Origin of the sequence: Nostoc sp. 'Peltigera membranacea cyanobiont' 213 (assembly GCF_002245975.1) — a bacterium.
Taxonomy (GTDB): domain Bacteria; phylum Cyanobacteriota; class Cyanobacteriia; order Cyanobacteriales; family Nostocaceae; genus Nostoc.
Genome location: NZ_NOLI01000057.1, coordinates 1 through 45,809, shown reverse-complemented (window position 1 = coordinate 45,809; position 45,809 = coordinate 1). Strand labels below are relative to the sequence as shown.

Annotated in this window: 44 protein-coding genes; 20 read left to right on the top strand and 24 right to left on the bottom strand. The window is 41.9% G+C overall.

What is annotated here, in order from left to right; genetic code table 11:
• Positions 1-97: 97 nt before the first annotated feature.
• Complete coding sequence (locus tag CDG77_RS17200) at positions 98-391, bottom strand: YggT family protein (RefSeq protein ID WP_094330564.1); 294 nt, start codon at positions 389-391, stop codon at positions 98-100.
• Between the two features lie 273 nt (positions 392-664).
• On the opposite strand from CDG77_RS17200, the gene psbX reads away from it, so the two are divergent.
• The 4 genes from psbX (at position 665) to CDG77_RS17180 (ending at position 3,194) form a co-directional block, all read left to right on the top strand.
• Positions 665-784: a photosystem II reaction center X protein gene (gene psbX / locus CDG77_RS17195; RefSeq protein ID WP_094330563.1), complete on the top strand. Its 120-nt coding sequence runs from the start codon at positions 665-667 to the stop codon at positions 782-784.
• A 250-nt stretch (positions 785-1,034) separates the two neighbouring features.
• Positions 1,035-1,967: a Ycf66 family protein gene (locus CDG77_RS17190; RefSeq protein ID WP_094330562.1), complete on the top strand. Its 933-nt coding sequence runs from the start codon at positions 1,035-1,037 to the stop codon at positions 1,965-1,967.
• Positions 1,968-2,014: 47 nt separating this feature from the next.
• A complete protein-coding gene (locus tag CDG77_RS17185; RefSeq protein ID WP_094330561.1) occupies positions 2,015-2,575 on the top strand; it encodes a TolB family protein in 561 nt (186 codons plus the stop codon).
• 94 nt (positions 2,576-2,669) lie between these two features.
• Positions 2,670-3,194, top strand: coding sequence for a TolB family protein (locus tag CDG77_RS17180; protein ID WP_094330560.1), 525 nt, complete (start codon positions 2,670-2,672; stop codon positions 3,192-3,194).
• A gap of 82 nt (positions 3,195-3,276) precedes the next feature.
• On the opposite strand, the gene CDG77_RS17175 is transcribed toward CDG77_RS17180, so the two are convergent.
• The gene (locus CDG77_RS17175; RefSeq protein WP_190233990.1) at positions 3,277-4,290 is read right to left on the bottom strand and encodes a succinate dehydrogenase/fumarate reductase iron-sulfur subunit; all 1,014 of its coding nucleotides are present in this window, start codon (positions 4,288-4,290) and stop codon (positions 3,277-3,279) included.
• Between the two features lie 1,448 nt (positions 4,291-5,738).
• Between CDG77_RS17175 and CDG77_RS17170 the strand changes: the two genes are divergently transcribed.
• The 3 genes from CDG77_RS17170 (at position 5,739) to CDG77_RS17160 (ending at position 7,912) form a co-directional block, all read left to right on the top strand.
• On the top strand, positions 5,739-6,176 hold the full coding sequence (locus tag CDG77_RS17170) for an AbrB family transcriptional regulator (protein WP_094330558.1): 438 nt from the start codon (positions 5,739-5,741) through the stop codon (positions 6,174-6,176).
• Positions 6,177-6,415: 239 nt separating this feature from the next.
• The gene (locus CDG77_RS17165; RefSeq protein WP_094330565.1) at positions 6,416-7,222 is read left to right on the top strand and encodes a CPBP family intramembrane glutamic endopeptidase; all 807 of its coding nucleotides are present in this window, start codon (positions 6,416-6,418) and stop codon (positions 7,220-7,222) included.
• A gap of 69 nt (positions 7,223-7,291) precedes the next feature.
• Positions 7,292-7,912: a hypothetical protein gene (locus CDG77_RS17160; protein WP_094330557.1), complete on the top strand. Its 621-nt coding sequence runs from the start codon at positions 7,292-7,294 to the stop codon at positions 7,910-7,912.
• A 124-nt stretch (positions 7,913-8,036) separates the two neighbouring features.
• Here CDG77_RS17160 and CDG77_RS17155 read toward each other — a convergent pair whose 3' ends face one another.
• From CDG77_RS17155 to CDG77_RS17140, 4 genes are all read right to left on the bottom strand, one after another.
• A complete protein-coding gene (locus CDG77_RS17155) occupies positions 8,037-9,164 on the bottom strand; it encodes a geranylgeranyl reductase family protein (protein WP_094330556.1) in 1,128 nt (375 codons plus the stop codon).
• A 185-nt stretch (positions 9,165-9,349) separates the two neighbouring features.
• On the bottom strand, positions 9,350-9,898 hold the full coding sequence (frr, locus tag CDG77_RS17150; RefSeq protein ID WP_094330555.1) for a ribosome recycling factor: 549 nt from the start codon (positions 9,896-9,898) through the stop codon (positions 9,350-9,352).
• On the bottom strand, positions 9,885-10,613 hold the full coding sequence (pyrH, locus tag CDG77_RS17145; RefSeq protein ID WP_094330554.1) for a UMP kinase: 729 nt from the start codon (positions 10,611-10,613) through the stop codon (positions 9,885-9,887). The genes frr and pyrH overlap by 14 nt, the downstream gene beginning before the upstream one ends.
• 71 nt (positions 10,614-10,684) lie before the next feature.
• Positions 10,685-11,239 carry a thioredoxin family protein gene (locus CDG77_RS17140; RefSeq protein ID WP_094330553.1) on the bottom strand — a complete coding sequence of 185 codons (555 nt, stop codon included), beginning with the start codon at positions 11,237-11,239 and terminating at the stop codon, positions 10,685-10,687.
• A gap of 451 nt (positions 11,240-11,690) precedes the next feature.
• On the opposite strand from CDG77_RS17140, the gene CDG77_RS17135 reads away from it, so the two are divergent.
• The gene (locus CDG77_RS17135) at positions 11,691-12,590 is read left to right on the top strand and encodes an alpha/beta fold hydrolase (protein WP_094330552.1); all 900 of its coding nucleotides are present in this window, start codon (positions 11,691-11,693) and stop codon (positions 12,588-12,590) included.
• Between the two features lie 216 nt (positions 12,591-12,806).
• On the opposite strand, the gene CDG77_RS17130 is transcribed toward CDG77_RS17135, so the two are convergent.
• Positions 12,807-13,508, bottom strand: a complete 702-nt coding sequence (locus tag CDG77_RS17130; RefSeq protein ID WP_094330551.1) for a diacylglycerol/polyprenol kinase family protein — start codon at positions 13,506-13,508, stop codon at positions 12,807-12,809.
• A gap of 61 nt (positions 13,509-13,569) precedes the next feature.
• On the opposite strand from CDG77_RS17130, the gene yidD reads away from it, so the two are divergent.
• The 3 genes from yidD to ychF all read left to right on the top strand — a co-directional run bounded on the left by yidD (position 13,570) and on the right by ychF (position 15,339).
• A complete protein-coding gene (gene yidD, locus CDG77_RS17125; RefSeq protein ID WP_094330550.1) occupies positions 13,570-13,806 on the top strand; it encodes a membrane protein insertion efficiency factor YidD in 237 nt (78 codons plus the stop codon).
• A 198-nt stretch (positions 13,807-14,004) separates the two neighbouring features.
• On the top strand, positions 14,005-14,202 hold the full coding sequence (locus CDG77_RS17120) for a hypothetical protein (RefSeq protein ID WP_094330549.1): 198 nt from the start codon (positions 14,005-14,007) through the stop codon (positions 14,200-14,202).
• Between the two features lie 45 nt (positions 14,203-14,247).
• Positions 14,248-15,339: a redox-regulated ATPase YchF gene (ychF, locus tag CDG77_RS17115; RefSeq protein WP_094330548.1), complete on the top strand. Its 1,092-nt coding sequence runs from the start codon at positions 14,248-14,250 to the stop codon at positions 15,337-15,339.
• A 142-nt stretch (positions 15,340-15,481) separates the two neighbouring features.
• Here ychF and CDG77_RS17110 read toward each other — a convergent pair whose 3' ends face one another.
• The 5 genes from CDG77_RS17110 to hisG all read right to left on the bottom strand — a co-directional run bounded on the left by CDG77_RS17110 (position 15,482) and on the right by hisG (position 22,719).
• Entirely contained in the window at positions 15,482-16,393 is a 912-nt protein-coding gene (locus CDG77_RS17110; protein WP_094330547.1) for a hypothetical protein, read from the bottom strand.
• A gap of 176 nt (positions 16,394-16,569) precedes the next feature.
• Positions 16,570-18,837 carry a hybrid sensor histidine kinase/response regulator gene (locus CDG77_RS17105; protein ID WP_094330546.1) on the bottom strand — a complete coding sequence of 756 codons (2,268 nt, stop codon included), beginning with the start codon at positions 18,835-18,837 and terminating at the stop codon, positions 16,570-16,572.
• Between the two features lie 5 nt (positions 18,838-18,842).
• On the bottom strand, positions 18,843-19,268 hold the full coding sequence (locus CDG77_RS17100) for a response regulator (protein WP_442946428.1): 426 nt from the start codon (positions 19,266-19,268) through the stop codon (positions 18,843-18,845).
• Between the two features lie 17 nt (positions 19,269-19,285).
• Positions 19,286-21,826, bottom strand: coding sequence for a GAF domain-containing protein (locus CDG77_RS17095; protein WP_094330544.1), 2,541 nt, complete (start codon positions 21,824-21,826; stop codon positions 19,286-19,288).
• A gap of 248 nt (positions 21,827-22,074) precedes the next feature.
• Positions 22,075-22,719, bottom strand: coding sequence for an ATP phosphoribosyltransferase (hisG, locus tag CDG77_RS17090; protein ID WP_094330543.1), 645 nt, complete (start codon positions 22,717-22,719; stop codon positions 22,075-22,077).
• Positions 22,720-22,785: 66 nt separating this feature from the next.
• Between hisG and rppA the strand changes: the two genes are divergently transcribed.
• Positions 22,786-23,484: a two-component system response regulator RppA gene (rppA, locus tag CDG77_RS17085; RefSeq protein WP_094330542.1), complete on the top strand. Its 699-nt coding sequence runs from the start codon at positions 22,786-22,788 to the stop codon at positions 23,482-23,484.
• Between the two features lie 237 nt (positions 23,485-23,721).
• Here rppA and CDG77_RS17080 read toward each other — a convergent pair whose 3' ends face one another.
• Both CDG77_RS17080 and CDG77_RS17075 read right to left on the bottom strand, forming a co-directional pair.
• Positions 23,722-25,218 (bottom strand): flavin-containing monooxygenase, encoded by a 1,497-nt coding sequence (locus tag CDG77_RS17080; RefSeq protein WP_094330541.1) that lies wholly within the window; start codon positions 25,216-25,218, stop codon positions 23,722-23,724.
• A gap of 838 nt (positions 25,219-26,056) precedes the next feature.
• On the bottom strand, positions 26,057-26,914 hold the full coding sequence (locus CDG77_RS17075) for an acyl-CoA desaturase (protein ID WP_094330540.1): 858 nt from the start codon (positions 26,912-26,914) through the stop codon (positions 26,057-26,059).
• 284 nt (positions 26,915-27,198) lie between these two features.
• Here CDG77_RS17075 and CDG77_RS17070 point away from each other — a divergent pair, with 284 nt between their 5' ends.
• Positions 27,199-28,428 (top strand): TetR/AcrR family transcriptional regulator, encoded by a 1,230-nt coding sequence (locus tag CDG77_RS17070; protein WP_094330539.1) that lies wholly within the window; start codon positions 27,199-27,201, stop codon positions 28,426-28,428.
• Positions 28,429-28,451: 23 nt separating this feature from the next.
• Here CDG77_RS17070 and CDG77_RS17065 read toward each other — a convergent pair whose 3' ends face one another.
• Entirely contained in the window at positions 28,452-30,347 is a 1,896-nt protein-coding gene (locus CDG77_RS17065; RefSeq protein ID WP_094330538.1) for a DUF1565 domain-containing protein, read from the bottom strand.
• 678 nt (positions 30,348-31,025) lie between these two features.
• Here CDG77_RS17065 and CDG77_RS17060 point away from each other — a divergent pair.
• Positions 31,026-32,141, top strand: a complete 1,116-nt coding sequence (locus CDG77_RS17060; RefSeq protein WP_094330537.1) for a thiamine phosphate synthase — start codon at positions 31,026-31,028, stop codon at positions 32,139-32,141.
• A gap of 64 nt (positions 32,142-32,205) precedes the next feature.
• Positions 32,206-32,418 carry a sulfur carrier protein ThiS gene (thiS, locus tag CDG77_RS17055; protein ID WP_094330536.1) on the top strand — a complete coding sequence of 71 codons (213 nt, stop codon included), beginning with the start codon at positions 32,206-32,208 and terminating at the stop codon, positions 32,416-32,418.
• On the opposite strand, the gene blaOXA is transcribed toward thiS, so the two are convergent.
• Both blaOXA and CDG77_RS17045 read right to left on the bottom strand, forming a co-directional pair.
• Entirely contained in the window at positions 32,415-33,269 is an 855-nt protein-coding gene (gene blaOXA / locus CDG77_RS17050; protein WP_094330535.1) for a class D beta-lactamase, read from the bottom strand. The genes thiS and blaOXA overlap by 4 nt on opposite strands.
• 227 nt (positions 33,270-33,496) lie before the next feature.
• Positions 33,497-34,729, bottom strand: coding sequence for a glycosyltransferase family 4 protein (locus tag CDG77_RS17045; RefSeq protein WP_094330534.1), 1,233 nt, complete (start codon positions 34,727-34,729; stop codon positions 33,497-33,499).
• Positions 34,730-35,699: 970 nt separating this feature from the next.
• On the opposite strand from CDG77_RS17045, the gene CDG77_RS17040 reads away from it, so the two are divergent.
• Positions 35,700-36,683 (top strand): DUF1517 domain-containing protein, encoded by a 984-nt coding sequence (locus CDG77_RS17040; RefSeq protein ID WP_094330533.1) that lies wholly within the window; start codon positions 35,700-35,702, stop codon positions 36,681-36,683.
• 341 nt (positions 36,684-37,024) lie between these two features.
• On the top strand, positions 37,025-37,405 hold the full coding sequence (locus tag CDG77_RS17035) for a calcium-binding protein (RefSeq protein ID WP_094330532.1): 381 nt from the start codon (positions 37,025-37,027) through the stop codon (positions 37,403-37,405).
• Positions 37,406-37,408: 3 nt separating this feature from the next.
• Here the strand turns inward: CDG77_RS17035 and CDG77_RS17030 are convergent, their stop codons facing one another.
• From CDG77_RS17030 to folB, 3 genes are all read right to left on the bottom strand, one after another.
• Positions 37,409-37,969, bottom strand: coding sequence for a sugar O-acetyltransferase (locus CDG77_RS17030; protein WP_094330531.1), 561 nt, complete (start codon positions 37,967-37,969; stop codon positions 37,409-37,411).
• A 49-nt stretch (positions 37,970-38,018) separates the two neighbouring features.
• The gene (locus CDG77_RS17025) at positions 38,019-39,302 is read right to left on the bottom strand and encodes a GGDEF domain-containing response regulator (RefSeq protein ID WP_094330530.1); all 1,284 of its coding nucleotides are present in this window, start codon (positions 39,300-39,302) and stop codon (positions 38,019-38,021) included.
• Between the two features lie 784 nt (positions 39,303-40,086).
• Positions 40,087-40,455 (bottom strand): dihydroneopterin aldolase, encoded by a 369-nt coding sequence (gene folB, locus CDG77_RS17020; RefSeq protein WP_094330529.1) that lies wholly within the window; start codon positions 40,453-40,455, stop codon positions 40,087-40,089.
• Positions 40,456-40,503: 48 nt separating this feature from the next.
• Here folB and CDG77_RS36580 point away from each other — a divergent pair, with 48 nt between their 5' ends.
• Positions 40,504-40,674 (top strand): hypothetical protein, encoded by a 171-nt coding sequence (locus tag CDG77_RS36580; RefSeq protein ID WP_190233989.1) that lies wholly within the window; start codon positions 40,504-40,506, stop codon positions 40,672-40,674.
• A gap of 48 nt (positions 40,675-40,722) precedes the next feature.
• Complete coding sequence (gene menD, locus CDG77_RS17015) at positions 40,723-42,477, top strand: 2-succinyl-5-enolpyruvyl-6-hydroxy-3-cyclohexene-1-carboxylic-acid synthase (protein WP_094330528.1); 1,755 nt, start codon at positions 40,723-40,725, stop codon at positions 42,475-42,477.
• Between the two features lie 97 nt (positions 42,478-42,574).
• On the opposite strand, the gene CDG77_RS17010 is transcribed toward menD, so the two are convergent.
• Positions 42,575-42,832, bottom strand: coding sequence for a hypothetical protein (locus CDG77_RS17010; protein WP_094330527.1), 258 nt, complete (start codon positions 42,830-42,832; stop codon positions 42,575-42,577).
• Positions 42,833-42,962: 130 nt separating this feature from the next.
• Between CDG77_RS17010 and CDG77_RS35535 the strand changes: the two genes are divergently transcribed.
• Positions 42,963-43,154: a hypothetical protein gene (locus CDG77_RS35535; protein ID WP_143857042.1), complete on the top strand. Its 192-nt coding sequence runs from the start codon at positions 42,963-42,965 to the stop codon at positions 43,152-43,154.
• 15 nt (positions 43,155-43,169) lie between these two features.
• On the opposite strand, the gene CDG77_RS17005 is transcribed toward CDG77_RS35535, so the two are convergent.
• The 3 genes from CDG77_RS17005 to CDG77_RS16995 form a co-directional block, all read right to left on the bottom strand.
• The gene (locus CDG77_RS17005) at positions 43,170-44,042 is read right to left on the bottom strand and encodes an Rpn family recombination-promoting nuclease/putative transposase (RefSeq protein WP_094330526.1); all 873 of its coding nucleotides are present in this window, start codon (positions 44,040-44,042) and stop codon (positions 43,170-43,172) included.
• A gap of 108 nt (positions 44,043-44,150) precedes the next feature.
• Positions 44,151-45,035, bottom strand: a complete 885-nt coding sequence (locus tag CDG77_RS17000; protein WP_094330525.1) for an Rpn family recombination-promoting nuclease/putative transposase — start codon at positions 45,033-45,035, stop codon at positions 44,151-44,153.
• A 108-nt stretch (positions 45,036-45,143) separates the two neighbouring features.
• Positions 45,144-45,809: DUF2887 domain-containing protein (locus CDG77_RS16995; protein WP_094330524.1), on the bottom strand; the 666-nt coding region annotated here is incomplete at its 5' end.

Genomic DNA, 45,809 nt, shown 5'->3' with positions numbered 1-45,809 from the left:
GGACTGGGGACTGGGGAGGGGAGCAGAGGGGAAAGAGGTAATTTTGACTTCTCTCCAATTCCCAATGCCCCATGCCCAATGCCCCATGCCCAATTCCCTAATTCATACGAGATGCCATAGTCAACAATCCTTGTTGACCTAGTAATATTTCTCGCAGCAGGCTAAAGATACCAACCCAAATAATAGGTGTAATATCCACTCCGCCTATAGGTTGTACAAGTTTTCGCAATGGCACTAAAAATGGTTCGGTAGGCCAAGCTATTAAATTGAAGGGCAAACGATTCAGATTCACTTGCGGATACCAAGTGAGAATGATCCGAAATATAAATAGAAATGTCATCACCCCTAACACAGGGCCAAGAATCCAAGCAGTCAGGTCAACACCAGTCATCGGTTTAAGGTACTATCTGTAAAGAAAGACTTAGGCAACGGCAAGCCGCGCTTCGCTTAGGCGTAGACTGTTTTAGACATCGCCACAAAAATTTTAAGCTTTGTAAAGCACTCTCATCATTATTTTAACCAAATGCTGTAACTTTCTTGTCGAATAAAAAAGTAAACTCCCTCACAGCAGTTACTAAGTTTGGCAGTTCCGACTTCGAGGCTTCTCAAGAAAGTAATACACTATTAAAATTAGGATGAAGTGTGTAAAAAAAGGTTGAGAAGTATGACGCCTTCTTTAGCAAATTTTCTTTGGAGTTTGGCTTGGGGTACTGCAATTGTTGTAATACCCGTTACAGTTGGTCTAATTTTCATTAGCCAAAAAGATAAAATTCAGCGTTCATAATGCTTATGAGAGTTAATTTAACTCTCATAATCGATTGTCTGTCAGCTATCTACATTTATTTCACCAAAAGCAGCGAAAACTGCGGCTGGTGGGAGTTGTAGATGACATACATAGGTGTTTTTACTTTTCGGCGAACAGCTTCAGAGCTTCTTTGTTGGAGGCTTTGAAGCTTCAATATTTATCGTGCCTAATTACAGTAGTGATTTTAATTGTGACTCGCTAACATAGATTTGATATTGGGAAAACAGCAATGATAAATTTTGGGCTGAACTCAGCCAGTTTTCTGGCTCAGGTAAATTTTGGGGCAAATTCAGCCAGTATTCTAGGAATTTTCCTGGCTGTGGCTGGGGCAGCACTGTATTTTCTCCGCACTGTGCGTCCAGAATTGTCACGAGATCAAGATATCTTTTTTGCGGCAGTCGGTTTGCTCTGCGGCTTTATTCTTGTGTTTCAAGGATGGCGGCTAGACCCGATTCTCCAATTTGGTCAACTGCTTTTAGTTGGCACAACTGTATTTTTTGCAGTTGAAAGTATTCGCCTGCGGAGTATAGCTACCCAGCAAGCAAAGCGTAACACTCCGATTGTGGATGAAGACCGACCAGTTAGCGATCGCTATTCCTACAACGATCGCAAAAAGTATCAAGCTGAAATGGATGCAGATTTAGATCCATTGCCTTATGAAGACGAAGAGGAACGCCCCGTGCGTGCCCGGATTCAGGGTAGCAGGGATAAGATTTCCACTCGTGATGACTACTACGAGGAGCAACCCCCCCGTCGTTCAGAACGCCGCAATAGCAGCAGTAACGAAAGAAGCAGTAGCGAAAGACAGGCTCCAGCAGATAGAACGCGGCGGCGGACTTCTGGCCGTCCTGTGAATCGCCCTTCTGAAAGCCCTGAAGATGAAAATTGGGGTTCTTCATCTAGGCAAGTTGATGATTGGGAAAGTTCGGGAGGGGAAGTCAGAAAACCTTCTCGCCGTAATAATAACGGTTCTCAACGTCCAGAAAGCCGGGAAGATGATGTTGCTCCTAGACCAAGAAGGCGGCGTTCACCCACTGACTCAACTTCTCGAAGACCGCGTGAAGATGATGACGCAATCCCAACTGATTATGTACCATACAACCCCATTGAAAAGCCAAATCAGGGGCCAGATAATTCGACCGATTTTGATGACGATGTTTAAAACAGTTGGCGTGGAAGTACGTTTAGAGGCGACGGAAAACAGTTGAGGTGGAAAAATTTACGCCTACATTTTGGCTCCAAAGACCAATTCATTGGAGCCTGGTTTTTGGTTTAACAGGTTTGCTTGCATCTTGTAGTTATAACGATATTCCCATAGGGCCTACTTCTCTCAACAGTCGCTACACCGAAGAGCAACCCGCTTTGAGTGGAAATGGGCGCTTTTTAGCGTTTGTATCTAATCGGAATGGTAATCAGCAACTGCTAGTTTTCGATTTGGAGAGGCAACAGTTTATTGGTACACCGGGCATAAACCGAGCAGAGACAATTGCTGAAAGTCCTAGCTTGAGCTATACCGGGCGTTATATTGCTTATCTTACTAGCGACCAAGGTAGGGCGGTGGTGGCGCTTTACGATCGCGCTACACAACAGTCGCAAATCGTCACACCAACCTATCGCGGCTGGATCAGAAAACCAAATATCAGCCCAGATGGACGTTATGTTGTCTTTGAAAGTGCTAGCCGTGGTCAGTGGGATATTGAAGTCCTAGACCGGGGGCCAAATATTGAGTTAGATATTCCCAACGGTGCAACCGTAGGTTCACCTCCGTAGGAGTTAGGAGTAGAGACGCGATTAATCGCGTCTCTACAAGAGTTAGGAGTTAGGAGTTATGAGACTATTAACTAATGACTAATGACTAAATTATATGAAACGTGTTTTATTTATACCTGTATTTTTCTGCTTAAGTTTATTAACTGGGTGTTTTGGCTACCCTCGCCTTTTGAGTTATCCCTTTGATCCGGGGGGTCGGAGTCTCAATAGTTTAGCGTCAGAATTAAACCCCCAAATTTCTGGGAGATATATTGTTTTTATTACCGACCGACGCGGTAGCCAAGATGTTTATATGTTTGATACGGTGACTCGCGATTTGGTTGATTTGCCAGGTTTAAATTCCTTTGATGCGATCGCAAATCATCCTAGTGTTTCCCAAGATGGTCGTTATATTGTATTTGCGGCTAGCCGCCAGGGGCGATCGGCTATTTTTCTTTATGACCGAGAAACACGCCAATCACGAAATTTGACTAATAACCTCCAAGCTGAAGTCCGCAACCCTACAATCAGCGCTGATGGTAGTAGGATTGCTTTTGAGTCCAGTAACAACGGGCAGTGGGATATTTTAGTATATGACCGGAATGGACAGCCGTTAAATATACCTCAAGAACCACGTTGAAAAAATGGGGACTGGGGACTGGGGACTGGGGACTGGGGACTGGGAAAGAATTCATTTAATCCCAATCCCTAATACCCAATCCCTAATACCTAGTCCCCAGTTTCTCTTCTTGTTGCACAGATTCAATGAGCGATCGCACTTGTTCTGTCCCTTCTGAAGGTTCAAATGATAGGGGAAACTTACCTCGGAGAATCATCCGCAAACCGAGGGGTGCAAGACTAAGTAATCCTTTTAAATCTTGAAAATAATTACCAACTACTTGTAAACCAAATTGACGTTCATCAATCCAACCACCTTCTTTAACTAAATCTATCAATACTTTCCGGTGACGAATTGAGCGACTATCGCTAGCTTCTTTGTGGGTGAGAATTTCTTGTTTAACTTTGGTGATTTGTTCTAATGGTGCAACTTCCATTGGACAAACTGAATCGCAGTATAAACAACGGGTGCAACCCCATACGCCTTTAGTACCTTCGTTGTAGCTTTCTAAACGATTTTCGGTATCGCTATCGCGGGAATCCGCTACCATCCGGTAAGCTTTGGCAAGAGCATGGGGGCCAACAAAGTCTGGATTAACTTCACGGGCGTTGCATTCAGAATAACAAGCACCGCACATAATACAGTTACCAGTTTGATCGAGGCGCGATCGCTCTTGCGGTGTTTGCAAAAACTCTCTTTCTGGTACTTGCCGTGCTGCCGTACTTACATAAGGAGCAACTGCCTCTAAATTATTCCAGAAACTGCTCATATCTACAACCAAATCTTTAATCACGGGCATATTGCCGAGAGGTGCGATCGTGATTTCAGGAATGGCATTTACTTTACTTTGGGATGATGGTATTTGTTGTAATCTAGCAAGTTCACTACCAACATTTTCCTTGCAAGCTAAAGCCGAACGCCCATTAATTCGCACAGCACAGCTACCACAAATGGTATTACGGCAATTTTTGCGAAATGCCAACGTTCCATCTTGCTCCCACTTAATATGATTCAGACAATCCAAGATTGTATTACCTGGTTCTGCCTCTACAAGGTAGGTTTGCACAACAGGGGAGGAATTTTGTTGCTGTCGAATGACCTTAAAAATAACTTCCATGACCACTAACCAAAATTTTAAAATTACTTCATCAGCCTTAACAATCATGAGTCAAGGCAGGTAGTTGTGAAAAGTGAGCTATACTTTTTTTGCCCTCAATTCAAAGCCTGGTGTTAATAGACTGACGATTAAAGGGCAACTGATTCTAGTTTAAGGATAACCATTAAAATTTTACTTTTAGCTACGCTGTAGGCAAGATTTGTGTCAATTTTTGAGATAAAACGCCAAAAATCTAATGGTCGCTTGACATTGAATTTAGCCGTTTGAGAATGAAAAAGAAAGGGACTTTACTTAGAAAGGGACTCAGGTTTATCTTTGTTCTAGCATTCGGATGCAAATTAAATGCATTTCCGGTTAGCAACACCTCTTCATATCAACTTGAGTCAAGCAGTCCTAGCTGGAAAATTCCGCCTTTACAACCGCTTGACGGAATTTTTTGATTATATAGAAGTGTAAAAGCACATCTTTAATATATAGTAGTGGCAATTAAGCGCTAGGCGGATGTTAAGAGATTTATTCTTACCATAGACAGACGTAGAAAATACTCTGACTGCTTTTGAGCTTACGGTAATAAACCGAGGAAAAATCCTTACCACTTTCAAATAAGAGTCTCACACATCAGGGAATCCATGATAGGCATGACTTTGAGATTTTTGCCTCCTCTCAATCAAGAAAATCTTGAATTTAACTCATTGGTCAAAACTACTCGTCTAAATTAGATAAATTTTTATAATGCAATAAAGGTTTAGGAAAATCGTCACGGCTTTTTGCAACCTTTAAGTCCAGAAATTTAAATAAAAATTTACCAGCAATTTTAATTCAAAATTAAACAACTATTTTGCTATTATTAGTCCATGCTAGTATTTAATATAAAATTACGAACTCACAAAACCAGAATCAATAGCCGTATCAGCGCGGCTACTACTGCTTTGTTGATTCGTAATGTAGAGACAAGAAAATTCGCGTCTCTACTGGCAGGACAAAAGGGCATAAGCCCGTAGGACTCTATTGAAATACTATGCTGTCCTAAGCTTGAGAGGATAAGTAGAGAAAACTCTACCTGCTCATTAGCAGAAGGGCAAGCACTGAAAGTGAAAAAACTGCAATTTATTGGGTCTACGACTTATTTGGAGTAGAACCAACCCCATTTGTAAAGGTGGCTGAAAGTTGCACCGCTACAGTAGCGCCAAAAGAGAAAATAATTTCATTTCTGATGGCGAATAATGGTTAAAAGTGCCGTGAAATCAGCAAAATTAGTTTCTATGGCAACTATGACCTCTAATTGGTTGTGGACAACCATAATATGAAGTGCTTTTGTCTCCTATCGGCAGTGATTCACCCGTTACCTTAGAGTCCTAAGTAGCTCTATGCACATGCTAAAAAGTCAAATGCTGGCATGAGACTACATCGTTTATCAGCTTGGAGAGAGTAAGGAAAATTTGAGCATAATGACTGAAACTGCAACCGCGCCATTAACCGGAAAAACACTACTTGCGAAAGTAAAAGAACTTTCCACTTTACCACGCCGAGAAAGAGCCAAACAGTGCGGCTATTACACTGTTACTAAGAATAATCAGGTTCGTGTCAATCTCACAGATTTTTATGACGCTTTGCTATCGGCTAGAGGAATTCCTCTCAGTCCAGAAGCACCTAAAGATGGTCGTGGTCGCGAACCGACATACCGAGTTAGTGTCCATCAAAATGGTCAGATTGTGATTGGTGCTACATATACCAAAGCAATGGGCTTAAAGTCAGGAGATGAGTTTGAAATTAGGCTTGGATACAAGCATATTCACTTGATTCAACTTGGTGAAAGTGATAAAAAACTCACCTCAGCAGATATAGACTCTGAGGAATCTGACGAAGATTTGGAAGACGAAGAGTAAATTTGCTGTCGGGGTAAGGACAAGTTATCATCACCTGAAACTTATCCTTACCATCAGCAAACTGCTAACTCTATTGAAAAAATTTTGTCTCAGGTAAAAAATACGATTAGACCCCTTGCATAATTCACCAAATTTAGTAGAGTCTTGATTAATCAGCAAGAAATCTATAGTGCAAGAAGTCTATCGTGTTTTTTTTGATAACTTTTTTTGAGCCTTCGGTCAATGCCTTATTAGCATTTATGCAAAATGCACCAGCACTAATTATAGTGATGGTATTTTTTATTTTCTGGATAGTTTGCTGGTTGCCAGTAGCCGCAATATCAGCAATATTGCTCAATTGGCAACCCCCTAAACCTTTGCAGCCAGAGCAAAAAATGCCGTTATTGGTGTCACTTTACCTATTAGCTCCCCCAATTCTGTGGGGAGTTAGTTGGTTTACCAATAAATCTTTTTTTGATTACGGCTTGATTGGGAATCTTTCAACTTTTGGTTCTTTAGCGCTAGGTTTCTGTTTGGGAGTGGTTAGCCTAGCTATTGTATTTAGTGGGCAATTTGGGTTAGGTTGGTGTTCTTTTGAAAAAACGAATTTCAAGTTACTACTACCTATCTTGCTACCGATTTTCTTGATAGCGTTATTAGTCGGTGGGATAGAAGAGTTAGTTTTTCGGGGTTTTCTATTCACTGAATTAGCGCAGGATTATCCCGTTTGGGTCGCTGCAGCAATTTCTAGCTTGATTTTTGCCTTACTACATCTAGTTTGGGAGCAACGTGAAACCGCACCCCAACTCCCTGGATTGTGGCTGATGGGAATGGTGCTGGTGTTGGCACGTTTTGCCTCTAGCAACAACTTGGGTTTAGCTTGGGGCCTACACGCGGGGTGGATATGGGCGATCGCAACCCTAGATACAGCAGAATTAATTACTTACACTGGTATTGTCTCTGACTGGTTCACAGGTAAGAATAAAAAACCCCTAGCTGGTTTGGCGGGAATTATTTGTGTACTGGGAACCGGAACAAGTATCTGGCTTTTCTCTAGGTATTTTTAATTTCGTGTTAAATGTCTTATGGTACTGGGTGAGTCATGCACAATTAAGATAAAACTGGAGCATGAGTCTATGGCATACAGTGATTTTAGTCTTCTTAAAGTCAGAGATACATTTAGCTTAACTTTGGAAGAGACACGTAATCTGTTTCTGACTGTCGGCGGGGTGCAGCCCTCTGACTTGCTAAAGCAGTTGCTGAATGAGAACCTCACTTTAGCTACTGCCATCAACAGTGAAAAAGCTCGTTCTGAGTTCTTAATCGCTCCTATTCTATCTGAGGTGAGGCGACAGTTAAATTATCAAATCAGTTTATTTTCAGGTACAGAGTTCAATATCGATCCTGCAAAAGGACTCTCAGGTTTTTGTGACTTCATCCTTAGTGCATCTGGTGAACAGTATTTTATCAGTGCCCCAGTAGTCACTGTTATAGAGGCCAAAAATGAGAATATCATCGCCGGATTGGGGCAATGTACAGCCACAATGATTGCTGCTCAGATATTCAATCAAAGAGCAGGAAATGATATTAAAGTGATATATGGAGTTGTGACAAGTGGAACTGCTTGGAAATTCTTAACTTTAGAACAGAATACTGTTTGCATTGACTCGATAGAATATCATGTTAATGCAGTCGATAAGATTCTGGGAATTATATTGCAGACCTTTGAAAGTTCCCTGTCTAAAACCCTAGTTTAGAGAAATGGTAAGTAGATAGGCATAAATAAAGTGAAAATAGGGTGGACGAGATGCCCACCCTAGAAAGGATGATTAATTTTTGTGGGGTTTGTGTCTCGTCTGCTAGATATTCGTTATCTAATCCCTAATACTTAAGCCCAAAACCAGGAATTAACCGCTTTAGGGCGCGATCGGCAATGTCGCCATAGCGTAGCTCTCCACAGAGGATTTTACCCATGATTTTGGCACCAGAGGGGCGCTTAACACCAGCTTTGTAGCCAATGCTTGGAAAGCGATAGAATGCTCCAGCTAATTTTTGCGCCCAAGCCATCTCAGTACCCCATTCTTCATTAATAGCTTCACTATATTTTTCTAAAGCGTTGGTGTCACCAGAAAGAGCCTCATTAATAGCTCCTGCTGCAATTAAACCGCTAAAAATTGAGGGACGAATACCTTCTGCTGTCATGGGATCGACTACACAAGCAGCTTCCCCAGCCAAAACTGCATTTTGGGTATGCAGCTTTTGCTTGCCATTCCACAAACAAAGGGGATAACCATACTGCTTGCTAGTTTTGATATCTACATTAAACGATCGCGCATACTCATCTAAAATCTTCTTAAAATCTTGGGGTTCGCCACCGATAAACGTACCGACACCAATGGAATAACCATCAGCTTTTGGGAAGTTCCAAATGTAGCCATTTTTCACTAAGCCAAACTCGAAGTGAATCGTGGATTTGTCCTTCACCGTTGCCAGAACTTCTGCTTCTAAAGCTGCTGCTAAACGGCGTTTACGTTCTTTGAAGCCGAGCCATTTTGCCATTGGCCCTTTAGCACCATCAGCTGCGATTAAGTAGCGACCTGTAATTGGCTCATTGGCTGTGTTAACTTGCCAATAGTCGCCTTTAAATTCAATACTCGTTACTTCAGTATTATCTCGTAGTTCAGCCCCTAGCTTCTGTGCTTGCTGCACTATAAAATGGTCAAAAATATCTCGTCGCACCATCCAGACTGGTTCTTCTGTGGCAATTTTTGCTTCCACAGGGTCGCCCAATTTCCAGGTAAAGCGAAGGGAGTCAGCTTTTACAGAAATGGCTGGGCTAAAATCAAAGTCAAACCATTGAGCGATCGCTGGAGATACACCACCGCCGCAAGGTTTATATCTTGGCAGGGGTTCCTTTTCTAACACTAATACTGAACGCCCCTGCTTGGCTAAATGATATGCAGCCGTTCCACCAGCTGGCCCAGCGCCGACGATGATGCAGTCGTACATAAGGCTGAATTTTTGCTCCTGAATTAGTTAATTTTTTACTGAGTAGGGTCATAATTCATGAATTGTCCCTACTTTAATTATTCACGTCCGTTTACTTGTTCAATTTTTGTGAGATAGCTAAAAAATGATAAAGGCTGAAGAATTTAACTATCATCCTTCAGCCTTTATGCTTAAGACTTTAGACTTTAAACAGTCGTAATGTCTTTTTCTTTTTCTGCCAAGAGTGAGTCTATTTTGGCAGTATACTCATTTGTCAGTTTTTGCAAGTCGTCTTGCTGGTCTTTTGATTCATCTTTGGAGATTTCAGAAGCTTTCTCCTGCTTGCGAATCGAGTCTATGGCATCGCGGCGGATGTTGCGAATAGCAACACGACCCTCTTCAGCATACTTTGTAGCCATTTTGACAAATTCTTTCCGGCGATCGCTTGTCAAAGGCGGAATATTCAGCCGAATTACAGAACCATCGTTGCTGGGTGTTAAACCCACATCGGAGAGAGAAATCGCCTTCTCAACGATGTTTAGGGTGTTGCGCTCGTAGGGCTGAATCAGAATTGTCGAGGCATCTGGCGTGCTAATGTTTGCCAGTGATTTTAAGGGCGTAGGCGAACCGTAATAGTCCACTAATACTTTATCTAATAGACTCGCATTGGCACGACCAGTGCGAATCGTGTTAAAAGCTCGTTGAGTTGACTCAACAGAACTTTGCATTTTGCTTTTCGCGTCAGCTAATATCACAAGAACCTCCCACAAGGGTACCGATGGATTCTCCCAAGACTGCTCGGTGGATGTTACCTCGCACCGTTAGGTCAAATACCAGAATTGGGATATTATTTTCTTTACACAAGGCGATCGCAGTACTATCCATCACCCGCAAATCTTTGGCTAAAACGTGCGCGTAGGTGAGGCTATTGTAACGCTTGGCGTTAGGATAAATATGAGGATCTGCATCATACACCCCGTCTACTTTGGTGGCTTTAAAAATCACTTCGGCATCAATTTCTGCTGCTCTTAGTGCCGCCGTGGTGTCTGTAGTAAAGAAGGGATTTCCCGAACCAGCACCAAAAATTACCACCCGCCCTTTTTCAAGATGACGGATGGCACGACGACGGATATATGGTTCTGCTAATTCTTGCATAGCGATCGCGGTTTGCACCCGCGTCTGTACCCCTATGTGTTCTAGCGAATCTTGCAACGTCATGGCGTTCATTACCGTGGCAATCATCCCAATATAGTCAGCGGTTGCCCTGTCCATCCCCGCCGACGCTGCTTTAACGCCACGAAAAATATTGCCACCGCCAACAACTATGGCAATTTGAGTGCCAGTGGCTATCACCTCTGCTAATTCTTGTGCTATTCCTTTGACCACTTCTGGATCAATGCCATAGCCCATGTTGCCCATTAAGGCTTCACCGCTCAGTTTGAGTAAAACCCGTCGGTAATTCGTTCCCATGAAGTTACGCTTTATCAAAAAAGTTGCAATTGCCTCCAATTCAAGATAGCAGTTACAGGGACTATCTATGTCTAGTTACGCCAAATCAATGTAGTCCCGACTGGTTCTGTTTGTGGTACATCTATTGTCTGACCAAGAAATAGAGAGGCGATCGCATTTCTCAAATATTCCTCTCCCACTGCTGATGCATCTTGGGGATGATTGTCAATTTTGCCTTTGTAACGGACTATACCATTAGCATCTATTAAAAAAGCCATTGGTGTTTTTGTCGCCCCAAAACTCTGGGTTACATCTTGCGTCGAGTCCCACAGGTAAGGAAAGTTCAAATTATGACGCTGGGCAAAAGCCTTCATATTTTCAAAGCTTGGCCTAGTTTCAATATTACCATCACTACCATTCATCCCAATTAGTGTGAAGCCTTTGGGGGCAAATTCGGCTTGAATGTTTTTTAACCTGTCTATATACCACTCTACATAAGGACAGTGGTTACATAAGGAAATAACGCCCACTGCTCGAAACTTCTCAAGATAACGCCTAAGATGGTGTACTTGACCGTCAATTCCTGGCAGTTCAAAATCGGGTGCATAGCTCCCAATGGGAGTATCGATTGTTTCTAGTAAATTCATGTTGTCTGGCTCGCAGAACTAGGAACAAGAAAAATATTGTTAAATTCAGCGTCAGTTTCCAGTTGCAAACCACCCCTTAGCCGATGCCTCATATTCGATAATGTTATAGACTCGCATTAGCGATCGTAAATTGTGAAACTACTGAATCTAGCACTGATGCTAATATCACTCACATTTGAATAAATCGCAAAAATATTATTTGCATCATAGAAGTTATGATTCCTAATGCTGAGATAATCTAAGTTGTGAGTAAATTGCCTCTATCAACAAGACGAAAACTCTCTATGCTGCATAAAATTATCAGCTTAGAAGCTTTAGTGGTGTATGTCTAAGTTATCACTAGAGCAAAGCATTTACTTTAAAAATCTGATAAATTTTGTTCAAATTAAAAACAATTTTACTTGTGCCTTACGGCTAAAAGGCTTTTACCCTTATATTTATCAAGTTTCCTATGACAACATCAAGTTCAGAAACAGCATTTACCTCTACAAAAACCTGGATTTGGCAAGATTTCCCTATCTCCTATCAAACCCAAGGAACCACTGGCCCAGTTGTTGTCCTGGTGCATGGATTTGGGGCTTCTTGGTGGCATTGGCGGAAAAATATTCCTGTATTAGCACAAAATTGCCGTGTTTATGCTATTGATTTGATTGGTTTTGGCGGTTCTGCAAAACCTCAACCTGGTGAAAAAATTTCCTACACTCTAGAAACCTGGGGACAACAAGTAGCAGATTTTTGCCGCGAAGTTGTCGGCGAACCTGCTTTTTTAGTTGGCAATTCAATTGGCTGTATTGTAGCCATGCAAGCAGCAGTTGGCAACCCAGATATTGTTTTAGGAGTTGCTTTGCTCAACTGTTCTTTACGGCTGTTGCACGATCGCAAACGGGAAACTTTACCTTTATCTCGTCGTTACGGAGCGCCTTTACTGCAACGCCTGTTATCTATCAAATCGGTTGGCGATTTCTTTTTCAATCAACTTGCCAAACCGAAAACTGTACGGAAGATTTTACTACAAGCTTATGCAAATCCTGAGATGGTGACAGATGAGTTGGTAGATATTCTCACTTCACCAGCAAGCGATCCAGGTGCTAGTGCTGTGTTCCTGGCTTTTACTTCTTATTCTACAGGGCCGCTACCAGAAGACCTTTTACCACTATTACAGTGTCCAGCGATTATCTTGTGGGGAACGGCCGATCCGTGGGAACCAATTAAGTTAGGGAGAGAATTAGCTAACTTTCCCCAAGTAGAAAAGTTTATTCCTTTAGAGGGAGTGGGGCATTGTCCGCAGGATGAAGCGCCGGAGTTAGTCAATCCGATTTTACTCGATTGGATTTTGGAGCGATCGCGGTAATTGACTCGGCTCACTTTTCACGTAATGGGTGGTATTGAATATATTCAAAAATATTTATTTTTTATTGATTGAGCCGATCGGGAAATTGATTTTCTATCGCGTTTTTGTTCCCAGATTAGATTTTGGCTATCCTTTATGTACTGAACGTCATCAGTATCATTAGCTATCTAGTTAGCCTCTCTAAAACAAAATTAGGGATAGTACTCAAAGCAATTACTAATTCAAAATTAATTGACTTAAATAGAAAGCAAGGGCTGCACTACCCAAAGGAACTGTTAAATTGTCAATCCCCAAAAATGAAACAGCTTCTAAAGCAGTAGCGATAAATGCCACCATCAGCGATATCGGCCAAATTTGCCAACTGTTTCCTTGAGTTCCAACTAAAATCAAACTACTGACGACATAGCTAACGAGCATCATAGTTAGGGAGCCTTCCCAACTTTTTTGCGTACCAAAGATTTTATACTTGTGTGTACCAAAACGTTGCCCAATTAAAGCTGCTAGTCCATCTCCCCAAGTCATGATCAAAATCCCTAGTGCTGCGTATTGGGGTTGTTGCAAGTACCAGAAGCAGGCGACTAAAATACCGAAACTGACAGAGTAAAAAAATGTTCCTAAACTTTGCCGTCCTACACTATTAATGCCAGGAAGAATAGGCAATCGGTAGGATAATAAGGTGATTGCACTCGCTAAAATAGAAGCTGTAATCCCTACACTGGCGGGAATATCTAGCCACCAGGCGATTAGAATCACATTACCAGTGCCAATATGAACTATCTTCCGCACGATTTCTGGCTTGTCGGCAAAGCGGTTTACCACCCATGCAATCAGAAGGATGAGTAACACCCAAATTGCAGCCGACGCAATTTGCAGCCAGAAAACCGGAATTGAGGTGAAGTCAGAAAATGTAATTAGCAAAGATGCAACAAAATGAAAATTTTTACCCCTGTTACTAATTTATAAGATTTGGGTAGTTGCAATGAAATTATTATTGATTTGGCTGATTCGGGGCTACCGAATGTTTATCTCGCCGTTGTTTCTCCCGACTTGTCGCTTTCAACCAACTTGTTCGATGTATGCTATTGAAGCTATTGAACGATTTGGAGTGTTGCGTGGTAGCTGGATGGCAACTCGGCGGATTTTGCGCTGTCATCCGTTTCATCCAGGTGGTTACGATCCAGTGCCAGAGGTGGTGGAAAAGGTGAAGGAGGAGTAGTTTTGTGGAAATGGTGGGGAATTGAGGTTGGAGTTTAAACGCAAAGGAGCGCAAAGGGAAGCGCAGAGGGGCGCAGAGAATGAGAAGAGGGGTAAATTATTAAAGGATGTGTTCGTGAGTATAGCTATTTGGGGAGATGTCAACAGATGAGGTTGTCATCTAGCGTGGGAAGGTTGAATAATTTAATTTAAACTTACCATGCTTAATCCCACTGCGATTTCTATACCAGAACCACAAATCCCTACTCCTGGCCCGAATCCGCTACCTAGTCCCGAACCAGTACCGGGACCAGCGATACCCCAACCCTTACCTGGGCCTGTACCAGAACCAGTACCTGCTCCCATTCCTCAAACAGTTCCAGGGCCAATTCCCCAAACCATACCGGAACCTGTTTAGATTACCTTGGTAATGTAATCCAAAATCTCAAATCTAAAATCCAAAATGCTAAGAGCCGGAATTGTCGGACTTCCCAACGTCGGAAAATCTACTTTATTTAATGCTGTAGTTGCTAATGCTAAAGCAGAAGCAGCTAACTTCCCTTTTTGCACGATTGAACCGAATGTCGGCGTTGTCGCAGTACCGGATGAACGGTTAAATGTTCTTGCTAAGATTGGCAGTTCGGTACAAACTATTCCGGCGCGGGTGGAGTTTGTAGATATTGCCGGTTTAGTTAAAGGTGCAAGTCAGGGTGAGGGACTAGGGAATCAATTCCTGTCCCACATCCGGGAAGTTGATGCGATCGTCCATGTGGTACGTTGTTTTGAAAATGACGATATTATCCATGTTGCTGGTTCTGTCGACCCAGCACGAGATATTGAAATCATTAATATAGAACTGGGTTTATCAGATTTAGCACAAATTGAGCGGCGAATTGATCGGACTCGCAAACAAGCTCGTACCAGCAAAGATGCACAATTTGAAGTCTCAGTTTTAGAAAAATTAGCTGCGGCTTTAAATGAAGGTAAATCGGTGCGTCAGGTAAGCTTGAATGAAGAAGAAGAAGTAATTATTAAGGGATTAGAACTGCTGACTTATAAACCGATTATCTATGCGGCCAATGTATCTGAAGATGAGTTGGCTACTGGTAATCATTTTGTGGAAACAGTGCGGCAAATTGCATCGACAGAAAATGCTCAAGTTGTGATAGTTTCGGCTCAAGTTGAAGCGGAGTTAGTAGAGTTACCAGAAGAAGATAAGGCTGATTTTCTCGCGTCTTTAGGTGTGGAAGAAGGCGGTTTGAAATCATTGATTCGGGCAACTTACTCGCTTTTAGGCTTGCGGACATATTTTACTTGCGGCCCTAAAGAAACCCGCGCTTGGACAATTAATGCGGGAATGTCTGCACCTCAAGCTGCTGGTGTAATCCACAGTGATTTTGAGCGGGGATTTATCCGCGCCGAAACTGTTGCTTATAAAGATTTGGTAACGACTGGTTCGATGAATGCGGCGAAAGAGAAAGGGTTGGTTCGTAGTGAAGGGAAAGAGTATGTTGTGCAGGAAGGGGATGTAATGTTGTTCCGATTTAATGTGTAGGGTTCATTAATTAAGTGGCCGTTATCAATCAGATAATGGTCAACTTATACTAAATTGCGATCGCTCTCGATGACTTGACAAAATTTTCGATATGTGTATAAGGATATGCTAGCGATCGCAAATAAGCAAGCAAGGACATACTTCAGTTACTTCCACCCAGCATGTATACGTAGGAACCCAAATTCTCATCATCTGTACCAACAATTACACCACCTTCCGCACCGGGAACAAGTTCTATACCTTCAATTTTGTGGTAATCAGAGCGGTAAATAGGAACAAGTTGAGGATTTTGCCGCCAGACAATTTTGTTGTCATGCAATCCCAAGTAACCAGCGACATATACAGATGATTGAAATGGGCCATCATCTCCAGCATCACTTGCTGAGGTGATGTACACAATCCCTACAGGGTCTATCTTAATATCTGAAATATGACGAACATTACCAAACGGAAACGGTACTTTCAGATTGGTAGAACCGCCGAGATTAATTTGATATCTAGCCAAATCAAAGATTCCCCAAAATATAGTTGCTGGTTGTTCTCCTTCACCTCGATGTCCCCAAATAGCAACTAATTTACCGTCTATATTTTGTAATCCGAATCCTTCAAAATTATTTCCTTGAATAATTCCCGGTAAATTGAATTCTTTGAGAACTAAGATGGTTTTAGTGACTGGATTTAACCTAATGTAATAGGCTTTTCCAGAACTACTTAAAGCGATAAAAGAAAATTTTGTTTTCTCAGGAACAGATGTTAAAGCTTCTAAATCGATGGGCAATTCTATGTTATTTGGCCAGTTTAAAGGGAAATATTCAGGTTGGTTTTTTCCTTTAAGACTAATAGTTGCTAAACGGGTTTGATTGGGTTTTTTGTTGTCATGGACAATCAGAAAATCTAGAGAATTGCTTTGCTGCTTTATTAAAGCCATCCCACTGATACCGAAAGGGATACCACCGCGAACCGGTCGCCAATCTTGCGCCCAAACTTGCACAGAGATGAGCAACAATGCACTCAAGATTACTATATTTACGATTAACCTGAGAAATCGAGGCATATTAAAAAGGATTGGGCATAGGGCATTGGGCATGGGGTTAGAAAAACTCTTCCCAGTACCTAGACTCCATAAGAGGAGTGTGTTAGTCGATGCTCAATCATATCAAATTCAGAAAATTCGCACCCACATCAATCAGGCAGCCTTTTGTACTTAAACATATCAGAATATTTACGTAATTAATTGAGTTGTGATAGGACTTTATGTAAAGAAAGCAATAATTCGTTGACAGTATAAGGCTTTACCAAAAATGTATTGATACCGATAGCAGCTACTGCACTGAGTTTCTTGTCAGACATGAGTCCACTGCTGGCAATAATTCTGACCAAGGGGTTAATTTTTTGCAGGGTACGGATGGCAGTTAAACCATCTAGCGTGGGTAGCATAATATCCATCAGTACAGCATCAATTTTATCCTGATTTTGAGCGTAGAGAGCGATCGCTTCAATGCCATCACAGGCAATCAGGGTTTTGTAGTTGTGAGCTTCCAGTGATGTTTTTGTAATTTCTTGAATAGCAACTTCGTCATCCACAATCAAAATCAATTCTCCATGTCCTGCCTGTGGTGGCAATTCTTCTGGAGTAATTGTTTCCATTCCTTCCACTGCTGGTAAGTAAACCTGAAAGCTGGTGCCAGTTCCCGGTTCACTATACACGTTCACAAAACCACCGTGGCTTTTAACGATGCCAAGGACGGTAGAAAGTCCTAACCCTGTGCCTTTTCCGACATCTTTCGTGGTAAAAAATGGCTCGAAAATTCTATCTAAGATTTCTTTAGCAATCCCAACTCCAGTATCAGAGACAGTCATCACTATGTAAGGTCCCTCTTTTGCTTCCAGGTTAATGCGGGCATAATTTTCATCAATCAACACATTTTCAGCATAGAGACTCAAACTACCGCCATTGGGCATTGCATCGCGGGCGTTAACGCAGAGGTTCATTAGCACTTGATGTAGTTGGGTGCTATCTCCAGAAACCATCCACAAATCTTGCAGGACATCAGTGCTGATTTGTATGGATTTGGGAAATGTCTCTTTAAGAATCTTGCCAACTTCCACAATTAGATGTCTGATTTGCAAAGTGATGCGCTTTCCTTCTACACCCCGCGCAAATGACAGTACTTGTTTAACTAAATCAGCCCCGCGTCTAGCATTAACTTCTAAAATCTCCAATAGATGACGGGTGCGTTCATCTGCATCAGGAAATTTGAGTGGTAACAGTTGCGCTCCGGCCAAAATCGGTGTCAGGATGTTGTTGAGGTCGTGAGCAATACCACTAGCTAGAGTGCCAATGCTTTCCAAGCGTTGGGCGCGAAACAATTGGGCTTCTAGGTGCTTTTTCTCGGTAATATCTGTGTCAACGGTGAGAATTGCTTTCGGTTTTCCTTGTTCGTCGTACACTAAACTCCAGCGACTAGCAACAAGGATTTCTTTGTCATTTTTGGTAAGTTTATTTAACTCGCCCTGCCACTTGCCTTTACTAGTAGCTTGTAAAAGAGCCGCTTCAATTTCTGGTGAAGGTTCGTCATACAAAAGCTCACTAGCATTTTTGCCCCAAGCTTCTATCGCTAGCCAGCCGTAAAGTGTTTCTGCGCCTTTGTTCCAGAAAATAATTTGATTGTTTAAATCTCGGACGCAAATGGCATCTGTGGTGACATCAAGCAATGCTGCTTGTTCGCGGATTTTTTCTTCTGCCAATTTACGTTCGCTAATATCAATACTGGCGCATGTCACGCCCACAACTTCTTGCAACTCATTCCGCAATGGCTCAACGGTCAAGTCGTAATATCGAGTTGTATCTTTGATTGTAATTGATACTTCCTCTCGCGTTCCTATACCAGTAGTTAACACCCCATGCTTAATTGTGATGAGATGTTGAGCATCTTCAACTGAGATAATATCCAAGTCTTGTTTGCCCAATATTTCTTCAACTGTCAAGCCCGATGGGGGATTGTAAACCCAGGTGTAGCGTAACTCCATATCTTGGTTGTAGACAAAGATGGGGGAATTTTTGAGGGCTACCCGAAATCGCTCCTCACTGTGGCGCAATGCATCGTCTGCCCGTTGACGTTCGATGGCATAACGCATTGACCGCACTAGCAAGTCGCCAGTTACTTGCCCTTTCACCAAATAATCCTGCGCTCCTTCCTGCATTGCCCTAATTGCCAAGGTTTCATCATTTATACCAGTCAGCACAATTATCGGAGTGGCTTTTGCTTGATGGTAAGCGATGACAAAGGTTTCTAGCCCCTGGCTATCTGGCAGCGAGAGGTCTAGCAGAATCACATCAAAGATTTCCTTTGCTAGGTAGTTAATTGCTTCAGAAAGCCGCTCAACGGGCATCAAATCAACTACAACTGTTGTAACTTCCTTTAAAAACTCCTGTAATAAAAAAACATCACCAGGGTTATCTTCTACTAACAAGACTTTAATATTTTTACCTGCCATTTCCACTACTCCGGTGGCAGTTTTACGATCGCAAACCAAAAATTTTCTATTGATTGGACAATTTTAACGAATTGATCGAAATCTACTGGCTTAGTTATATAACAGTTTGCAGATAAATTATAGGCTTTGATGATGTCTTCTTCAGCTTGGGAAGTCGTCAGAACTACTACGGGAATTCTTTTGAGCTTTTCGTCTGCTTTGATTTCTGCCAGTACTTCTCGCCCATCTTTTCTGGGTAGGTTCAAATCGAGCAGCACAATATCGGGATGAGCTACTCTGATGTATTGCCCTTGTTTCCGCAAGAATGCCATTGCCTCCACACCATCTTCGACCACATTTAGGTGAATCGATATTTTACTATCTTCTAGGGCGATGCGTGTAAGTTGAGCATCGCCAGGATTATCTTCTACCAACAAAACCTCAATAGGCATAATCGCTTTTGTGGTATTCACGATTGCTTACCTGCTCTATCTGGAATTGTGAAGTAGAAAGTCGAGCCTTGACCCGGTTTCGACTCAACCCAGATCCGGCCGCCGTGGCGTTCTATAATCTTTTTACAAATTGCTAGACCGATTCCAGTACCAGGATACTTATCTCTACCGTGCAAGCGCTGGAAAATTATAAAAATGCGTTCTACATACTGGGATTCTAAACCGATACCATTGTCGCATATCGAGAATAACCATTCATCTACCGATGGGATGGAATTTAAATTTTCTCCGTCTAAATTTGCATTTGGCTTGGCTACCCCAATGTGAATTTGTGGCTGCTGATTTTGGCAAAATTTGATGGCGTTCCCAATCAGGTTTTGAAATACTTGTGTGAGTTGGGTAGAATCAGCAATCAGTTTTGGTAGAGAATCATGAGTAACAATTGCTTTACGATCTGCGATCGCAATTTGGAGATTAGCGATCGCAGATCGTAAGATTAGATCGCAATCAACTAACTTAAAAGCCTGTCCGCGGGTGCTGACGCGAGAATAGTTCAATAAATCGTTGATTAGGGTCTGCATTCGCCGGGCCCCATCTACTGCATAAGTGATAAACTGATCGGCATTGGCATCAAGTTGATTTTTGTATCTTCGCTCTAGTAGCTGTAAATAACTTGTTACCATCCGTAACGGCTCTTGCAAGTCATGGGAAGCCACATAAGCAAATTGTTCTAATTCTGCATTAGAACGGACGAGTTCTTGACTTTGCTGAGTTTCTTTTTCTAATAGTTGCGCTTGAGATAAAGCAATACCAATTTGGTTAGCTAGTTGCTGTAACAACTCCGTCTCAAAGTTATTCCACTGTCGAGGTGCGGCACACTGATGAGCCAGCAACAAGCCCCAAATGCCATCCCTGACAAGAATCGGGACTACGAGGTTCGCTCTCACAGCAAACTGCTGAAGAAATTCTCGATGACATGGTTGAATATGAGCAGCTTCAATGTCTTCAATAGCACTCACTCGGCCCCGACGATATCTTTCTATGTATTGTTCTTTAAAGCATTTATCGTTCAGATTTTCTCCCAAAATTAAGGGCCAACCAGGTAATACTGCCTCTTGTATCACTGTTCCCGAACCATCAGTTTCCAGTCGGAAAATTAAAACTCGGTCAGCTTGGAGTAATTTTTGTACCTCAATAACTGTGGTTTGAAGAATTTCATCTATTTGTAAAGATTCTCGAATTTTCAGAGTGATTTCAGCAAATAATTGCGATCGCAAATTCTGCCGTTTTAATTCCTCATCTGCCCGCTTGCGATCTGTGATATCTGTATAAGAACCCACCATGCGAACTATATCACCCAATGCGTCCCAAAGTGCCTGTCCTCGATCTAGAATCCATTTATAGCTGCCGTTTTGGCATTGGACTCGATATTCACAGACGTAAAACGGTGTTTTCTTGGCAAAGTGGTCTTGGAAGGCTTGAAGTACCAAATCTCGCTCATCGGGGTGGATTCGTTTTATCCATTCATCCCAACCGTTGGAAACTTCGTCGTCTTTATAACCGAGCATTTCTTTCCACTGAGTTGAGAAGAACACTTCATTAGTCTTGAGGTTCCAATCCCAGATGCCATCATTATTACCATGTAATGCTAATTGCCACCGTTCTTCACTTTCCCGTAATGCTTCTGCTGTTCGCCGCCGTTCAGTAATGTCTTGAAAATAAATAGACAAGCCGTCTTTTGCAGGATAACCGTGGATTTGCAGCCAGCAGTTTAGTGGCGGATAAAACTCCTCAAATTCCACACTCACCTGTTCTAAAATTGCCTTGTGATACTCACGGTAAAATGTTGTGCCGATGATTTCTGGAAACACTTCCCAGATGTTTTTACCCAAAAGCTCATTTTGATTTTTTTGCAACAGCCGTTCTGCTTGACCATTAATGTAGGTGAATCGCCACTTTTTATCTAAGGCAAAAAAACCATCAGTGATGCTTTCAAGAAGATTATTGGTGCGGGTTCTCGCTGCTTGCTCTTGTGCTATTAGCTTTTCAGTAACTTCAGATACTTCAGTTACACAACGCCTAAGTTCTAATTGGTCGATTACTAAGTGACTCAAAGCCACAAGCGCTTCAACTTGTTTTTGGCTCAATTCTTTTGGAACTTGGTCAATTACACACAGAGTTCCTAGCATATCTCCCTTTGGGGTAATTAAGGGTACGCCTGCATAAAATCGCACGGATGGATAGCCAGTGACTACCGGATTATTGGCCAACTTTTCATCAGCTAAGGTATCAGGAACCACTACAACCTGACGTTGCTCTTGGCAAAGGTAAGACAATCCAACACACCGGGGCATTTCTGATACATCTAAACCTACTTTTGCCTTAAACCATTGACGGTTTTCATCAATAAAATTTACCAAAGAGATGGGAGTATCGCAAATAAATGCCGCTAACTGAGCAAGATTGTCGTAAGCTTTTTCGGGTTCAGTGTCAAGAATTTGATACTGGCGGAGGGCTTCTAGCCGCGCCAGTTCTGTATCAATATGTCCAGCGTTCATTAACTTTTATTAAGAAATCTAAGTGTAATATTTCTGGATCAAAAGTAGCGTAATCTTTTTTAACAATTCTTAGTCATTTCCCCGCGTCTGGCTGTTCAGGAAATTTTGTCGTCCTTTTGCGATCGCACTAATCCTAGTTTAAACAAATTTAGTCTTGTTATAAAAATCATAATTTTCATCAACAAAATCATGATTTCATTGATGAAAACTTTAGTTTGATTTCTGACTTCTAACTTCTGTTGTAACTGTTAAACCTTTATCAAAACTGCTTCCCGCAGCTTGGAAATCACATCACTAAGATTACCTGTATTCAGGCGGTAACTTAGAGGATGGGCAATCAACCGTGCCGTGCTTTCATAGAGAGTAGCAATTTCAATCAAACCATTTTCGCGCAGAGTTCGCCCTGTAGAAACTAAATCCACGATCGCTTCTGACATTCCAGTAATCGGGCCTAATTCCACTGAACCATACAACGGTACTATTTCTACAGGTAAATCTAGACTGTGGAAATATTCACGAGCGCAATTCACATATTTTGAAGCAACTCTACCATGTGGTGGTAAATCTAAAGGCGATCGGTAAGAACTCGATGCTTTTACCGCCACAGACATCCGACAATCTCCAAACTGCAAATCTACCAAGTGGGCAACTTGCGGCTGCTTCTCCCGCAACACATCGTAGCCGACAATACCCAGTTGTGCTTGACCATATTCTACATAAACAGGCACATCCTGCGCCCGTACCAACAAAGCTTTTGCAAGTCCCTTAGGATCGGGAATTTGAAGTTGGCGAGTTCCTGAATCTAAAAAAGCGCTAAAATCTAATCCCACAGATTGTAGCAGGCGGATGCTATTTTTAAGGAGTTCCCCTTTTGGCAATGCAACAGTCAGCATTCTTTTTCTTAATATCCTTGGCGTTCTAGCAGTTGAATAATATCTCTATATGCTTACCACAGCAGCATGAGAATTTTATTAGTTGATGATGAAGTTGAACTAACTGAACCCTTGAGTCGCTTGTTAACTCGTGAGGGTTACATTGTGGATGCCGCTTACGATGGCACAAGTGGCAACGAATATGTACAAGCAGGCAGTTATGACCTACTAATTTTAGATTGGATGCTGCCAGGAAAAACGGGGTTAGAAATTTGTCAGCAATTGCGACGACAAGGCAAAACTACTCCTGTACTGTTTCTCACAGCTAAGGATACTCTAGATGACCGCGTACAAGGTTTAGATGCTGGTGCTGACGACTATCTAGTTAAACCCTTTGAACTGCGGGAGTTACTAGCCAGAGTCCGGGCTTTATTGCGTCGTTCTGGTTCCCAAACCTATGAAACCACCACCGGACGTTTAACCGTCGCTGATTTAGAACTCGATTGTGAAAATCAAGTCGCCTATCGCCAAGGAAGAATCATTGAGTTATCGCAAAAAGAAAGTCAGTTGCTGCAATATTTTATGGAACACACGGGACAACTAATGACTCATGCCCAAATTTTGCATAATTTGTGGCAAGAGGAAGAACAACCCAGCAGTAATGTGATTGCAGCCTTAATTCGTTTGCTGCGCCGTAAGATTGAGGTAGGTAGAGAAACTGCGCTGATTCACACAGTCTACGGCAAAGGCTATCGTTTCGGTGCTTCTACAGTGGAGTCAGGTTAACGAATTCGTCATTTTTCATTCGTCATTCGTCATTCGTAGTTAAAAAGAAAGCAATACGTTTGTTTGGATTAAGCATTTTTTTCTCCTCTCTGTGTCCTCTGCGGTTCGTTGAGTTTTAACCTTAATTGAACCTCGTATTAAATTAAAAAAGATATAAATACCACTTCATTTTTAATTCATCGAGCTACCATCAATAACATTGCGGTAGCGAGTCCGCAAACGTCTTGTAATTACGAATTATTTTAGTCTTTGCGACTTTAATTCCTGTCGAAGTTTGTGGTAGAGGGATAAATCCACAGGCATCATAATCTGTGAAATTCCCTTCCAGACACCAAGCTGATTATTTGCACCCATATCTTCCATAAGTTGCTCAGTGTAACGCAAAGAAAACGAAGTGATGCATGTCGCCCTCGCTACAACACTATGATATTGAGTTTTCATCCAATCGATATCTGCTACCATTTCTTGATACATTGCTGACGGTGAAGGCAATAACAAGTTGCCTTTGACATACTCTAGTAACCACCAAGCACCAACTTCTGATGTCAACTGACTATAGAAACTGCTGTTATAGCCAACAAAACCCATCTGGGGAATATTAGGATGAATCAGATAACGATAAAGATTAAAATTACCATCTTCATCAATTATCTGTCGGCGATATTCTTCTTCGAGAAAAGGAAGTTCTTGGGTAAATCCTGTCCCAAAAATTACTACATCTGCCTGCAACTGCTGACCATTAGCTAATTCCACACCATCAGGGATAAACTTGGCGATGCTTGTTTTAATTGCCTGAATTTTACCAGAGTGGACGTACTTAAAGAAATCTGGGGGAGCGATGCTAATGGTACAGTTAACCTGGTTCATTGGTTGTTCAGGCAACATTCCGCAACTATCAAGCCCGAATTGCAGGCGTATCAGCATCTCATTAGTGCGCCAGAAAGCCCACACTAGCGGCTTCCCCAGAGTGTGTAGTAATTTTTCAACCCGTCCCATCTGACGGTAGGGGAACCAAGCTTCTGAAAAGCGAGTTAATAAAATATACTTCAGGTTTACTAAACCCAGGAAAAATCTCGGAACCTTCCACATCGGTTTACGGAAGACGAGGCTGGATTTTTTGGCTATGTTTGCCCCCAAAGTCGCAATATCGCAGGCAGATTTGCCAAAACCCACTACTACTACCCGCTTCCCCTCAATAATTGAGGCATCGTTAAATTCGGTAGAATGCATTATCTGTCCTCCAGATGCGACAAATTCTTCTCTACCAGGCAAAGAAGGTAACTTCGGGATGCTGAAGGTGCCATTGCACACTAGTACAAAGTCAAATTCGTGCTTTTCCTCTCTTGTCTCATCGCCATTACCATCTTTCACTCTGATGGTAACTACCCATCTTGGTTGTTCTCCAGTTTTGCGGGAAACATTGGTAACTTCCGTTTGGAAGCGAATCCTCTCAAGAACTCCAAAATTCTGGGCGTATGAATTTAAGTAATTCCGCATATCTTCTGCTGTGGGCCACTCTGGGTATGATGCAGGCATGGGATAGTCGGAAAAACTATATGTGTCACCTGTATTCTGGGTTGTTAATCCTGGGTAAGTTCGAGATTGTTCCCAAACACCACCAAGTCCTTTTTGTTTCTCAAATACAGTAACGTTGTAACCTTCTTCGAGAAAAGTTTTAGTTGTTACCAGACCACTAATTCCAGCCCCAATCACGCAAATTTGCTTGGTTTCCATATTCTTTTTTAAGAGGATGTTTTAAAAGTCTTATTGTAGGTATCAAAACGTTCTAGATCGCCCTAAATCCACGCCACTTGCTTCACTTGGGGAGACCCCAAGACCGCAGTGGCTCCCCTTCAAAAGGGGGACTTTGATTCTGGTTCCCCTCTTTTGAAGGGCAGGGCTGTTTCATTCCCTAAAGAGCTTTAAAAATTAAGGGTTCTAGCAATTAAAAATTGGTTATTTTGTTACCAGCGTGCCGAGAGAATGAACTATCTTACTGATATTTAAGTGCTTAAATGTTCATGTCATCGTCACACTTACTTACAATTTTCTCGCTAGGCATCTTGACAAATCCTGTTTGAAATGGAATGAAACAGCCCCCCTTTTGAAGGGGGGTTAGGGGGGATCTAAAAGTGCCTAAAATCACAGCTAAATACTTTTAAAACATCCTCTAAGTAAAGTCCGTAATAATCTCTGTAAAAATGAATTTACAGCAGGTTTTATTTACTTGAACAATATAGGAATCCGGTTTGATTTCTGAAAAGATACCTAGGGGAGCTAGTCGAAAAAGCTGCGAAATCACACACCTTGAAAGGGCTAGTCCTAAAGGCGATAAAAAATGCTGTTAGTTTTCACACTTGATGGATTGCGGTGATTTAAACGATTAGATTTTACCGTAAAATAATACTGATAAGGGCTTTCCAAGAAATAAATTATCAATTTTGTGGGATGGGCATCTTGCCCATCCCACAAGAAAATTTGGGATATTTTTTTATTTGGAAGTCCCTAAAAATTAGTAAGCCGACTGCGGGAAGCAATCGGCTTAAGAAATTCACGCTCGTTGAGTTGCAATTTAGCCGTGAGTTGCACCTTGAGGAGGACGTGAGACAACTTTTTTGGCTAAACCCAAAGTCTGCAAAACTAGGATGCTCCACCAAGTAATATCAATCTCCCACCAAGACAATCCAGATTTCGCCATGTGGGGATAAGTATGATGGTTGTTATGCCATCCTTCTCCATAAGTGACGATGGATACCCACCAAAGATTACGAGCGCCATCATTTGCATCAAAGGTACGATAACCCCACAGATGTGATGCTGAGTTCACAAACCAGGTTGAGTGCCAAAGCAAGACACATCTAAGAAACACACCATAGAATACAAAAGGCCATCCTCCTAAAACATATAGGAGCAGTGCAAAGGGTATTTGCAACAGCAAAAAGTAGCGATCCAGCCAACAATAGAAGGGTTGTCTAGCTAGATCGGGGGCATATTTCTTATAGGTTTCATAGTCAAAAAATTCGGGACGCGGGTAGAAAATCCATAGTATATGACTCCACCAAAATCCTCTTTGAGCAGAGTAGGGGTCTAAATTAATATCTTCCGTGTGAGCGTGATGCTGGCGGTGTCCACCTACCCAAAAAATCGGCCCACCTTGCAAAGCCAGCGCTCCAATAAGGGCGATCGCATACTCTAACCACTTGGGGACTTGGAAGCTCTTATGGCTCAGTAGTCTATGATATCCCAGGCAAATACCAATACTCCCGAATAACCAGTGGAGAAACACTAGCAAACCTAATGCTGGCCAGGAGAAAAACCAAGGAGCCATAAGTGCTAAGGCATGAAATGTAGTAAAAAATACTACATTTGTCCAACTGAGTTGAGGTGATTTGCCTCTCTCAGGGGCGATCGCCCCAAAATTTGCAGTCATAAAAATTCCTGTTGATGGATGATGAAGCAATTTGCCTTTTCTCGGATGCCATCCCACAAGGGATTTACTCGCACTGTATATTATGTTAGTTACAGTGAGCCAGCGCGGTCTTCTCCCAAAGGGAGAGGCTAGGGCCAAGGGGGTTTCCCCCATTAGTGGCTGGCGTTAGCGCAGCGCTAGCGACGCAGGAGCGTCACCCGTAGGGGAGAGTAAAGCAAGTATCACTTACATTTGTTATGCTAGCAGAACTCTGATATCCCTGCAAGTGCCACTTGCATTTTTCTATGTCTTCTCACCTTATTTCCACTCGTCAACGCCTGATTCAAGCTGCACTTGAGTTGTTTTCGGCTCAGGGAGTTAGCGCTACCACAACCCGCCAAATTGCTGAAAAAGCCGAAGTCAACGAAGTGACTCTATTTCGGAATTTTGGCAATAAGCACGGATTACTTTTAGCTGTGCTAGAAGAGTCCGCAGCCTTCAAGGATTTAGGTGAGTCGCTAGTGCGGCGGGCAACGCCTCCCGGTAATGTCTACCAAGCTCTGAAAGATTATGCAAGTGATAGCTTGCACGCATTAGAACGAGTACCAGAGTTCGTCCGGTCTGTGGTAGGTGAAGCCGACCAATTCCCGGCAGAAAATCGCCGCGCATTAGGCAGGGGAGTAACAGAGGCAAACCGCTATGTAGCTCAGTATTTAGCTACTGTAATCCAGCAAGGACACCTAAATACCTATTTACCCGCAGAAAAATTAGCCAGTTTGCTGAATGGGATGATCTTGGGATATGCCGTAATTGAGTTCACCAGCGAATTTCACGAACTTTGGGAGGATCGGGATGATTTTCTGGAAAATTTGGTGGAGTTGTTTTTACATGGAGCCATGTCATCCTCAGCAGAATCAGCAACAAGCTGTTTCCAAGGAGGGTTTAACACCACAGAAGTAGCTGATTTACCAGCTAGTTTAGTTAATGAAATTCTGCAACAAGCAAGGAAATCGGGAATCCGAGATTATGCCTTGGCTTATGTGTTATTTGGGGCTGGGTTATCTGCCACAGAAATAATCCGCTTGGAGCGATCGCACCAAATCTACGATCCTCAAGGGCACTTCCTACAAATTACAATCCCCGGATTTGTCCGTCAAGTGCCTGTGAATCAATGGATTTTGGGCAAACGCTACGGTTCTTTTACCAATAATCCCTTAATTAAATGGCTGAAAAGTCGTAAAGATGCTCAAACAGGCATGTTTCTGAATGAAATAGGCACGCCGATGTCAGAATCAGAGCTTGAGAAACGTTGGCAAGTGTGGAGTGAGGGACTATTAACTCCCCAAGGGCAAACGCCAGCGATCGCCCAGGCGCAACAAACCTGGCGCGTAGAAATGTTAATGCGGGGAATCAGCTTAGAAAATTTGATTATTTTAACAGGTTGCGATCGCTCTCAATTACAACCCTATGTCCGTCGAGCCAAAGAAAAAGCCGCCTTAGAGCAAGCCACCCGTTTGGATCACAAGCCAGGATAGGATTTTTTAGCACTCAGCCCTCATTAATTCAACGGTTCCATAATGGCTCTTAAACCTTTGCTAGAGAGTGTTTTGAGCATTTCCTTAGCGTTATATTCACTACTAAATACTCCTGCTTGCATAACTCTTTGTCCTTCCCAAACTGTGGGAAAGGCACCAGGAGCAAGCGATCGCACTAAATCCTTATCCCTGTCAGTAGTTAAGGGAACAACTACGCGATAAAGGATACCTAACTGTGTCGCAGAGTTACCACCATCAGGAATACTTGCAGAACTTGTTTGCATATTGCGAGTATTAGTAATAGGGATATTGTTATCAGGAAGTGGTAAAAGTGCTGACGCATTTGGGGCAGTAGCTTCTACCATTGGTAATGGCTGCTGTGTTTGATTCCTCATGCTGGCAACTGAATTGGATGGGTACTCAGGAGCATTAAACTCAATCGTATTAGGATCGATCCGCACATAATTCAACTGTGGTGTATTAGGCGGCTGCGCTGGACTGGAAGTTACAACTCTTGAAGTGTTAGTTGCTATTTGTCTAGGTGATAAGCTGCTAGGAATAGGAAATCTAGCAACTCTATAAGTGGATGGCTGTTGATTGGAGATGGGTGCCGAAAGTGGTATGTTCGCAGACAACAATGGCAACAGTTGACTGTTTAATTGTCCAGGAACAGGATTACTGGGTGAAATGGTGTTGCTGGGTAATGGCGCTGTTTGATCGTTGGTAGTTTCAGAGGTTTCGGGAGCCGAGAAGGTGATTTCCCCAGTTGATGGTATTTCTTGTGGCACATTGCTGGGAGTCGATTGAGAATTTTGGGTTGCTAGTGCTATTGTCCCGTTAATATCTACCTTGCCAGTGATGCGATCGCTCACAAGATTATTACCGCCAGCCGAAATTACCTGTTTAGCAGCGCTGGCGTTAATATCGTAGCGGGCATTATTTTGAAATTGATTACCCCCAGGTTCCGATGCACTACCCAAATCTGGCATTGCTTGAGCGATCGCAACTAAACCATCTTCTTTATTATCTTGAATAATATTATTCCGTAAAATCGGGCGGGCCTTTGCTTGCACGATAATTCCCGATCTATTGTTCTGAATTTGATTGCCTATGACTATCGGAGCGGCATTTTGAGCAATATTAATTCCAAAACCCGTTTCGTGAAAAACATTCTCCTTCACTTGGGGACTGGAGTTACCAGCTATTGTGATGCCATTGGCTCCATTGCGATCGAAGTAATTCTTGCTAATCGTGGGTGCAGCATTACCACAGACAGAAATCCCATCTTGAGTACTACCAGTAAATGTATTTTCCGCGATTGCTGGATCGCTAGATTCAATCCATAAACCGTAACCCCGGCGATTGGGGTTTGTCACCGTTACCCCAGTCAGCAAAGCTTGGGTTGCTCCCACAATTGTGACATTTTGACCGGCAAAGCTGCGGCTCAGGTAATCACCACCTCCCTGAATGATAATATCCTTACCTTGATTGCTAGGGTTGCCTTGAATTGAAACACCCGGTTTCAGAATTAAGGGAAATTCTTCTCCTGTCTCGGCGCTATAAGTGCCCGTGGAGAGCATAATTACAGTATTGGCGTTAGCTAATCGCAACGCATGGGTAATCGTTTTTACAGGAGCGGATTCGCTGCCATTACCTGCGCTGTCATTTCCACCATTGGGGTTGACAAACAGCATGTTAGCTTGAGAATTGGTTTTCTCACCCACAGGTGCTGAATTTGGTGTTGATGGCATCTGAGCGATCGCGCTACCCAGGAACGCTATACTTGCTGTTCCTATACTTACGGTAAAAGATAATACTGATAAGCTAAAAAATAAAAGTTTTGCTGATTTCAGAAACTTCAGCCTTGCAAGCATAATATCTACTCTACGGTACTTAGTAAATGCACTCCGGTGAATCATATTTAACACACTCCTTAGAAATAACAATAAATTCTTATACTCTTAGAGAGTATTATGTCGATAATATTACTCACATATTTACTAATTGGCGATTTTTAATACAGGGTAATAAATGATATTGTGTCTGTTCAACAATATATTTGCCAAAAGACTTTCACCTCCAAAGAGCTTGTCATTATTCACGTCTAACAATCGTCGCCTCGGAATAGAATTCCACAGCTAACAGATTGTATTGCTCTCAAGAGAACTAAACAAGAATTAAAGTCCACTTAAGTGGACTTCAACTATTAGCCCAGGACTTAAGTTCTGGGAGGGATGTGGGCCGTTGCACTCCTTGAACTCTGACAAAAATTTTGGTAATTACCAGTTTTTGGGGAGATGATGATTACCAACATCTTTTAAATCTTCCTCAAAAAACAAATACTCTCTAAATAGTATCCATACAGTCTCAATTTAGTTTGCCCATTGGAGATTTTCTGGTGTATCCCTTTCGGCGAGTCCTTTTTAAGCTTGTTGTTCACCCAAAAAGACTTGACTAACCTTAGTGCAAAACTGTAGCCTCAAACTACCCTTATCACTGCCTATAGGAACATGGGATAATTTATCGTAACCCTCACTACTACGTTGTTTTGCGTAGATTCAGCAAAATTGAGTAAAAAAAAGCAAATTTATGAGCTTATGGTTACTAAGAGATATGATAATTCACACTTCGATGAAAGTACTAACGGGGTTGTTGTAATGGTCGAGCCATTCAGCCAAAAAGAGCAAATACAACAAGTTGTTTACCGCATTTTAGATGCCAATTTAGACCGCGCTCGTGAAGGCTTACGAATTATTGAAGAATGGTGTCGTTTTGGCTTGAATAATGCCCAGTTAGCTCTTGAATGCAAGCGCCTGCGCCAAGATGTAGCCAGGTGGCATACCTCAGAATTGCGGGCGGCGCGAGATACACCAGGCGATCCTGGAACTGAGTTAACCCATCCTCAAGAAGAAGAACGAGCTAGTATAAAATCGGTATTGCAAGCTAATTTTTGCCGCGTCGAAGAAGCTTTGCGGGTGCTGGAAGAATACAGCAAGCTAACCCAACCAAGTATGGCTAAGGCTTGTAAGCAGATGCGCTATCAGGTTTATACCCTAGAAAGTAGTTTAATGGGTCATCAGCGCCATCAATTGTTGTGGCGATCGCATTTGTATCTTGTGACTTCCCCACATGAAAATTTGTTGAACAATGTCGAGGCCGCACTTAAAGGAGGATTAACCCTTTTACAATACCGCGACAAAACCGCCGATGATTCTTTGCGTCTGGAACAAGCGAGAAAATTACGGCAGTTATGCCATATTTACGGTGCTTTGTTCATTGTTAACGATCGCGTGGATCTAGCTTTAGCTGTCGATGCCGATGGGGTGCATCTCGGACAACAAGATATGCCTATTGCTGTTGCTCGGCAATTACTCGGTTCGCAGCGTCTGATAGGTCTTTCTACCACCAATAAAGAAGAAATGCAAGGAGCAATTGCTGAAAGTGTAGATTACATTGGCGTGGGGCCAGTTTATGAAACTCCCACGAAAGTAGGTAAAGCCGCAACAGGTTTAGAATATGTCAGCTATGCAGCCAAAAATTGCTCAATTCCCTGGTTTGCCATTGGGGGAATCGATGCCAATAATATCAATGATGCGATCGATGCCGGAGCCAAACGGGTAGCGGTGGTGCGATCGCTCATGCAAGCCGAACAGCCTACTCTAGTAACACAATATTTGCTATCCCAACTCAATCGCATTAAACCAGAAATTTAAAAAGAGTCATTTGTCATTAGCCCAAAGTGAGTAACCAATACCCAATTTCCTATTCCCCACATTTATGTCTAATGAGATTACGATTCAGATAAATGGGGAAACCCATAGCTGCCCATTTGAAACTTTTTTACCCGATTTGCTCCAAAAATTGGGTTTTAACCCCCGCTTGGTGGCTGTAGAATATAATGGCGAAATTTTACACCGCCAGTTTTGGACGGATACAAAAGTGCAACCAGGCGATCGCTTAGAAGTGGTAACTATTGTCGGAGGTGGTTAGTTGATTTGAGCCAGCAAGCCCAAATCTTTAAGGCTGCGTCGTGTAATCTCGATGCGGGCGGGTGCATCTTCTGCTTTAAGCATATCAAGGGTTGTGGCGAAAAAGTAGACGTTTTTGTTTTGCTCTAAATAACCCACAAACCAACCAACATTTGGTTTGCGACTCGTTAACCATCCCGTCTTTCCTCGCAGTGTGTAGTCTGGAGTTTGTTCGCGGATCATAATCTCTTTGACAAGATTTATTGTCCGTTGCGAGAAAGGCAAATCGCTTTGATACAACCGTTGCAAAAACTTAATTTGCTCTTTGGGTGTAATTTGTAATAGCTGCTGTTGTAGCCAAAAACGATCGATGTCTGCGGCGGTACCAATTTTACGGTTCCCATAACCTACTTTGTTAATAAATTGCTGCATCCGTTCATATCCAGTCCTACGTGCTAGTACTTGGTAGAACCAAACAGTTGAATCTTTAAAGGCTTGACGCAAATTTGTATCATGATTCCAGGCATCAATTTCTCGGTGAATTCCATCCCAAGTGAGAACCGCCACATCATCGGGAACTATACCTATTTCTAAAGCTACCAGGGCGTTAAAAATTTTGAATGTCGAAGCTGGAGCGATCGCTGTTACATTCCGTTGAGGGTTGTGTTCATAAATGCGGTTGTTCTTTGAGTCGTAAATCAAGATTGAGCCTTCACGCCCGAATTCTTGAAAATGTCGCCCGAAATTTGGCGCTTTCACAGCAGGACGTTCAGATGAGGTTGAAGCAGGTTGAGCCACAACATACATAGTCCCAAAGGTAATCACACTAACTACAGCAAAACATCCGATGACTGTAAACACAAAAGATTGCATTCGGCGCTTTGCGTAATGCTGAAGGAATATCTCTATGCGAAACCAGATATTTTTCATTGCACATTTAATCGAATCACAAGCGAGATTTTACACTGCAATCTTGCTCATTTGCAGAGCTATTTGTGATATCAAGTTAGCTTAATTAAATTGCCCTGGCTTTAAGTTGACACCAATCCAATTTTGGCGTATTTTAGACCGTCGTAAGCATCCCTCGATTTACATTTATCTCACAAAATTGCGTTTCTCCCCTCTGATTTGTAAAGCGATCGATGAAGGGTTCGACCCTTGGCTAATTCTTTACCTTTGCGGCCAAGTTGCTCGCGTAGCTGCCGATCTTTGCACAACCGATTGAAAGCTTGAAAAACTTCACAACCAGAATTGGGATTAACCAGTATCCCATTTTCCTCATGCTGAACTATATCTAGAACACCGCCTAAGCGAGGGGCAATTATCGGCTTACCGAAGTAACTTGCTTCTAAATAAACCATACCAAAACCCTCCATATTGTTAGGTTTAGTATCCAATAAAGTCAGCATGGCAAATATATCGCAAGCTGCATAATAACCTGCTAATTCTCGCTCCGGCACATATCCCGCAAAGTGGACGCGCTTATCTACCCGCAAACGATGCGCCAAAGATTTTAGTTGTGATTCACTTGGCCCTTGACCGCAGATTATATAGTGAACATCCACCCCAAAAGTTAGCAATAGTGGAATGTTATCAATTACTCGGTCGAAGCCTTTATGTTTTACCAGCCTTCCGATGGAGAGAATAACTATTGATGAATCGGGAATATTGTACGCCTGACGCACGCGAACCCTTAAATCATCAAGGCTGCTGGGACTCTCTACATTATTAGCAAATTTTTCTGGTCTGATTACTGGGTTAATGACGTGGGTAGGAGTATCTAATCGGAAAGCAGTTCTGAGATAGTCTTGTGTATAAGAACTGTTACAAACAATACCTTCGGCGCGTTTGAGTGTTAATTTAAATAGCGATCGCAGCACGGGATTGTGTAAAGTACAAAGAAAATCATTCCCGTGCAAATAGATAAAAAAGCGAATAGGTAAAAAATAGCTCAATAGCAACAGTGAAGGAAAGTCATAGCCGTGGCCCCATTCTATATAACGGTAGTGATAACGGAAATAGAGTCTGATTGCGAGGACAAATGAGCAGACAATATTGACAAAAGGCTTCAGGATATTTCCCACAAAGCCACTGCGCCAGTATCTAGGATAAAACCAGCGATATACAGGAAATTGTTGGCTTTCGTCAAATACTTTATCTCCTGAACAACTCGCTGTCAGCACAATAACTCGCTCTGGATCTTGGAGACAGCGATTATACATATATTCCCCAATTACAGCTTCTTTCGGCAGGAAGATCCGGCTGATGACTAGGATATCTGGGTATGCAGCTTTATCTCTGATTTCAGCTGTTAGTTGAGAAATATGTTCCATAATCAAGTTGACGAATTTACTTCAAATAATTTTCAATTTATTTGCAATTAGGATTACTTCCAAAGCCATAAGGGACTTCCAAATAAAAAAATACTCAACTACTTCTTGTGGGGTGGGCAACATGAGCGCCCATATACAAAGGCGGGCAAGATGCCCACCCCACAAGATTGGGTAATTTATTTATTGGAAGTCCCTAATTATTATTTTATTTCTTTTAAAACGAATCTGGTAGAAAAACTTGAAGGCTATTTTAGAAGATTAGCCAGGAAGATTATTTTTTTGGATTGATTTTATTTTCGCGGCAAAATTCTCCAGGATTGAGAATTTCTGTGCATGATGGACAATAAATAAAATCTAGCACTTGGAGTTAATTTACTTAGCGAATAAATGTTGCTAAAATTACCTACTCTCAAGATAATATCGTGAATACTTTGAAGTTGTGTGCCAAAATGCCACAAAGCTGCACAAGCATTTGATAACCATTTAGTGTCTTGTTAGCTTTCCTGATTAGCATTCTAGTCACTTGATGTTTTTCGTAAATAAGTAAATGTATTGATTTATAAATGTAGTATATAGTGCTTATAGATTAAAAATATCCTTCCACATTGTGACAAAACAAGTCGGTGAAGTATTAAAAAATTAGTCAAAATAATCAACTGTATAATTCAAGACTGTAGTATATAAATGCTAATCCAAGACTTAGCAACAATTGCCCGTAGGCTTAGACCGTCGTAGACATCGCAACTTTCTGTAATTGTGAACATATCTTAAGGTACGGTTCCCCAGTCGAGAAATCCCCCCTACGATCGCTGCCTACGCCAGATAAGACGCGGTAGATTGAGTATGTAGCCTTTAAAAGTGAATGCTACAAAGCTTGCTTGTTACAGGCTGTCGTTAGCGCCATACGGCAACACTCCTACCAACATGGGGAGAAATCATAAAAAATTCTGTTTTCTAAGCGATTGTAACTATGCGTAAAAAACTACAACAAACCATCAAACCACTGTTAAAGACCTTCTTAGTCCTAAGTCTGGTGTTAGCTTTGGCTCTTAGTCACGCCGATGGAGCATTAGCAGCCCGCAGTGGGGGCCGTATCGGTGGTGGCTCATTTAGAGCGCCTTCCAGCCGCACTTATACACCACGCACTTATGCGCCACCTGGCGGGGGCGGATATTATCCTGGCGGAGGATTTGGTGGCGGTTTTGGCTTTCCCTTCCTAATTCCTTTTTGGGGGATTGGGGGAGGATTTGGTGGTCTATTTAGCATCTTAATCTTCTTTGCGATCGCTAATTTCCTATGGCAAACTTTCCGCCGCGTCTCTAGTGGTGAAACTGGAGAAGCCGATTACAGCAGCAACTCTCCTGTTTCGGTAACTCGTTTACAAGTCGGTTTGTTAGCTCAAGCCCGCGAATTGCAAAATGAACTCAACCACATTGCTGAAACTGCTGATACTAACACCCCAGAGGGGAGAGCAGAAATTCTGCAAGAAGCCAGCCTAGCTTTACTCCGCCATCCCGAATACTTTGTATATGCAGGTGGTGGTACTCAACAAGCCAGTTTAAATTCAGCTGAAAGTCAGTTTAATCGGCTGTCACTGGCAGAACGCAGCAAGTTTAGTGAAGAAACTCTTTCTAACGTCAACAACCAGCTAAAAGCAGCTCTTGCCAAAGATGCTTTACCCCCGGTTGGTGAACTCGACAATCCCACCCGCCTATTTACTGAAGGCCCTGGAGAATATATTATTGTCACCTTGCTGGCAGCTACACTAGGCAAGTTTGAAATCCCCGCAGCAATTAACAGTGCTGATGATTTGCGTCAAGCTTTGCGCCAAATTGGTAGTATCCCTAGTGAGAAACTTCTGGCAATTGAAGTACTTTGGACTCCGCAGGCTGAAAATGATACCCTCACATCTGATGATGTACTGGCAAATTATCCTGATTTGAGACTAGTTTAATTTCTGAAAAATTTTGCGCTTTGGTGCTAAGAAATCATTTACCACTGAAGCACAGCAAATAAGTTCCTCTTTGAGGGAATATAACTAGAAAACCGTTTGTCAATGACAAGCGGTTTTTTGTATAACTTAGATATAGCAAGACTTACGCACTTAAAACTAAAACCTAGATCCTCTCTAATCTCCCATAAAAAAAAAGTGAACCCTAAAAGTCCACTTTTTAAAGGGGGTTGGGATGTATCTTATGCATAAGTCTTATATACTTAACTATGTTTTAGAAAAATTATTCTTAGCCAAGACTTTGGTAATATTATCAAAATGTTATACACGTAAAGCGTTATCTTATGCCTAATGTTGAAGCCGACGAAAACCGAGAGCATCGCATTAAAACAGAGATCGTTGTAGATGCTGAAGACAAAGAAGATCGAGCTATGGGTTGGTATTACTACCTGGAAGAGGTTCTGAATTTTCCCTTTATGGCTAAGTGGACTAAGAAAGGACGCAAATCAGGCTCTACTGAGGAGAAAGATGTGGAAGTGCTGGGAATGGCTCCAGATGATGAGTGCTTAAAAGATATGTTGGTAGAAGTGGCTTACATTAATGGTAAGGATGAAGATGTATATTCTGCAAAGTTATCTGAAATAGCAGCCATTGATACTGATAGCGAAACTCAAGAAGCGATCGCAGACTGGCTCTATTGGATTGCTAGAGGTTATAAATTTTAAACTCTACGACAAATACCGAATGACGCGGCAGGGATTGCCAGCAGCGACAACATTCTCAGGTATGTCTTTGACAACTACACTACCAGCACCAATGCTTGTATTATCACCAATAGTTACACCTGGACAAATAATTGCACTGCCACCAATCCAAACATTGTTACCAATGTTAATTGGGGCAGCTAATTCTCTCCCAGAAAGGCGAATTTCTGGCTCTGTAGGATGGTAAGCAGTATAAATTTGTACATAAGGAGCGCACAAGACATTATCGCCAATATGAACTGTATTGCAGTCTAAAATTACACAGCCATAGTTCATATAAAATTTGTCGCCAGCAAAAATATTACTACCATAGTCACAGTGAAAGGGTGGCACAATCGATACTTTGTCACCGATCTTTCCAAATAACTCTTGCAAAATTTGCTGCCGTTGCTCTTGCTGTTCTTCAGTTGTAGAATTGTACCTTCGCAACAAACGACTAGCTCGCTTATTTTCCGTAGCTAATTCTGGATCTTCCGCCAGGTATAATTCGCCTGCGAGCATTTTCTGTTTTTCGGTTTTTTCCATGACATTCAGATCGTTTTAAATGGCAGCAGAAAGGACTAATTAACTAAATTTAACTAAATATGGCATAAGTAGCTTTTCCCTTCCGTTTAGCTCGGTACATCGCAATATCAGCATCTCGTAGCAAAGTTGCAGGCTCTTCATAACTACTAAAATTCCAAGTAATACCAATGCTAGCTGTAGTAGATAATTCATATCCATTCAGGTTAAGTGGCGATCGCAAGGATTCTTGAATCCGTTTGGCAACATTGGTAGCGTCAGTAATGTCTTTAATATCCTCTAAAAGAACAGTAAACTCATCACCACCAAATCGTGCTACAGTATCGCCACCGCGTAAACACGACTCTAAACGTCTAGCGATCGCTACTAAAAAATCATCTCCTATTCCATGCCCAAAGCGATCGTTAATCTCTTTGAACCCATCTAAATCCAAAAATAAAACTGCAAAATAATAATCATTTCTGCGTTTGCTACGTTCAATTGTTTGTCTAAGCCGATCTAAAAATAAAACACGATTTGGTAATGCTGTCAGCCCATCATAAAACGCATTTCGTATCAGTTGCGCCTCTGTTTCCTTGCGTTTGGTGATATCTTGAAAAACTAAAACCGTACCACTAATATTACCATCTCGATCGCGGATGGGTGCAATATTATCCCCAATCGCTATCTCTTTGCCATCTTTGGTAATCAGCGTGCAGTTTTCTGGTAAATTGAAAAATTCACCTGCTTCGATTGCATCTTTGGCTAAATGTTCAATTTTTTCTCCTACATCTTTGTCAACTAAGCTAATGACTTCTACTAAATCTTTACCGAACGCTTCATTTTGCTTCCAGCCAGTGATTAGTTCTGCTCTGGGATTCATCATTTGAATACAACCATTTGCATAAGTCACAATCACTGCACTGCCCATACTGTTAATAATTGCTGCCAGCCTCTGTTTCTCTTCATATAATATTTTTTTGCTCTGATGTTTATACAGGGCCATTTCAATTACAAAATGTAAATCACTTTCGATAAATGGTTTGACTATGTAACTAAAAGGCTCACTTAGCTGATTATTATGTAATGTTTTATATTCCGAACAATCTGTTAAATATACTACAGGCACATGGAACTGATTTTGGATAATATCTGCTATGTGTATACCGTCAATTTCACCAGCTAGGCAGATATCAATTAATACTAAATGTGGATGAGTTTCGGCTACCTTTTTTATTGCTTCTTCACCAGACTTGGTTATTTCTGAAACGGAATAACCTAATTTTTGTAAACTCTTTCTAATATTTGAGGCTATGATTTTTTCATCCTCAACAACTAGGATTTTGCGGGCGAACATGGTAACATAACCTGTTTGCTAAGGTTCAGATTTTGGCTGTCAGTGTCAACTCGATATAAAGGTTATTATTTTATCATAAACAATCTTTTAATAGCCTGTGTTATTGCTTGATATATATACTGACTAATGAGCAAATAGCATCATGTTATTAACCTCCGATAACTTCTGTGCTTGTCAAAGCTTATTTTGATTATTGTATGCAGTTAATATCATGCCATTTCCATGAAACGGAAGTCACCATATAATTACCATCAATCAAAAACTGATTTTCAAAAATATACAATATTTTCTCTGAAGAAAATAAATACTAAGTATAGTATTTATTTAAAAAATAATCAAGAACAAAATTTAATTAAATTACAGGATACTACTTTAAGCTTAGTTTAAAAAATTAATCTCGTGTGTTGTATGCAATATGATACTATCCATTAACTAGAATGCTACTAACAATTAATCAGGTAATTTTGCCCCTTGGTTCGCCAAATAATCTTGATTTGATGCAGCCTTACAAAGAATTGGTATTAAATTTTTAATTGTGAATGAAAGATTATTAGTTAGAACTATTCATTGCTTTTGGTTAAAATTTCATCATAAATGATTTGAACTGAAAATATACAAATCAAATGCTCATAAGCAAATTACGTGATTTTTTTATTTTTTGAAAAAAAACAGGTGCTGGGGGAATGGCAGGAAAGATTCTCTTTGGGAGATACTTCCACACTCCACGTAAACCCCCTGTTTTTGCTAGTTTATAGATATTGAGAAGAAAAACAGATTTTGTGCTTTAGATATTGGACTTACTTTTAGTCAGTTCAATGCTAATTTTGCCACCAAAGTCTGGAATAGGTGCGGCAGGTTTGCTCAGAATTACTTGGACTTTTGTTACACGATCGCATTCTTGGAGAATAGAATCTGCGATCGTTGCTACCAATTTCTCCACCAAAGCAAACTTAGACGTTTTGACCAGATGTTGTATCAAGCCAATGACGCTGCGATAATCTAAAGTGTCTTCGATCGCGTCAGTCTTGGCCGCTATGGAAATATCCAACCATAACCTCACATCCACCTCAAACCATTGTCCTAGAACCTGTTCTTCTGGTAGATACCCAGTGTAGCCATAGCCGCGAATTCCCGTTAAATGAATGCAGTCCATAAAAGTTTGAGAGCAAATTGGGCATTTTGTAGAAAGTGGAGCAAGTTTGTGCGGAGATTTTCTTTCCTCCAAACTCGCGTGGCGGTGTTGGGTTCCATCACCGTATTTGTGAGGGTTGGTTTACAAGCCATCCTTACGCAAAGGTGGTTCCAAAGTATCGAGGATCGGCTTCCCTCCCCTCGGACTTATTTTCACCAAACTTTCCCAGATGGATTTTAAATGAAATTTCCCTAGACAAAATCTAAAATTTCAGATTGTTTTATAGCTATGTTTGATTTAATGCCGATCGCCTTTAGGAATGTTAATCAACTTTGGGCTTACATTTTAACAGAGACCCTAAAGCGATTGGGATTGACTTGTGCGATCGTTTGTCCGGGATCGCGCTCTACACCTTTAGCAGTAGCTTTTGCTCAACAAGTACCTGAGATTGAAGCGATTTCCATTCTCGATGAACGTTCCGCCGCCTTTTTCGCTTTGGGACAAGCTCAAGCAACCGGACGCGCTGTGGTACTAGTTTGCACCTCTGGTACAGCAGGAGCAAATTTTTATTCAGCAGTCATTGAAGCTTCATATAGTCGCGTACCACTATTGATATTAACCACCGATAGACCGCCAGAATTGCGAGATTGTCACTCTGGGCAAACTGTAGATCAATTGAGATTATATGGAAACTACCCAAATTGGCAAACAGAGTTAGCCTTACCCTCCCCTGACATGGGAATGCTAGCTTACCTACGGCAAACAATAATTCATAGCTGGGAAAGAACGCAAACTCCTACGAAGGGGCCAGTACATTTGAATATTCCCTTTCGCGATCCCTTAGCGCCTCTTCCTGATGGAATTGACTTGAGTTATTTGCGATCGCAGTTTCACCCAGAAGACTTTTTTGCAGGAATAACAAAACCATGCCCCATGCCCTATGCCCCATTCCCCATTCCCAAAGAATGGAAAGAATGCGATCGCGGCATTATTATTGCAGGTGTTGCCCAACTACAGCAACCAGAAGAGTATTGTAGAGCGATCGCGCACCTTTCCCAAACTCTCAAATGGCCAGTGCTAGCTGAGGGACTTTCCCCAGTGAGAAATTATGCCGAACTCAACCCTTATTTGATTGCCACTTATGACCTGATTTTGCGAAATCAGCAACTAGCAAAGCTGCTAGCGCCCGAAATAGTGATTCAGTTGGGTGAAATGCCTACGAGTAAAGAACTGCGTACCTGGATAGATGCAACGCAACCACGACGCTGGGTAATTGATCCCAGTGACCAAAACCTCGATCCTTTGCACGGGAGGACGACGCATTTACGGATATCTGTAGAAGACATAAAGGTAGAAGAGAGAAATTTATCTTTCTCCTCAGACTATTTGCAACAATGGTGTGACGCGGAAGCTAAAGTCAGGTTAGCTGTTGATAAGACGATGGGGAAGATAGATGAAGTCATTGAGAGTAAAGCAGCTTGGTTAATTTCTCAGATTTTACCGCCAGGAACCCCACTGTTTATTGCCAATAGTATGCCTGTGCGGGATGTGGAGTATTTCTGGAAACCGAATAATTTAGGAGTGCGATCGCACTTTAACCGGGGTGCAAATGGTATAGATGGCACATTATCCACAGCTTTAGGAATTGCCCATCGCCAGCAAAGTAGTGTGATGTTAACGGGAGATTTAGCACTGTTACATGACACCAATGGTTTTTTAATCCGCAATAAGTTTGTCGGACATTTGACGATTGTGTTAATCAACAACAATGGCGGTGGCATTTTTGAAATGTTACCCATTGCCAAATTTGACCCACCATTTGAAGAGTTTTTTGGCACTCCCCAGGATATTGATTTTGCTCAGTTATGCGCTACTTATAATGTGCAGCATGAATTGATTACTTCTTGGCAGCAGTTGCAGCAAATATTAAACCCGCTACCAAGTAAGGGAATTCGGGTTTTGGAGTTGCGGACAAATCGTAAAGCAGATGCCAAGTGGCGACAGGATAATTTACGAGAGTTTGCCGCAGATATTGGCATTTAGCGATTGGTGATTCACAATACCAATTAACTTCAACACTCTTTAAGTAATGAAGCTATCAAAGCATTAATAATCAATCTTCAAACGGCATAATCTGGATTTAATGATAAAGATAAACCAAATTAATGGCTTCTATATTCCCATCATCAAATTGGATATCAATATCATCTGTTTGAATTACCGAATTTGGAGAATCAGAACGTCTGAGAATTGTTCCAGTCCGATTAGATGAAGAGACTCTGCATCTATTACCAATATAAAAATCTCTACTTTGGTTGTCTGCATCGGCGACTCCTTTTGTCAAAAGGGTTATTTCTTTGCCAGAATTATCAATGACTTTTAGAGTAATTAAACTCATAATTATTTTTTACAACCGAACAAAAATTAATCATAACCATACAACAAATATTTCCTTTAAACAAGGCTTTTGAATACACTCTTTTGTAGGACTTTTGCATGAGATACCAATCTTAGTAATCTTTTCGACCTTGAAACCATCCTTCCAAGTCAGCGATCGCAATCTCAATTCCAACAACGCCAAAGCTAAGACTTCCACAGTTCCTCAGCAATTTCACCAAATAGTCGTTTTAACAGTCGCGGGAGGAGCGATCGCACTTTTTCTTCCACCGCTTCTGATATACTTGCGCGAGTGCGATCGCTCTCCTTATCTGTATCTCTAAATCTCTAAGTGAAACTTACCCCCTTACTTCACGTTGTAACCATCGTTCCAAATCAGCAAGAGTAAAGAAATCCAACAAAGCATCACCTAAAGCTTCCAACTGTTCCACCGATAGCCCTTGAATCTGTGACAGAAGCGTATCAGAAATATTACCCACACGCCGATTTAATAGTCGTAAAATGATCGTTCTTTCTCCTTCAACCTTTCCTTCGACTTTTCCTTCCTCTCGTCCTTCAACCTTTCCTTCCTCCTTCGCTTCCAGAATAGCCCGTGGTTCTTCCAAATTCAGTCCCAACATTTTTGCAATCTCCTCTCGACTTAAGGTGGAAAACTTGTAAACAATAATCGTCGTAATTAAATCAATTATCGCTTGCTCCGATTGTTGCCGTGCTTGTTCCAGCAAAAACCGCGCCCCTTCCACTGCTTCCGTTTCAGAAGTAACATTTGTCAACAACATCAAACCTAATCCCAAAGGTTGTTCTCGCAAATCCCCCAACTCATCCAGATAAACCCGCTTGATTTGACCACTTTCCAATAAAGCGCGGTGAATCGAAGAGGAAGAAGGTTCCAGGCTGCGAGAACCAAAAATTATGACTCCAAACCAGTCATCGTAACGGATAGAGTTGCGGTAGAGAAACAAAAACAACTCACTAAAGAAGCGGTGATATAAGTCTTCATCCTTCTGAAACTGGACTTCAGCAAAAAAGACGGTTTTGGAAACTGCATCAGCAGGAGGTAAAAACACTCCATCAATCCGAAACGCCGTTTCTTTCACCTCAACTGATTCAAACTGGTAGTTTTGGGCTTCTGGGGGTGGTTCATCTACTAATTCAAACAACAAACCCGGAAATTGCTTAAATAATTTGTAGAAGATGGAGTCGCGCCGCATTTTTATTCCTCAACACCCAGACAATTACCAGATTGTAAAGGCTTGAGATACCAATTTTAGCGTAGGCGTAGCCCACAGCAGGTATCGCCCTTCTTCTCTGTGTGAAACTTACCCGCTTAGTTGACCTTGTAACCACCCTGACAAATCAGCAAGAGTAGAGAAATCCAACAAAGCATCACTTAAAGCTTCCAACTCTTCCACCGATAACCCTTGAATCTGGGACAGAAATGCATCAGGAATATTACCCACGCGCCGATTTAATAGTCGTAAAACGATCGCTCTTTCTCCTTCGATTTTTCCTTCCTCTCGTCCTTCAACCTTTCCTTCGATCTTTCCTTCCTCTCGCCCTTCTTCCTTCGCTTCCAGAATAGCCCGTGGTTCTTCCAAATTTAGTCCCAACATCGCTTGAATCTCCTCTCGACTCAGGTTAGAAAACTTGTAGACGATAATCGTCGTAATTAAATCAATTATCGCTTGCTCCGATTGTTGCTGTGCTTGCTCCAGCAAAAACCGCGCCCCTTCCACTGCTTCCGTTTCAGAAGTAACATTTGTCAGCAACATCAAACCCAATCCCAAAGGTTGTTCTCGCAAATCCCCCAACTCATCCAGATAAACCCGCCTGACTTGACCACTTTCCAATAAAGCGCGGTGAATCGAAGAGGAAGAAGGTTCAAGACTGCGAGAAGCAAAAATTATGACTCCAAACCAGTCATCGTAACGAATCGAGTTGCGGTAGAGAAACAAAAACAACTCACTAAAGAAGCGGTGATATAAGTCTTCATCCTTCTGAAACTGGACTTCAGCAAAAAAGACGGTTTTGGAAACTGCATCAGCAGGAGGTAAAAACACTCCATCAATCCGAAACGCCGTTTCTTTCACCTCAACTGATTCAAACTGGTAGTTTTGGGCTTCTGGGGGTGGTTCATCTACTAATTCAAACAACAAACCCGGAAATTGCTTAAATAATTTGTAGAAGATGGAGTCGCGCCGCATTTTTATTCCTCAACACCCAGACAATTACCAGATTGTAAAGGCTTGAGATACCAATTTTAGCGTAGGCGTAGCCCACAGCAGGTATCGCCCTTCTTCTCTGTGTGAAACTTACCCGCTTAGTTGACCTTGTAACCACCCTGACAAATCAGCAAGAGTAGAGAAATCCAACAAAGCATCACTTAAAGCTTCCAACTCTTCCACCGATAACCCTTGAATCTGGGACAGAAATGCATCAGGAATATTACCCACGCGCCGATTTAATAGTCGTAAAACGATCGCTCTTTCTCCTTCGATTTTTCCTTCCTCTCGTCCTTCAACCTTTCCTTCGATCTTTCCTTCCTCTCGCCCTTCTTCCTTCGCTTCCAGAATAGCCCGTGGTTCTTCCAAATTTAGTCCCAACATCGCTTGAATCTCCTCTCGACTCAGGTTAGAAAACTTGTAGACGATAATCGTCGTAATTAAATCAATTATCGCTTGCTCCGATTGTTGCTGTGCTTGCTCCAGCAAAAACCGCGCCCCTTCCACTGCTTCCGTTTCAGAAGTAACATTTGTCAGCAACATCAAACCCAATCCCAAAGGTTGTTCTCGCAAATCCCCCAACTCATCCAGATAAACCCGCCTGACTTGACCACTTTCCAATAAAGCGCGGTGAATCGAAGAGGAAGAAGGTTCAAGACTGCGAGAAGCAAAAATTATGACTCCAAACCAGTCATCGTAACGAATCGAGTTGCGGTAGAGAAACAAAAACAACTCACTAAAGAAGCGGTGATATAA

Excerpts from the sequence above, each read along its gene's own strand:
- CDG77_RS17200 (WP_094330564.1), bottom strand. The coding sequence starts at position 391 with ATGACTGGTGTTGACCTGACTGCTTGGATTCTTGGCCCTGTGTTAGGG.
- psbX (WP_094330563.1), top strand. The coding sequence starts at position 665 with ATGACGCCTTCTTTAGCAAATTTTCTTTGGAGTTTGGCTTGGGGTACT.
- CDG77_RS17190 (WP_094330562.1), top strand. The coding sequence starts at position 1,035 with ATGATAAATTTTGGGCTGAACTCAGCCAGTTTTCTGGCTCAGGTAAAT.
- CDG77_RS17180 (WP_094330560.1), top strand. The coding sequence starts at position 2,670 with ATGAAACGTGTTTTATTTATACCTGTATTTTTCTGCTTAAGTTTATTA.
- CDG77_RS17175 (WP_190233990.1), bottom strand. The coding sequence starts at position 4,290 with ATGGAAGTTATTTTTAAGGTCATTCGACAGCAACAAAATTCCTCCCCT.
- CDG77_RS17170 (WP_094330558.1), top strand. The coding sequence starts at position 5,739 with ATGACTGAAACTGCAACCGCGCCATTAACCGGAAAAACACTACTTGCG.
- CDG77_RS17165 (WP_094330565.1), top strand. The coding sequence starts at position 6,416 with ATGCAAAATGCACCAGCACTAATTATAGTGATGGTATTTTTTATTTTC.
- CDG77_RS17160 (WP_094330557.1), top strand. The coding sequence starts at position 7,292 with ATGGCATACAGTGATTTTAGTCTTCTTAAAGTCAGAGATACATTTAGC.
- CDG77_RS17155 (WP_094330556.1), bottom strand. The coding sequence starts at position 9,164 with ATGTACGACTGCATCATCGTCGGCGCTGGGCCAGCTGGTGGAACGGCT.
- pyrH (WP_094330554.1), bottom strand. The coding sequence starts at position 10,613 with ATGGGAACGAATTACCGACGGGTTTTACTCAAACTGAGCGGTGAAGCC.
- CDG77_RS17140 (WP_094330553.1), bottom strand. The coding sequence starts at position 11,239 with ATGAATTTACTAGAAACAATCGATACTCCCATTGGGAGCTATGCACCC.
- CDG77_RS17135 (WP_094330552.1), top strand. The coding sequence starts at position 11,691 with ATGACAACATCAAGTTCAGAAACAGCATTTACCTCTACAAAAACCTGG.
- yidD (WP_094330550.1), top strand. The coding sequence starts at position 13,570 with ATGAAATTATTATTGATTTGGCTGATTCGGGGCTACCGAATGTTTATC.
- CDG77_RS17120 (WP_094330549.1), top strand. The coding sequence starts at position 14,005 with ATGCTTAATCCCACTGCGATTTCTATACCAGAACCACAAATCCCTACT.
- ychF (WP_094330548.1), top strand. The coding sequence starts at position 14,248 with ATGCTAAGAGCCGGAATTGTCGGACTTCCCAACGTCGGAAAATCTACT.
- CDG77_RS17110 (WP_094330547.1), bottom strand. The coding sequence starts at position 16,393 with ATGCCTCGATTTCTCAGGTTAATCGTAAATATAGTAATCTTGAGTGCA.
- CDG77_RS17105 (WP_094330546.1), bottom strand. The coding sequence starts at position 18,837 with ATGGCAGGTAAAAATATTAAAGTCTTGTTAGTAGAAGATAACCCTGGT.
- CDG77_RS17100 (WP_442946428.1), bottom strand. The coding sequence starts at position 19,268 with ATGCCTATTGAGGTTTTGTTGGTAGAAGATAATCCTGGCGATGCTCAA.
- CDG77_RS17095 (WP_094330544.1), bottom strand. The coding sequence starts at position 21,826 with ATGAACGCTGGACATATTGATACAGAACTGGCGCGGCTAGAAGCCCTC.
- hisG (WP_094330543.1), bottom strand. The coding sequence starts at position 22,719 with ATGCTGACTGTTGCATTGCCAAAAGGGGAACTCCTTAAAAATAGCATC.
- rppA (WP_094330542.1), top strand. The coding sequence starts at position 22,786 with ATGAGAATTTTATTAGTTGATGATGAAGTTGAACTAACTGAACCCTTG.
- CDG77_RS17080 (WP_094330541.1), bottom strand. The coding sequence starts at position 25,218 with ATGGAAACCAAGCAAATTTGCGTGATTGGGGCTGGAATTAGTGGTCTG.
- CDG77_RS17075 (WP_094330540.1), bottom strand. The coding sequence starts at position 26,914 with ATGACTGCAAATTTTGGGGCGATCGCCCCTGAGAGAGGCAAATCACCT.
- CDG77_RS17070 (WP_094330539.1), top strand. The coding sequence starts at position 27,199 with ATGTCTTCTCACCTTATTTCCACTCGTCAACGCCTGATTCAAGCTGCA.
- CDG77_RS17065 (WP_094330538.1), bottom strand. The coding sequence starts at position 30,347 with ATGATTCACCGGAGTGCATTTACTAAGTACCGTAGAGTAGATATTATG.
- CDG77_RS17060 (WP_094330537.1), top strand. The coding sequence starts at position 31,026 with ATGGTTACTAAGAGATATGATAATTCACACTTCGATGAAAGTACTAAC.
- thiS (WP_094330536.1), top strand. The coding sequence starts at position 32,206 with ATGTCTAATGAGATTACGATTCAGATAAATGGGGAAACCCATAGCTGC.
- blaOXA (WP_094330535.1), bottom strand. The coding sequence starts at position 33,269 with ATGCAATCTTTTGTGTTTACAGTCATCGGATGTTTTGCTGTAGTTAGT.
- CDG77_RS17045 (WP_094330534.1), bottom strand. The coding sequence starts at position 34,729 with ATGGAACATATTTCTCAACTAACAGCTGAAATCAGAGATAAAGCTGCA.
- CDG77_RS17040 (WP_094330533.1), top strand. The coding sequence starts at position 35,700 with ATGCGTAAAAAACTACAACAAACCATCAAACCACTGTTAAAGACCTTC.
- CDG77_RS17035 (WP_094330532.1), top strand. The coding sequence starts at position 37,025 with ATGCCTAATGTTGAAGCCGACGAAAACCGAGAGCATCGCATTAAAACA.
- CDG77_RS17030 (WP_094330531.1), bottom strand. The coding sequence starts at position 37,969 with ATGGAAAAAACCGAAAAACAGAAAATGCTCGCAGGCGAATTATACCTG.
- CDG77_RS17025 (WP_094330530.1), bottom strand. The coding sequence starts at position 39,302 with ATGTTCGCCCGCAAAATCCTAGTTGTTGAGGATGAAAAAATCATAGCC.
- folB (WP_094330529.1), bottom strand. The coding sequence starts at position 40,455 with ATGGACTGCATTCATTTAACGGGAATTCGCGGCTATGGCTACACTGGG.
- menD (WP_094330528.1), top strand. The coding sequence starts at position 40,723 with ATGTTTGATTTAATGCCGATCGCCTTTAGGAATGTTAATCAACTTTGG.
- CDG77_RS17010 (WP_094330527.1), bottom strand. The coding sequence starts at position 42,832 with ATGAGTTTAATTACTCTAAAAGTCATTGATAATTCTGGCAAAGAAATA.
- CDG77_RS17005 (WP_094330526.1), bottom strand. The coding sequence starts at position 44,042 with ATGCGGCGCGACTCCATCTTCTACAAATTATTTAAGCAATTTCCGGGT.
- CDG77_RS17000 (WP_094330525.1), bottom strand. The coding sequence starts at position 45,035 with ATGCGGCGCGACTCCATCTTCTACAAATTATTTAAGCAATTTCCGGGT.